Origin of the sequence: Pseudomonas sp. NPDC098747 (genome assembly GCF_044760045.1) — a bacterium.
GTDB lineage: Bacteria > Pseudomonadota > Gammaproteobacteria > Pseudomonadales > Pseudomonadaceae > Aquipseudomonas.
The window spans coordinates 1-56464 of record NZ_JBIWAL010000034.1 but is presented as its reverse complement, the minus strand read 5'-3'; the positions used below and the strand labels follow the sequence as shown (position 1 = coordinate 56464).

The following is a 56464-nucleotide window of genomic DNA, read 5'->3' as shown; positions in this document are numbered from 1 at the left end:
ATGTCGATGAACCCGTTCTGCGAAATCGCAGTGGAAGAAGCCGTACGCCTGAAAGAGAAAGGTGTTGCGACTGAAATCGTCGTCGTCTCCATCGGCCCGACCACCGCTCAGGAGCAGCTGCGTACCGCACTGGCTCTGGGTGCCGACCGTGCCATCCTCGTCGAATCCGCTGAAGATCTGACCTCGCTCGCCGTGGCCAAGCTGCTCAAGGCTGTGGTCGACAAGGAACAGCCTCAGTTGGTGATCCTTGGCAAACAAGCCATCGACAGCGACAACAACCAGACCGGCCAGATGCTCGCTGCATTGAGCGGCTACGGTCAGGGCACGTTCGCCTCGAAAGTCGAAGTTTCCGGCGACAGCGTTGCCGTGACTCGCGAAATCGACGGCGGCGCGCAGACTGTTTCGCTGAAACTGCCGGCCATCGTCACCACCGACCTGCGTTTGAACGAGCCGCGCTACGCGTCCCTGCCAAACATCATGAAAGCCAAGAAGAAGCCTCTCGAAGTGCTGACTCCGGACGCTTTGGGCGTTTCCACCGCCTCCACCAACAAGACCCTGAAAGTCGAAGCGCCGGCTGCACGCAGCGCTGGCATCAAGGTCAAGTCGGTGGCTGAACTGGTCTAGAAACTGAAAAACGAAGCGAAGGTAATCTAATCATGACTATCTTGGTAATCGCCGAACACGACAACAAAGTGCTGGCTCCGGCCACGCTGAACACCGTGGCTGCTGCTGTCAAAATCGGCGGCGACATCCACGTTCTGGTTGCAGGTCAGGGCGCTGGCGCCGTGGCTGAAGCCGCTGCGAAAATCGCGGGTGTGAGCAAAGTCCTGAACGCTGACAACGCGGCTTACGCGCATCAGCTGCCGGAAAACGTTGCTCCTCTGGTTGCAGAGTTGGGCGCTGGCTACAGCCACATCCTGGCAGCTGCCACTTCCAACGGCAAAAATATCCTGCCGCGCGTTGCTGCGCAGTTGGACGTTGACCAGATCTCCGAGATTATCTCGGTAGAAAGCGCTGACACCTTCAAGCGTCCGATCTATGCCGGTAACGCTATCGCTACCGTGCAATCGACGGCTGCGATCAAAGTGATCACCGTGCGTGCCACCGGTTTCGATCCGGTTGCTGCTGAAGGCGGTTCGGCTGCTGTTGAGGCGGTTGGCGCTGCTCACGATGCGGGCACTTCGAGCTTCGTTGGCGAAGAGCTGGCCAAGTCCGATCGTCCTGAGCTGACCGCTGCCAAGATCGTCGTTTCCGGCGGCCGCGGCATGCAGAACGGCGACAACTTCAAACACCTGTACGCGCTGGCCGACAAGCTGGGCGCTGCTGTGGGTGCCTCGCGCGCCGCAGTCGACGCAGGTTTCGTACCGAACGATATGCAGGTCGGTCAGACCGGCAAAATCGTTGCGCCACAGCTGTACATCGCCGTCGGTATCTCCGGCGCGATCCAGCACCTGGCCGGCATGAAAGACTCCAAAGTGATCGTTGCGATCAACAAGGACGAAGAAGCGCCGATCTTCCAGGTGGCCGATTACGGTCTGGTGGCGGATCTGTTCGAAGCAATCCCAGAGTTCGAGAAGCTGGTCTAATCCAGCGGCTTAAACTATAAAGAGCCCGGCCTTTTGGTCGGGCTTTTTTTTGTCTCGGATTTGAGTGGGAGCGTTTCGCCATGGATCTGCGCTGCGGATTGTTGTTGGGATTGGCGCTGTTGCCAGGATTGGCCTCGGCTGCGGGCAAGTGCGAGCGCCTGATCGTCACCGGTAGCCCCGATGCTCCGCCGTATCTGTGGCAGGACCCACAAAACCCCAAGCAATTGATCGGTGCCAGCGCAGACCTGTTGCAGCAAGTGGCCAAGGACTTGGGCATCAAAGTCGAGTTGCTTTACGCCGGCAAACGCTCGCAGGCCCTCGACGAAGTGCGCAGTGGGCGCATGGACATGCTGGTCGACGCGCCGCTGACGCTCAATGAGCTGGAAAATCTCGACTACATCCATCCGCCGCTGCTGGAAAACGACTATCTGGTGTGGACGCGCAAAGGCTCGACGCTGATCTACAGTGAAGCCGGCGACTTGCATGGTCATACCGGTGGCGTGTCGGAAAAGTCTCGAATGACCCAGGCATTCGGCACTTTCGCCGATCAGCAATTGACCCTTACCCGGACAGCAAACCTCACCCAGGCCTTTCAGAAACTTCTGCTGGGTGAAGTGGAATATGTACTTGCCGGACGCTACTCGGGCATGGCCGCCGCGCAGGCGTTAGGCATGGCCGATGACCTGGTGGCGTTCGAGCAACCCATCGACAGGCCGGGTCTGTTCCTCGCGGTTTCCCATAACTCGGCGTGCAACGATCCGTGGTTGCGCGGACAGCTGGCCAAAAAGATGACAGAATTGCCGGCGTCCGGACTGACGGAAGCCGCGCTGCAACGCAATATCGAGCGCTGGAAGGCGCAGCAGCAACAGCCGCAAAAACCTGTCAGTGCCCCAAAACAGTAGGGATTCTTAGTGAGTATTCGACCTCTTTTCGCGGCTGTGGCCGTACTGGCCATGGCCGGTTGCGCGACCGATCCGGCACCCATCGAACAAATGCGTTTGACCGAGCAGGCCATCGCCCAGGCCAAGGCCGTCGGTGCCACTGCCGAAGACATGCCGGAAATGAAACTGGCCGAAACCAAGTACAACCGGGCCAAAGGCAACATGACAGACGAGTCCTTCCGCAACGCGCGCATGCGTTCCGAACAGGCCGAACTCGACGCGCGTCTGGCAGAAGCCAAAGTGCTGACCCAGAAAAGCCAAGAACAGTTGAACGTGCTTAACACCCGCATCGTCCGTCTGCGCAAGCAACTGGGAGATGCCCAATGAGCCTCAAATCCAAAGTCCTCGGCGGTCTGATCCTTGTCGGTTGCGCGAGCCTGTTCGGCTGCGCCGGTCAGCACAGTGAGTCCGCGTTGCAAGAGGCCGGCGCCGACTTTCAGAAGGTCAAGGAAGATTCCAACGTGCTGCGCATCGCGCCCAAAGACGTGATCCGCGCCGGTGAATCCCTGGCTCGCGCCGATCGTCTCTCGACTTACTGGGGCAGCGGTTCGGACGTGGTGCATTATTCCTACCTGAGCCAGCGCTACAGCGCGATTGCCCGTGAGCACACCAATCAGGTGCTCAACGAAGAGCGTGCAGCCAAACTCGAACTGGATCGTCAGCGCCTGCAGCTGGCCCTGCGTGAATCGAAACTGCTGAGTGTGCAGCAGCAGGGCAAGTGGCTTGAAGAGCAGATTGTCGCGCTGGCCACCACGCAGACCGACCGCGGTCTGGTGATGACCCTGGGTGACGTGCTGTTCGACACCGGTGAAGCGGAGCTGAAAAACTCGGCCAACCGCGTTGTACTGAAGATCGTGCAGTTCCTGCAATTGAACCCGAAACGCGTGGTGCGCATCGAGGGCTACGCCGACAGCACCGGCGGCAAACAGGAAAACCTCAAACTCTCCCGCGACCGCGCGCAGTCGGTGGCCGACGTGCTGATGGATCTGGGTATCGACGACAAACGCATTCAGGTCGAAGGCTACGGTGACGAATACCCGGTGGACGCCAACGCTTCCGAGCGTGGGCGAGCACAGAACCGTCGTGTGGAAATTGTGTTCTCTGACGACAAAGGCCAGCTCGGCGCCGCCCGCTGAGGGCTGCGTCTCTGGAAAGCCCGGGCTGTCATGCAGCGCCGGGCTTTTTTACGTCTGTCGAATAGCTCGCAAATCAGTACAGTTGTGGCAGACACTGCACTGTATGGTCTACTAAGGTGGCAACTGTCCCAGTACACTTCTAAACTGTTCCGGTATTGTTTCACACAAGAATAAAATGCCCGTGAAATCGAGTGCTGCGTCATGACCAATCTCTTGCTTTACCAACGTATTGCTCAGCAACTGGCCGAAGACATCCGCCGTGGTGTCTATCAACCGGGGGAGCGCGTGCCTTCGGTACGCAAGATGAGTTCGCAGCTCAACGTCAGCCATGCGACGGTGTTGCAGGCTTACGCCAATCTCGAAGACCAAGGCCTGATTCGCGCTCGGCCGCAATCCGGTTATTACGTGCACCAGACGCCGGCCCTGACGGCACCGACGCCGGACATCGCCCGGGTCGAACGGCCTGGGTTGGTCACCCGCAGCAGCATCATTCAGCAGGTTCTGGTCGAGTCGCGCCGCGAAGGCGTCTTCCCGTTGGGCGCCGCCGTACCAAGCGTGGATTATTTACCAGTACGCGCGCTGCATCAGCAACTGGCCAAAGTCACCCGTTTCCACAGTCCGCGGGCGTTCAGCTACATGTTCAGCCCCGGCTTCGAACCGCTGCGCCGGCAGGTGGCAATCCGCATGCGCGACGCCGGTGTGGTGGTCGACCCGTCCGAAGTGGTGATCACCCACGGTTGTGTCGATGCGTTGCAGATGTCGTTGCGCGTGCTGACCCGTCCGGGCGATCTGATCGCCGCCGAGTCGCCGACCTATTACGGACTGCTGCAACTGGCCGACCTGCTGGGCCTGAAAGTCATCGAGATCCCCAGCGATCCCGCTACTGGCATGAGTCTCGAAGCGCTGCAATTGGCCGCCAACCAGTGGTCGATCAAAGCGTTGGTGCTGACCACGCGCCTGAGCAACCCGCTGGGTGGCACCATGCCGGAAGAGCGGCAGAAACAACTGCTGCGTCTGGCCTCGGATTTCGATATCCAGATCGTCGAAGACGACATCTATGGCGAGTTGATGTTTGAACAGGGCCGCACCAAGGCCCTCAAGGCGTATGACCGACTGGATCGAGTGATCTATTGCTCGAGTTTCTCCAAGACCTTGTCGCCCGGTGTGCGGATCGGCTGGATGATTGCCGGCAAGTACCAGCAGGAACTCCAGCGCTTGCAGACCTTCAGCACCCATTCGGCGTGCAGCGTGACGCAAATGGCGATTGCTGCCTATCTGGAAAACGGCGGTTATGACCGGCATTTACGGTACATCCGCCAGGAGTACCGAAAAAACCTAAGTGCCTTCCAGTTGGCGGTGCAGCAGCACTTCCCTGAAGGCACGCAAATGAGCCGGCCCACGGGCGGTTTCATCCTCTGGGTGAGTCTGCCGGGGCGGGTCAATACTCAGGAATTGCACGTGCGCGCCTTGCAGCAGGGCATCAGCATCGCACCTGGGCTGATCTTCAGTAATACCGAGCAATTCAACCACTGTATTCGCCTGAACTGCGGCATTCCATGGAACCGCGAAGCGGAGCGGGCGTTGATGACACTTGGCATGTTGGCGACCCAACTGTGCCAGGAAACGGCGATTGGTTTCTGAACGAACGGCCGGACATGCTTGTCTTGTGGCGTCCAACAAGCGAGCATATGGCCCTCTGCCGTTAGTGTCGTTGGGTCCATGAAAGCGTTTTTTACTGCCGCCGGGGTTGTCGTTTGCTTGCTGATGATCAGTCATTCGCCGAGTGTCATGGCGGCTGCGGCTCAGGAAAAACCTGCAGCTTCGGCGACCGAGAAGAAACCGCAAGCGAGCAAAAAAACCACGCCGGCTAAAGCGCAACAAAAGAAAGCCGCGCCGGTGAAGAAGCGTGCGCCAGTGGCATCCAAGTCGAAATCTGCCAGCGAAGTGGCGAAGACCAAACTGCCGTCAGCCAGAATCGACTTGAGCTTGCCCAAGGACATGGTGGAAGAATTGAAACCGCCTGGCACGGTCATTTTACCCAAGCGCGAACCGATCCTGCCGCAGATGTTTGGCGAGAAGAACAGCGGATTCCAGCTTAATGGCCGTTTGCTCAGCAACGAAATGCAGCTGCAACTGCGCAATGAAGACCGCCATGAAGTCGAAGGCGCAGCCCTGGATTTTGAATTCAAACAGTAAATCCATTGGAGCTGTGACCCGCGGAGCAGACGCTTTGTCGGAGACTGGTCAGTCATATTCACTTATCCGCAAAAACCCCGGTGCAAGGAATTTTAAACAGCCGTTTTAGCGGTTACTCTGTTCCGCGTCCCTTTTACACATCGCCCGTCGTGAGGTTTTGTTCGTCATGAAATGCCGTGAAGGCTGTGGCGCCTGCTGCATTGCCCCCTCCATCAGTTCGGCGATCCCCGGCATGCCTGATGGCAAACCTGCTGGCGAACGTTGCGTGCAACTCTCGGTCGAAAACCTGTGCAGCATCTTCGGCCGCCCAGAGCGCCCGGCTGTGTGTTCCGGCTTCAGTGCCGATGTCGAGGTCTGTGGCAGCAGCCAGGAAGAAGCGATCCGTTTGATCGGCTGGTGGGAGCAGATGACGGCGGCGTGATGTGTCAAACGAACGGAACTTCAACAATAAGGAATAAGACTATGGGTTCGCTGCATCGTATCGCTGTGTTGTGTGGTTTAACGGCCGTGCTGGCCACGTCGCTGGCTCAGGCGGAAGAGTGGAAGGTCGCCAAGAACGAAGACGGCATCAAGGTTTCCCTGAGCGAAGTGCCAGGTTCGGACTACAAGTCCTTTCAGGGCGTTGCCTTGATGAAGACCACCGTGGCGAAACTGCGTGCATTGCAGGAAGACGTCTCTGGCGCCTGCGCCTGGATTCACGAATGCAAGACCCAGAAAATGCTCAAGCACGAAGGCGATCAGAGCTGGACTTACAGTCAGTTCAATACGCCGTGGCCAGTGACCCCGCGTGATTCGGTACTGCGTATCACCACCGTTGAAGGCGCCGATGGCAGCCTGACTCGCAACCTTGAAGGTGTGCCGAAGTACATTCCGCAAGAGAAAGGCTTTGTCCGCGTGGCCCAGGTCAAGGGGTTCTGGAAGTTCGTGCCTAAGGGTGATCAGGTTGAAGTGACCTATCAAGTGCACACCGAGCCAGGCGGCAGCGTCCCGGCGATGGTCGCCAACAAGTTCGTCGTCGATGCTCCTTTCAACACCCTTAAAGCCTTGAAAGAGCGCGCCGAGAAGTAATTCCCGATGCCAGTGAAACGCCCCGAGTGATTCGGGGCGTTTTGTTTCGCGGTTTATATTGTGTTTCCAGATATGCGTTGAACGAAATTTTCACAACGCGTTCAAGACAATCCGCCCGCGCTGTTTCCACGCTGTCCCGTGGTCGATGCTTCAAATGGAAGCGTCTGGCGACAGGGCAGTAATCAATGGCAATGGTGCCGATGATCGTGCAACATTTGCGCACTGCGCACGCCCCGGGGTCTGGAATGACCAATAGAGGGCCTGGCGCCGCTGTATTTTTGCAACTTCAACTTCCAATGGGTCCTAAAACGACATGGCAAACCCGGACGCCCTGAATCAGCAGCGATCTTCCAGTCGCCTGCTGCAACCGACCGTCAAATCGCATCTGGCCTACACGCTGCTTTGTGCGCTGGTCATGATGGTGATGTTTTCCGTGCTGCGCCTCGCGCTGCTGGTCTACAACCGCGAGATGATCCTCGACACCCCGGCTGCGACTTTCCTTGAAGCGTTCGCCAATGGCTTGCGTTTCGACTTGCGCCTGGTGGTTTACCTGAGCATCCCGCTGGTGCTGGCGCTGTTCAGTGCCCGGGCCATGGCGGCGCGCGGCTTCTTCCGGCTGTGGCTGACCGTTGCATCGAGCATCGCGCTGTTCCTCGGCCTGATGGAGATGGACTTCTACCGTGAGTTTCACCAGCGCCTCAACGGTCTGGTGTTCCAGTACGTGAAGGAAGACCCGAAAACCGTGATGAGCATGCTCTGGTACGGTTTCCCAGTGGTGCGCTATCTGTTGGCGTGGGCCATCGGCACGGTGATTCTGACGCTGGCGTTCAAAGGCGCCGACCGCGCCACGCGTCCGCGCGGGCCTTTCAGCGGTGGCACTGTCAGCTCCCGTCAGGTAGCGCCGTGGTACACCCGTCTGGCGGTGTTCGTGGTTTGCCTGCTGATCTGCGTGGTCGCTGCTCGCGGCACCCTGCGTCAAGGCCCGCCGATGCGCTGGGGCGACGTGTACACCACCGATTCCAACTTCGCCAACCAGCTCGGCCTCAACGGCACGCTGTCGCTGATCGCTGCCGCCAAGTCCCGCATGGGCGAGGATCGCGACAACATCTGGAAAGCCTCAATACCGCAAGAGCAGGCGCAGAAAGTTGTGCGCGACATGCTGCTGCTGCCGCAAGAAAAACTGGTCGATGCCGAAACCGCCGCCGTGCGCCGTAACTACACGCCGGATGCCGACAAGACCCTGCCGATCAAGAACGTCGTCGTGATCCTGATGGAAAGCTTCGCCGGTCATTCGGTCGGCATTCTGGGACGCCCAGGCAACATCACGCCGTACTTCGATCAATTGTCGAAAGAAGGCCTGCTGTTCGACCGCTTCTTCTCCAACGGCACCCACACGCACCAGGGTATGTTCGCCACCATGGCGTGCTTCCCGAACCTGCCCGGTTTCGAATACCTGATGCAGACCCCGGAAGGCAGCCACAAACTGTCCGGGCTGCCGCAACTGCTCAGCGCTCGCGACTACGATGACGTGTATGTCTACAACGGCGATTTCGCCTGGGACAATCAGTCGGGTTTCTTCAGTAACCAAGGCATGACCAACTTCATCGGGCGTAACGATTTCGTCAACCCGGTGTTCTCCGACCCGACGTGGGGCGTATCCGATCAGGACATGTTCAACCGTGGTCTGGAGGAGTTGAAGGCTCGCGACGGCAAGGACAAGAAGCCGTTCTATGCCTTGCTGCAAACCTTGTCCAACCACACGCCATACGCACTGCCGACGCCGTTGCCGGTCGAACGCGTGACCGACCGTGGCAGTCTCAACGAACACCTGACCGCCATGCGCTACTCCGACTGGGCACTGGGTCAGTTCTTCGAGAAGGCGCGCAAGGAGCCGTATTTCAAGGAAACCCTGTTCGTGGTCGTGGGTGATCATGGTTTCGGCAACGAGCAGCAGATCACTCAAATGGACCTTGGCCGTTTCAACGTGCCAATGTTGATGATTGCTCCGGGGATGCAAGAGAAATTCGGCCAGCTTGACCACACAGTGGGCACCCAGATCGACATCGTGCCGACCATCATGGGTCGCATCGGTGGTGAAGTCGTGCATCAGTGCTGGGGCCGCGACTTGCTCAATCTGCCGGAAGGCGACAAGGGCTTCGGCGTGATCAAGCCGTCCGGCAGCGATCAGACCGTGGCTTTGCTTACCGCCGACCGCGTGCTGGTTCTGCCCAAGGAGATGCCACCGAAACTCTATCGCTACGAGCTGGGTGCAAACCCTAAAGGCGAAGTGATTCCGGCGTCGGAAGATGAGGCGGCACTGAAGCAGAAACTTGAGTCGTTCATTCAGACGGCGACTAAAAGCCTGATCGACAACACCGCTGGTGTAGTTGATGGCAAGCCGGACTGATTTGTCCGCGCAATAAAAAAGAGGCCCTTTTTCAAGGGCCTCTTTTTTTGCCTGTCAGATCGTTATATCCGACCGAGTAACAACAGCACCAGCAGCACGACCAACACCACGCCGATAATGCCCGAAGGACCATAACCCCAACTTCTGGAGTGCGGGAAGACCGGCAGACCACCGATCAGCAACAGGATCAGGATAATGATAAGAATTGTGCCCATGGCGATTTCCTTGTTGATAGCGTTCGAGAAGTCTTGGTGTTCTAGGGCGACTGGAGACTAAGTAAATCCAGACGGCTTACAAATTCCGACCGGCGCCAATGAAAGAAAATTCAAAGTTTTTTTAATGTATTTGGATTGCTCGCTTATTTCCTTTTAGAGGCAGCGATCTTTTGATCTTTACGCCACGGTTTGCCCTCACCATTCAGCAATCTGATGGAGCGTGGGTGGCCGCTGTTCCTTCGCTACACTCGGCGCATCTTCCTCGGAACAACAAGGCTGTCTGTTATGCAAAATCGCATGATGATCACTGGCGCGGGCTCAGGCCTGGGTCGCGAAATCGCGCTGCGCTGGGCGCGTGAAGGCTGGCGACTGGCCTTGTCCGACGTCAGCGAGCCCGGCCTGAAAGAAACCCTGAAAATGGTGCGCGAGGCCGGCGGCGACGGTTTTATCCAGCGCTGCGATGTGCGTGATTACAGCCAGCTCACCGCGTTCGCCCAGGCCTGCGAAGAGAAGCTGGGCGGCATCGATATCATCGTCAACAACGCCGGTGTCGCCTCGGGCGGGTTCTTCAGCGAACTGTCGCTGGAAGACTGGGACTGGCAGATCGCAATCAACTTGATGGGGGTGGTCAAGGGCTGCAAAGCGTTCCTGCCACTGCTTGAGCAAAGCAAAGGCAAGATCATCAACATCGCCTCTATGGCGGCATTGATGCAAGGCCCGGCCATGAGCAACTACAACGTGGCCAAGGCGGGTGTGGTGGCACTGTCGGAAAGCCTGTTGATCGAACTGGCACAACAGGAAGTCGGCGTGCATGTGGTCTGCCCGTCGTTCTTCCAGACCAACTTGCTCGACTCGTTCCGTGGCCCGACTCCGGCGATGAAAGCCCAGGTCGGCAAGTTGCTGGAAAGTTCGCCCATCAGCGCCGCGGACATCGCCGACTACATCTATCAGCAAGTAGCTGCTGGTGAATTCATGATCCTGCCCCACGAACAAGGGCGCATGGCCTGGGCGATCAAACAGAAGAATCCGCAGTTGCTCTACAACGAGATGACCTCCATGGCCGAGAAAATGCGCGCCAAGGCCAAACAAAACAACGCTTGATCTTGTCCGTAGCACGCCCCGTCGTTAGGGTGACCGCAATGGTCACCCTGTCGAGACGCGTCAATGCTCAATTACTTGTGGTTCTTTCTCGCGGCGTTGTTTGAAATCGCCGGTTGTTTCGCCTTCTTCATGTGGCTGCGTCAGGGCAAAAGTGCTTTGTGGGTGATTCCGGCGCTGCTCAGCCTGACACTGTTCGCGCTGTTGTTGACGCGTGTTGAAGCGGCCTACGCCGGGCGCGCCTATGCCGCTTACGGCGGGATCTACATCGTGGCTTCTATAGGCTGGCTGGCCGTGGTCGAGCGGGTTCGGCCATTGAGTTCGGACTGGATCGGCGTGGCGCTGTGCGTGATCGGAGCCAGTGTGATTCTGTTCGGGCCACGCTTTTCTGCCGCTTGAGGGAAGGGTGTTTAACGATTTGCGGGAAACGTCTGAAGGGCGGCGCGCTGCTGTGTTGTAGGGCATTACTGATTTGCCCGCGATGCATTGAACCGCCGCTGCAAGCCGCGCATCTTCAGGGTTTGCTAATCCTGAAGGACGAATCTCATGCTTGTACTCAGTCGTGTCGTTGGTGAGTTGATTTCAATTGGTGACGACATCACCGTGCGCGTTCTGTCAGTCAACGGTTCCAGCGTGCGCTTTGGCGTCGAGGCGCCAAAGAAGGTCAATGTGCACCGCGCGGAAGTCTATGAGCGGATCCAACGCAAACAGGCACTGGAAAAGGCCCGTTGAGGTTTCAGTCAAACAAATGCTTGGGCACGTCATGCTTGAGCATCAACTGGCACTGCTCGCTGTCCGGGTCGAAGACAATCAATGCCTGACCCTTGGTCAGCGCCTGACGCACACGCAGTACGCGGGTTTCCAGCGGAGTGTCGTCGCCGTTGTCGGTACCGTCACGGGTGACGAAATCTTCGATCAGGCGGGTGAGCGTGTCGACTTCAAGTTGGTCGTAAGGGATGAGCATGGGCACCTCGGCTAAATCAATGTCGGGATGCTACGGCGATTGATGTTCGCCTGCCAGTTTTGTGTCGCCCGGGCCGTCCTCATCGCTGGCAAGCCAGCTCCCACATGGACTGATGCTGTACACAAGAGTTGTGTTCCACCCAAATAACTGTGGGAGCTGGCTTGCCAGCGATGGGGTCAGTCATGTCACTACAACATCTGGATTAATTGTCTGAACGCTGCCCCACCAGGCTATCCACCGGCGGCACGCGCGTATCGCTTTCCATCTGCGTGTCGTGCTCGATCTGATGACTGAAGCGATCCAGCGAAGCATTCGCCGGTGCCGCGTCGCTGGCGAATACCGGCGGGCTCAGGATGTACGCCCCGAGCAAGCGGCTCAGCGCGGCCAGGCTGTCGATGTGCGTGCGCTCATAGCCGTGAGTCGCATCGCAGCCAAAGGCGAGCAGGGCAGTGCGGATGTCATGGCCGGCGGTCACCGCCGAATGCGCGTCGCTGAAGTAGTAGCGGAACAGGTCGCGGCGCACCGGCAGCTCGTTTTCACTGGCCAGGCGCAACAAGTGCCGCGACAGGTGATAGTCATACGGCCCGCCGGAATCCTGCATCGCCACACTCACTGCGTGTTCGCTGGAGTGCTGACCCGGCGCGACCGGTGCGATGTCGATGCCGACAAACTCGCTGACGTCCCACGGCAATGCCGCCGCTGCACCGCTACCGGTTTCCTCGGTGATGGTGAACAGCGGATGACAGTCGATCATCAGTTCCTGACCGCTGTCGACGATGGCTTTGAGTGCTGCCAGCAGCGCGGCAACACCCGCCTTGTCATCGAGATGACGGGCGCTGATGTGGCCGCTTTCGGTGAATTCCGGCAATGGATCGAACGCCACTACGTCACCGACGTTGATGCCCAGCGACTCGCAATCAGCTCTGGTCGCGCAGTAGGCGTCCAGGCGCAGTTCGACGTGATCCCAACTGATCGGCATCTCATCCACGGCAGTGTTGAACGCATGCCCGGAGGCCATCAGCGGCAACACGCTGCCGCGAATCACACCGTTGTCGGTGAACAGGCTGACGCGGCTGCCCTCGGCAAAACGGCTCGACCAGCAGCCGACCGGTGCGAGGGTCAGGCGACCGTTGTCTTTGACCGCGCGGACGGCGGCACCGATGGTGTCCAAATGCGCGGAAACGGCGCGGTCGGGGCTGTTCTTTTTACCCTTGAGGGTGGCGCGAATGGTGCCGCGTCGGGTCATCTCGAAGGGAATGCCGAGTTCTTCCAGACGCTCGGCGACGTAACGCACTATGGTGTCGGTAAAACCGGTCGGGCTGGGAATGGCGAGCATTTCCAGCAGGACTTTTTGCAGGTAGTTGAGATCTGGTTCGGGGATTTGGAAGGTCATGGAAACTCCTGATGGGTTGAGCACATCGATGGTTTCGATGAGAAGAGTGGATTTGTGGCGCCTGAGGCGGCCCCTTCGCGAGCAAGCTCGCTCCCACAGGGGAATGCATTTCAAATGTGGGAGCGAGCTTGCTCGCGAAGGCGTCAGTTCAGACGCCGCATAATCAAGAAACAGCCGGCTGACTGTGCGGAAACAACAAATCCACAAAGCGTTCAGCCGTCGGCTGCGGCTCATGGTTGGCGAGCCCGGCCCGTTCGTTGGCTTCGATAAACACGTATTCCGGCTGATCCGCCGCCGGCACCATCAGATCGAGGCCGACCATCGGGATGTCCAGCGCCCGTGCCGCACGCACAGCAGCGTCGACCAGCGTCGGATGCAGAATCGCCGTGACATCCTCCAGTGTGCCGCCGGTGTGCAGATTCGCCGTGCGCCTTACGAACAGATGCTCGCCGGCCGGCAAGATGCTGCTGTAGTCGAACCCCGCCGCTTGCAGCGTGCGCTGGGTTTCATGGTCCAGCGGGATTTTGCTTTCGCCGCCCGTGGCCGCTTGGCGGCGTCGGCTCTGGGCTTCGATCAGCGCGCCAATCGAATGCTGACCGTCACCGATCACTTCGGCCGGTCGACGAATTGCCGCTGCAACCACTTCAAAACCGATCACCAGAATCCGCAGATCCAGGCCTTCGTGAAAGCTCTCCAACAGCACGCGGCTGTCAAACTGCTTCGCCGTTTCGATGGCCTGCTGCACCTCCTCGATGCTCTGCAAATCCACGGCCACGCCCTGACCCTGTTCACCGTCGAGCGGTTTGACCACCACCCGCTGATGCTCATCGAGGAACTCTAAATGGTCGTCGGCATTACCCGCCAGTTGCTGCGACGGCAGTTTCAGCCCGGAGGCTTTCAGCACTTTGTGGGTCAGGCTTTTGTCCTGGCACAGACTCATGCTGATCGCGCTGGTCAGGTCGCTCAACGATTCGCGGCAACGCACGCGGCGCCCGCCGTGGCTGAGGGTGAACAGGCCGGCATCGGCGTCATCCACTTGCACATCGATACCGCGCCGATGGGCTTCTTCAACGATGATCCGCGCATACGGATTGAACTGCGCTTCGGGACCGGGGCCGAGAAACAGCGGTTGATTGATGCCGTTCTTGCGCTTGATCGCGAAGGTCGACAAGTTGCGGAAACCGAGTTTGGCGTAGAGGTTTTTCGCCTGACGGTTGTCGTGCAACACCGAGAGGTCCAGATAGCTCAAGCCGCGACTCATGAAGTGCTCGATCAAGTGCCGCACCAGCACTTCGCCGACTCCGGGCCGCGAGCACTGCGGGTCAACCGCCAGGCACCAGAGGCTGCTGCCGTTTTCCGGATCGTTGAACGCTTTTTGATGATTCAGGCCCATGACGCTGCCGATCACCGCGCCGCTGTCCTCGTCCTCGGCCAGCCAGTAAACCGGGCCGCCCTGATGACGCGGGGTGAGCAGCGCGGCATCGATCGGCAACATGCCGCGCGCCTGATACAGCTGATTGATCGCCTGCCAGTCCGCTTCGCTTTGTGCGCGACGAATGCGGAAGCCGCGAAACACTCGGGTGGCCTGACGATAGTCGCTGAACCACAGGCGCAGGGTGTCGGACGGATCGAGGAACAATTGCGTCGGTTCGAGCCCGAGAATTTGCTGCGGTGCGGCGACGTACAAGGCGATATCACGCTCGCCCGGCTGTTCGTTGAGCAGCTCTTGGGCCAATGACGCCGGGTCGGGAAAGGTGTGGCCGATCAGCAACCGGCCCCAGCCGCAATGCACGGCAATCGGGGCGGTGGCGAGTTCGCTGCCGTCTTCAGCCAGACGCGCCTGCAAACGTTCATACGACGGTGTCTGGCCGCGTAGCAGGCGTTGGTTAATGGCCGTGGCGTGGGGTTTCATCAATCAGATTCCTTGTTCACTGAGCCACAGGTTCAGGGCTGCCAGTTGCCACAGCTTCGAGCCGCGCAACGGGGTCAGTTGGCCTTGCGGATCAGTCAGCAATTTGTCGAGCATGGCCGGGTTGAACAGGCCGCGATCCTGACTCGGATCGAGCAGCAGTTCGCGCACCCAGTTCAAGGTGTCGCCTTGCAAATGCTTGAGGCCGGGCACCGGGAAATAGCCTTTCTTGCGGTCGATCACTTGACTCGGAATGACTCGACGCGCGGCTTCTTTCAGGACCTGTTTACCGCCGTCCGGCAGCTTGAATTTACCGGGTACGCGCGCTGATAGTTCGACCAGTCGATAGTCGAGAAACGGCGTGCGTGCTTCCAGGCCCCAAGCCATTGTCATGTTGTCGACGCGTTTGACCGGGTCGTCGACCAGCATCACCGTGCTGTCCAGGCGCAGGGCTTTGTCCACCGCCGCATCGGCGCCGGGTTGGCCGAAGTGTTCCTTCACGAAGTCACCGGCGGCGTCGTGGGCAGTCAACCATTGCGGTTGCACGGTGGCGGCGTAATCGTCGTAGCTGCGGTCGAAAAACGCGTCGCGATACGCCGCATAAGGATCGGCTGCGCCATCCACTTGCGGATACCAGTGATAACCGGCGAACAATTCATCGGCACCCTGACCGCTCTGCACAACTTTGCAGTGTTTGGCCACTTCGCGGGACAACAGATAGAAGGCGATGCAGTCGTGGCTGACCATCGGCTCGCTCATCGCGCGGAATGCGGCGGGCAGTTGCTCGATGATCTCTTTCTCGTCGATGCGCAGTTGGTGATGCTGGGTGCCGTAGTGCTTGGCAATCAGGTCGGAATACTGGAACTCGTCGCCGCGCTCGCCACCGGCATCCTGAAAACCGATGGAGAAAGTCGACAGGTTTTCCACACCGACTTCACGCAACAGACCGACCAACATGCTCGAATCGACTCCGCCGGACAGCAACACACCGACATCCACCGCCGCACGTTGGCGGATCGCCACGGCTTCGCGGGTGCTGTCGAGTACGCGGTCGACCCAGTCTTCGAGGTTGAGATTTTTCTCGTCTTCGTGGGGGCCGTAGGGCAGGGTCCACCAGGTTTTCTGCTCGGTGGTGCCATCGGCTTCAACGCGCATCCAGGTGGCTGGCGGCAGCTTTTCAATGCCGGCCAACAGCGTGCGCGGCGCGGGCACCACCGCGTGGAAATTCAAGTAATGGTTGAGCGCCACCGGATCAAGGATCGGGTTGATGTCGCCACCCTTGAGCAGCGCCGGCAGCGCCGAGGCGAAACGCAAGCGCTGGCCGGTGCGCGACAGGTACAGCGGTTTCACGCCCAGTCGGTCACGGGCGATAAACAGACGCTTTGCATCACGCTCCCAAATGGCGAAGGCAAACATGCCGTTGAGTTTGGGCAGCAGTGCTTCGCCCCAGGCGTGATAACCCTTGAGCAGCACTTCGGTGTCGCCACCGGAATAGAAGGCGTAGCCCAGTGCTTCAAGCTCGGCACGCAATTCGGGGAAGTTGTAGATCGCCCCGTTGAAGGCTAGGGACAGGCCCAATTGACTGTCGATCATCGGCTGCGCCGAGCCGTCCGACAAGTCCATGATTTTCAGGCGACGATGGCCCAGGGCAATCGGCCCTTGGGCATGGAAACCCCACGCGTCAGGGCCGCGAGGGGCCAGGTGATGGGTGATTCTTTCAATGGCTGCAAGGTCTGCAGGTTGTTGATCAAAACGTAACTCGCCAGCTAATCCACACATAAAATCCTTACCGGTTTTTCCGTTGGGGAGGGGTCGAACGCTACCTCGCCAAAAGGGCGGGTACTCAGAAACTGACCCGCCCCGGTAAATGGAGTTTTAGAACGATAAGTTATAAGCAGGAAGTTGGGTCAATCCCCTATTCAATGCGTCGTGGCACTCTGCGCTTGTATTGCAAGCTCCAGCCGCTACTGGGCGAATACACCAGCGGTGGGCGATAGGCGCTGTCAGTGACGGGATGGCGAATGCGCCAGGCGAGGGGATCTCGCTCAACTTCATAAACACTGCCGTAGATCCTGATGTAATGCCTGTTGTTGAAGTAGAGCACCCTGTGATCATCTTTATAGACGTCGGCTTGGTCCTTGACCCGGGTCTCTACATGGGCTCGCTGCTCGTACCCTGGCAGCGTGCGTTTCCAAAGAAAATGCTCGTTTTTTTCGAGGCCCGAGTGCTCTTCCAGCTCGAATTCCTTGAAGTATTCAATCAACGCAGTTCGTGCATCAGCGCTTTGAACATCAGAGCTGTCGTCATTGACATCATCCGTCGAGGTTAACTCCCTCAGTTCCAACACCTTCAAAACCGCCCTCTGCTTTTCGACACTGGTCCAGTCCTCTACGCCGGTAAACACTTCGCCAAGCAGCGTGTCCGTCGCCGAAGTAAGCATTCGTTTGCTGAAGTCGTAAATCAGTGTTTCGGAAAGCGGCGCGCGTTGGGGGGTATGAATTGCATGTCGCCTTCGATGGATTGAGTCTTCGACCCCGGCTAAAGGTACAGCGACTTGCTTGACATCCGAGGAGAGCTTGTGGATGTGACGACTGAATAAATAGTTGAACAGCCCTGTGTTTATCGGGGCGAAAGTGATGTCCTCTGTGAGCGACATAGTGTTTTCCCCTAGTGTTGCCTGGAACGCTTTCTGGTCGATCTTGTTTAAGCCTGATGTGATCAGACTTTGTAGTAATGGTGTGCCTAGTATGTTGACAGTCAGGCTGGTCCGGCAGTCATCTTCATTAGCGTTCTTGTAAAAGCCAAGCCCCGGATCATTGGGTATGTAGAGTATGTAGCTGTCCTTAGGAGACTCATTAGTCATGCGGCATATGATCAGGACTGCGTCGATAACGTACTTGCCGAAAAGCTGAACTGAACACAGTTTGATGGGCGAGCGGTTAAATAGGTCGCCGTTGGAAATATCATCGTTGCCTTGGGTGAATTGAGTAAGCATTTGTCGCAAGGTTTGGTGGATATTGCCACTGAAATATTTTGTGTAGGCCGCCAGCTTCATATTGAGTTTGGCAAGTCGCATACCCTGCAACTGAACACTGGAAACTTCAAAGGTTTGCGTTATGTTTCTTTGATATGCCTGACCGAGATCGAGGCTGCGGCTCAGTCCCGCAAATTCCTGTGCGGTAATCGTTTCGCTCAAGGGACCTTCGGCCGGTGCATCCTGTGGATCGGATAACGTCACGCTGTCGGCCGAGAAATGACCTTCTGCGGATTCGGTATCGGTGAAGTTCAACATGGCTGCCTGAAGCAAAGTATAAGTGTGCTTTACGTTGTCCGAGGCGGCCTTGGGCTCAAGTTTGATTTTATCCTGCACTCGGAACCGGGTATCGTATTTTTCGCGCAGACGTTCGCGAAGTTTTTTGCCGCAGAATTTGTTGGGCGTCTCAAGTGTAAGTAGTAGTTTTTCCAAGGAGTATTGGTAAGGCAATGCCTCTTCAAGTGTTGATCGATAGTGGGTAATCCATGGCTTTGTTGCATGGGTGAATTTGTGGGTTATACACTTTTCGATGGTCTTGGCTTTGTCCCGGTCATTGACCTCATTGTAAAAATCTCCGAGGGTGTCATCGTGTGTCTGAGTGACGGGTGCTTTGTCCATTGGCGCAGTCATACAAGAAATCTCATTTCATAAAGAAGTCTCAATGCTAGGCGGCTTTGTCGAGAAATAATAACTGCAATATTGAATGGTTTGGCGGATAAGTTGCGCTGAATTTTGAAAGTTTAATATAACTATATACCGCACGGCAAAGCTCGAATTGTGCTGGATTTTATACGGTGGGATATATCGTTTTTATCGTTTTTTATTTTGATTTGATATCGAATAAGTTATGCGTTCAAGCCTGCAATAAAGGAATATTGCCGATGACCACCGTACCGAAAGAGAACCCGCCGCAACCGCAACCGCAACCGCAACCGCCGACGACTGACGAGATTCTGAGCGTCCTGCTCCAGGCCACTGGCGACCTGGACAGCGCCCAAGCGCTGCAAAAAAGCCTGCCCGACATACTGCGCAAAAGTTCGGCCGAGACATTGATCGCACTTGATCGGACCGCCCGCGACCTGTATGCCGTTCAGCTCAAGGTCGAGAAAGATCTGCTCCAGCTCAAACCCTTGCACACGTTCTGTATCAGCGAGTTGACCAGTGCACTGAGTCGCAAGTGGAAGGTGGTGTTCGATGTTGAAAAAGACCTGCTGAGTCTGCCGGGAGCGGACTGCGGGTGCCCGCCGACATCGACCGACAGCGAGGGCATTGAAACCTACCCGCATGCCACGCAGACGTTGCTGCAAGCGGCGATGCAGAACTTCACCGAAGACGAGGAGGGCGAGGACTACCCCGATGGCAGCCGGGTGCGCGTGCTCAGTGCGCCTTCGGGCGTGGCCGGGTTGACCCCGGCGTCGTATGCAAAATTCTGTCGCGAACTGGACCTGGGCAAACGCTACCAGGAGCATTTCCAACAGGTTTTCGGCCTTGCCGACAGTGCTGGCAAGGTGGTTGCTACCAGCCCGATGACCCGCGACATCGCTACGATGAAAAAACAGCTGTTGCAACTGGACGCTCATCTGGCCGGGCTCAAACAACACATCACGCCGGCAGGCCTGCAAACGGTACAAAGGCTGATTACCGCTGGCGGGGTGATATCCGCGAAAACCCTGAAGTACCGCAATCGGCCACTGATCATGCAAGGCATCGAAATACTCGACAGTTGCATCTGGGGCGTCGTGGTGTTTGCCGAGCGGTCGGTCGAGTTGTACCCGGACGAATGGTGCCTGGTGTACATGGCTGGCGAGCCCGAGCGGCCGTTGTACGAGTACGCGAGTTTTACCGCGTTCGAGCAGTACCTCACGCAGAAGCTGAGAGGGAAAAGCTACCGGGAATATCTGGCCAACAGCATTGACGAAGATGACAAGGCGGACTTCTTCAAGACGATCTCCAAGACCGCTGATCTGGGCCACATCAAACAGTTGACGATCAGCGTCCCGCTTTTCGAATTCATGGTGCAAAGCCACGTCGGCAAGTTGCAGATCGACGCGCGTAAACTCGCTGTGCCGACGGCTGACATTGATGAAGACGTGCGTAAAAAGCGCCTGCTCGATTTTCTCGAACTGGGAATGACGGTGGCGACGGCGGCGGGTTTTTTCGTTCCGGTTATCGGGCAACTGATGATGGGCGTCGCGGTCGGGCAACTACTGGCGCAGGTGTACGAAGGGGTCGAGGACTGGCGCCGGGGCGACCGCCAGGAAGCGCTGTCGCAGATGCTCAGCGTGGCGGAAAACATCGCGTTGATGGGTGTCTTCGCAGGGGGGCAGAAGGTGGTTGGGGCATTGGGACGCAAACTGCTGCAAGCCCATCCGGATTTTTTCGCGCAGTTCACCGCCATTCTCGGTCCGAGCGGTATACCGCGCCTGTGGAGACCCCGTCTCGCGCCTTACGAGCATCAGCTACCGGTGGGGTTCACGGTGGCAGATAACTCGGTGGAGCTTTACCAGATTCAGGGCAAAAGCGTTGGCCGAGTCGACCACCAGACATTGGTCGGGGTATTCGACTCGGCCGCCAGGCGCTGGCGCCTTGAACATCCCGAACGCGCCCAATCCTATGCGCCCACGCTGGACCAACACGTCGAGGGTGGCTGGCGGCTTCCGTCTGAAGACGCCGAACAGTGGAACAGCGCACCCTACACCCTCAAACGCATCGATCCCCGTTTGAGCGAATTCGTCGATCAGGACTTGGACATGATCCGGCGACTCGGCGGCTCGACTCATGATGAGTTGCACCGCGCCTTCAACGATAATCTCCCGCTGTCCGTCCGGTTGCGTGACACCGTGGAACGCATGCGGATCGAGCGGCAGCTGGATCAATTGATCCGTGAACTGGAGAGCGGTGAGACTCACGCCAGCCAGCCTTTGGCGGAACAACTGCACGATCTGCCGAAACTGCATGGCTGGCCCACTGATCGTTACATCGAAGTCACCGATGACATGGGTGAGATCACCGCAACCTATCCCGCCAACGCCCCACGCGACGCTACGCTCAGTGTGGTGGTCAGCCAGAAAGAGTTGGAGGAGGGGCACCTGCTTCAGACCGTGATCAATGGTCTGTATCAGAAAGAGGTCGATACATTGCTTGGCGCCAAGGTCAGCGCAGGCGTCCAGAGACAGGCCCTGGCGAAGAAGCTGGGGGCGACATTCAAGGCTGATCGTCGAGGGTTTTTCGAACGTATGTATCAGCGCTATGACCAGAGTGATGCTGGCGAGGTGCAGAAATTGCGCAGCGTATTTGCCCACATCCCGGCGCGTTATGCCCAGCGCCTGATCGATCAGGCGTCGAGTGTCGATCGTATGCATTTGCGATCGACCGGGCGGGTTTCTCTAAACCTGGGGCAGAGAGTTCGCAGTGGCATTGCTGCAGTTCGGGTTGATCGCGCGCTGAGCGGGTTCCACGTCCCGCAGGTCGCCAACGCCGACTGCGAAAAACTGGCCATCCAGTTGCTGCCTCGGTTGAGTGGCTGGGACGCAGGGCTGCGTCTGGTGGTACGTGACAAGACGCTGACCGGACCGGTACTGGAAGCCATCGGCAATCAGTCGGCGACGTCCTTGAATACGTGCACACTGGTCAAGTCCAGCGCCGGCTATGAAGCGTTCGACGGTGACGGCAAATCCCTCGGTCGCGTTGTACCGGGCCCGGACAGTCTCTATGCCGCCATCCTCAAGACATTAACGCCTCGCCAGCGTATCGCCGCCGGTTTTCCTGACTCTGTGGCCGCCGACAGTGTGCGGCTGCGCGGTAAGTTGCTCGACGTAGCGCTGGATGAGCGTGAGACCTGCGCGCAGATACTGGCCGACGGCAAGTTAAAACCGCTGGTCAGTGAGCCTCCTTGTATTCAGGGCGATTCTGCGCCAGCCGCGACGTCGCATCCGCGTGCGTTGCTACGCAAGGTCAGAAAACTTTACCCGCGCTTCTCTGAAGCGCAGGCCAGTACATTTCTCGATCAACTGGGCGGCGACCTGCTGACCCGGGCGACCCGAGTGCGGGCGTTGCGTCGTGACCTGGAGCAACTGCGCGAGGTGCTGGATGTCTGGAGCAATGATCAAACGGACATTAAAGCGCTGGGCGGCGAGTGGCTTGAAGTGCAGCGCAGCCGTTGGTATGCCGCCGAGTTGATCGAAGATAGTTTTCGGCGGATGTTTCTGGCGACCGATGAAAGTGGGATATCCCATTGTGTGCTGGGTCTTGACGGGTTTCGGGTTGGCCAATTGCCTCTATTACCCGCCGAGCTGAACTTCGATCATATAAAGAAGCTGTCGCTGCAAAATATGAATCAAGGTGACGACGTTATTTCTTTCCTCAAGTCCTTCAAGCAGGTCGAGTCGCTGGAACTGGACAGTAATAATCTCGCTCGTTTGCCTGAAGTGCTTTCGCACATGCCGAATCTGCGGCGCTTGAGCCTGGCCAACAACCAGATCAAGTTGACTGAGTACACCTTGACGAAGTTGAGCAACCTGCGTGATCTGCACAGCTTGAACCTCAATGGCAACCCGTTGGGGACGACGCCGAACGTGAGCAATATGTTCGACCTGACTTGCCTGAGCCTGCGCGACACTGGCGCCACCGAATTGCCCCGTGGCCTGGCGCGCCTGCCGTCGCTGGAGTGGGTGGATCTGCGTAATAACGAAATCAAGGATCTGCCCAATTGGTTGTTCAGCACATCGCGACGTTTCAGCAGGGCGCTGGACCTGCGAGGTAACCCCTTGTCGTTGAGCAGCCGCACGCATTTGCAGGACTACCGAAATAATGTGGGCATCGGCATGGGCTTTCTGGAGAACGATAGTGTGCGTCTGGACGAGCAGCAGGCACGAACGTTGTGGTTCACCGATGGCGCGGGTGAGGATTGGGCGCGACGTGACCGGATCTGGGCAGCATTCAATGACGGCCCGCGGGCCGAGGGCTTGTTTCATCTAATGGCGGAACTGGGCAATACCGCCGACTCGCAGCGGGTTAACGAAGATATGCGGCGGCGGGTCTGGGCGGTGCTGGAGGCCGCTGAATCCGATGCGGCGCTCAGTGAACAAGTCCTGGACCTGGCCGCCAACCCGATCAATTGCACTGACAGTGCAGCGGTGAACTTCAGCAATCTGGAAGTTGCCGTGGAGGTGAGCCGCGTGAGTCGGCTGGCGGAGGAGGGAGGTGGCGTAAAACCTTTGCTTGCCCTTGGCCGGGGCCTGTTCCGGTTGGACAAGCTGGATCAGATTGCCCGTGAACATGCGCTCATCCACACGGCTGCCGATCCTCTGGAGGTAAGCCTGGCGTATCGCACCGGGCTTGCCATGGAGCTGGAGCTGCCGGGCCAGCCGCAGCACATGTTGTTCAGCGGATTGGGTCAAGTAACGGAAGCGGATCTGATAGTGGCGAAGGACAGGCTGATTACCGCCGAACTGTCTTCCGAATGGCTGACTTTCATGGCGCGCCAGTCGTTCTGGTGCGAGTACCTCAAGCGTACGATTCCCCGACAATTCGCCAGCATTGATGAGGTTTTCGTGCCGGCGATGGAAAAGGTGTTCGAAAAGGCAAGCACGCTGGACACCGGCGACTACTTGCTGAAAATGGACGCGATCAAGCTCCAGCGAGAGCAGGCCGAGGAAGCGCTGCTCAAGCGCCTGACCAACGACGCGATACGCTTGGTAGATCTGGGGCTCTGTGCGATGCCCGATGCGTAAGCGGTTACTTGCCGCGAATCAGTTGGCGTAGCGCGAAACGATTGGGATGACAGGCCTCGGCCACGCTTCGTGGTACGGGCAGCGGCTCATTGTTCAGCCAGGCGGCGAGCAGCTCGCCGGACAGCGGTGCGGTGATCAGGCCGCGCGAGCCGTGGCCGCTGTTGACGTATAAACCGTCGAGCCATGGGCAGGCGATGTCCGGCACTTGCCGGGCATCCTTGCTCAGCGCTGCATATGCTTGTGTGAAAGCTTCACGATCGGCGAGCGGGCCGACAATCGGTAAATAATCCGGACTGGTGCAGCGAAAGGCTGCGCGCCCCTGAAGGTCTTCAACATTCTGTTCGCCGATGGCCAGACGCGAGACCAGATCGCTGGAGATCTCTTCGAGCATCGCCAGATTGCCCAGATGCTCGGCGGTGGTCGGGGTCAGATCATCGCTATTGAAATCGAAGCTGGCACCGAGGGTGTGTTCGCCCAAGCGCGCGGGCGCAACGTAGCCTTCGGCGCAGACCACGGTGGATAACGCCTGACTTTGCCCGGTTTGCGCCAAACGGGTGATTTGCCCGCGAATGCGCTTGAGCGGCAGCTCCGCGCTTTGGGCAAAACGCTTGATCTCGGCTGCACCGGCCAGCACCACGACGGCGGCGCTGGCGAGCAAACGGTCACCGTCGAAGGCTTGCCACTGGTCTGCGACCTTGCGCAGTTCGAGCACATTGCGATGGTTGAGCAATTCGATATTCGGATGCGCCGCTTGTGCCTGGCACAACGCGGGCGGGTGCACCCAGCCACCTTCGGGATAGTACAAGCCGCCATGGTCCAGGCCGACACCTGCGCGGGTTTGCGCCTCGGGCTGGTCGAGCCACTGCAACAGATCTTCCGGGAACGCGGCGGCCAATTGCGCATGGCGCTCGGCTTCCTTGGTATTGAAGGCAAGTTGCAGCACGCCACAATCGTCCCAGTCGGTGCCGCGTTGCAGGGTTTCGAGCAGGCGTCGGGTGTAGCCGAAACCGCTGACGATCAGTTGCGACAGCGCCGTTCCATGGGCAGACAGTTTCAAGTACAGCACGCCCTGCGGATTGCCCGAGGCTTCTTGCGCAACGCCCGCGTGACGCTCCAGCAAACTTACTTGCCAACCGCGCGAGGCGAGGCTGGCCGCCGTGGCACAACCGGCCAGACCGGCGCCGATCACCAGCGCCCGTCGCTCAGCGGTCAATGGCGCTGGGCGAGCGAACCAGGGTTTCTCGGCGGCGGGCGGCGCAACGCCTTCAGGCCAGCCGAGGAACTCGCCACGCAGGATTTCCCATTTGTGGCCGATACCCGGCGTGCGCTTCATTTTGAACCCGGCGGCGTTGAGCAAGCGCCGTACCCATCCGGTGCTGGTGAAGGTGCTGATGGTCGAGCCGGGCGCCGCCAAACGCGCCAGTTCAGCGAACAGTTCGGCAGTCCACATGTCGGGGTTTCTTGCCGGAGCGAAGCCGTCGAGAAACCAGGCATCGATCTGCGCATCAAGCTGCGGCAATTGCTCCAGGGCATCGCCGATCAGCAGCGTTAGCGTCACGCGACCGTTGGCGAGAGTGATGCGCTGGAAGCCCTGATGAATGGCCACGTAATGCGTTAGCAGCTGATCGGCCAGTGGCTTGAGTTCCGGCCACAATGCCAAAGCGCGGTGCAGATCCACCGGGCTCAACGGGTACTTTTCGACACTGACAAAATGCAACTGCGCACCCGCCACCGCGTGTTGCTCGAACACTTGCCATGCGCACAGAAAATTCAACCCGGTGCCGAACCCGGTTTCGCCGATGACCAGCCGTCCACCCGACGCCAGTGCCGCAAAACGCTCGGCCAGACGGTTCTGTTCCAGGAACACATAACGGGTTTCAGCCAGCCCCGACTGGTCGGAAAAATACACGTCATCGAACACTCGTGAACGCGGGCGTCCGTGGTCATCCCAGTCGAGTTGGGCGTGGGGCGATACAGGTTTCATGGCAGGCTCGGCAACGACAAGGCGGCCATTCTAGCCGATCGGGCGCAGGGCGCTTGATCCATGGCAAGGCGCATGGCGGACAGCTCACGGACAATCGATGGTTCAGGATTGGATATGAGGATTTTTGTGGTGGAGATCGCCTGTGGCGAGGGGATTTATCCCCGTTGGGCTGCACAGCGGCCCCAAACCCGGCACATGTGGTTTGACTGAAGTAACCGGGTTGAATGGTTTGGGGGCTGCTGCGCAGCCCAACGGGGATAAATCCCCTCGCCACAGGGGGGGGCATGTAATTCGGGTGGGCAGGAATTTGTGCCCTGTATCCGTGCCCAATCCGCTAGTCTTGCTGAATTCTGGAAGGAGCCGTCCAATGTTTGAATCCGCTGAAATCGGTCACGCCATCGACAAAGACACCTACGAGGCTGCCGTTCCTGCACTGCGTGAAGCACTGCTCGAAGCCCAGTTCGAATTGCAGCAGCAAAAGCGTTTCCCGGTGATCATTTTGATCAACGGAATCGAAGGCGCGGGGAAGGGCGAGACGGTCAAATTGCTCAACGAGTGGATGGACCCGCGCCTGATCGAGGTGCGCACCTTCGACCAGCAGACCGATGAAGAATTGGCGCGGCCACCGGCGTGGCGCTACTGGCGGATGCTGCCGGCCAAAGGGCGGATGGGGATTTTCTTCGGCAACTGGTACAGCCAGATGCTCCAGGGCCGGGTTCACGGTTTGTTCAAGGACCCGCGTCTGGATCAGGCGATCGCTGGCGCCGAGCGTCTGGAAAAGATGCTCTGCGATGAAGGCGCGCTGATCTTCAAGTTCTGGTTTCACCTGTCCAAGAAACAAATGAAGGCGCGGCTCAAGGCCCTCGCCGACGATCCGCTGCACAGCTGGCGCATCAGTCCGCTGGACTGGCAGCAATCGCAAACCTACGACAGGTTCGTCAAATTCGGCGAGCGCGTGCTGCGCCGGACCAGTCGCGACTATGCGCCGTGGCACGTCATCGAAGGCGCCGACGCCAACTATCGCAGCCTGGCGGTGGGCAAGATTCTGCTTGAAGGTTTGCAAGGCGCACTGAAGCGTCCAGACGTTCATCCCCACGAAGTCAGCGCCGCGCCGCTGGGCACTGCGGTCGATCAATTGAACTTGCTCGACAGCCTCAACCTGAGCCAGCGCCTGGAAAAGAAAGATTACGAAGAACAACTGATCACCGAGCAAGCGCGATTGTCCAGGCTGATGCGCGACAAGCGCATGCGCCGGCACGCCTTGGTGGCGGTGTTCGAGGGCAACGATGCGGCGGGCAAGGGCGGGGCGATTCGCCGGGTGGCGGCGGCACTCGATCCGCGCCAGTACAGCATTGTGCCGATCGCCGCGCCGACCGAAGAGGAGCGCGCGCAACCGTATCTGTGGCGTTTCTGGCGGCATCTGCCGGCGCGGGGCAAGTTCACCGTGTTCGACCGTTCGTGGTACGGCCGAGTGCTGGTGGAGCGCATCGAAGGTTTCTGCACGCCGGCTGACTGGTTGCGCGCCTACAGCGAGATCAACGACTTCGAAGAACAACTGGATGATGCCGGTGTGATCGTGGTCAAGTTCTGGCTGGCGATCGACAAGGATACGCAAATGGAGCGTTTCCAGGAGCGTGAGGAAATCCCTTTCAAACGCTTCAAGATCACCGAAGACGACTGGCGCAACCGCGACAAGTGGGACGCCTATCGCACGGCCGTGGGCGACATGGTGGATCGCACCAGTACCGAAATCTCGCCGTGGACGCTGGTCGAGGCCAATGACAAGCGCTGGGCACGAGTCAAAGTATTGCGAACGATCAACCTCGCGCTGGAAGACGCGTTCGAGAAATCCGACAAGAAGGCCAAAAAGCACAAGGATTGAAACGATGGGCACGCATACGCGGGGTGAATGATTGTCGCGGTCGGTAATGGGGTGGACTTATGCTCAGGTCCACTCTCAACCGATAACAACAATGAGGTATGCCATGCGTGAAGTGGTGATCGTCGACAGCGTACGGACCGGCCTGGCCAAATCCTTTCGCGGCAAGTTCAATCAGACCCGCCCCGATGACATGGCGGCTCATTGCGTCAACGCGCTGCTTGAGCGCAATGACATCGACCCGGCCAGTGTCGAGGATTGCATCGTCGGCGCCGGCTCCAACGAAGGCGCGCAAGGCTACAACATCGGCCGCAACGTCGCGGTGCTCTCGCGTTTGGGCACCGGCACCGCCGGCATGACCCTTAATCGATTCTGTTCCTCAGGCTTGCAGGCGATCGCGATTGCCGCCAACCAGATCGCCTCGGGCTGCAGCGACATCATCGTCGCGGGCGGCGTCGAATCGATCAGCCTGACGATGAAAAGCGTCAACACCGATCACCTGATCAACCCGCTGCTCAAGCAGCAGACACCGGGCATCTATTACACGATGGGCCAGACCGCCGAAGTGGTTGCACGTCGTTATGGCGTTAGCCGTGAGGTTCAGGATCGCTACGCCTTGCAAAGTCAGCTGCGCACCGCGCAGGCCCAAGCGGCCGGTTTGTTCGACGATGAAATCGTGCCGATGGCGGTGAAGTATCGCGTCGAGGACAAGAACAGCGGCGAAGTGCAGATCCTCGATGGCGTCGTCGAGCGCGACGACTGCAACCGTCCTGACACCACTTATGAAAGCCTCGCCGGATTGAAACCGGTGTTCGCCGAGGACGGTTCGGTCACGGCGGGCAACTCGTCGCAGCTGTCCGACGGCGCGTCGATGACGTTGGTGATGAGCCTGGAAAAGGCGCTGCAACTGGGGCTCAAGCCTAAGGCGTTTTTCCGTGGCTTCACCGTGGCCGGTTGCGAGCCGGACGAGATGGGCATCGGCCCGGTGTTCTCGGTGCCGAAACTGCTCAAGGCCAAGGGTTTGCAAGTGGCTGACATCGATTTGTGGGAACTGAACGAGGCGTTCGCTTCGCAATGTCTGTATGCCCGTGATCGGCTGGAGATCGATGACGACAAATACAACGTCAATGGCGGATCGATTTCCATCGGCCACCCGTTCGGCATGACCGGGTCGCGACAGGTCGGGCATCTGGTGCGGGAGTTGCAGCGGCGTAATCTGCGTTACGGCATCGTCACCATGTGTGTGGGCGGCGGGATGGGGGCGACGGGGTTGTTTGAGGCGGTACGTTAAGCCCTGAGATAGGTTTGGCCTGAAAGATTGCCATCGCGGGCAAGCCCGCTCCCACAGGTTTTGCTGGTGTTCACCAAATCAGTGTTCACTATAGAACCCTGTGGGAGCTGGCTTGCCAGCGATTGGATCGACACCGCTTACCTGTTGGAATCCTGCAATTGCATCCGCGCGATGTAGGCTTTTATCTCCTGCTTAGCCTTCTCGTGACTGTCAAACGGCCCCTCAAGGGTATTTTCCCGAGTGCTGAAAAACAGTTCGCCATTAACCCGGCACACCCGGTCGCTGCGAAACTGCGTGGCGGGGGCGGGGGCGGGGTCTTGGGCGCGCATGCCTAACATGATCGTTCTCCTTGCGAATGCAGTGCTGTGGCTGGATCGAACGAGCTTATGCCTGAACCACTTGGCCCGCCTGACCAGCCGATCAACGGCAATGCGTCAATTTAATGCTGCGACCTGCACAGTTTCATTCGCGGCCGGGCCCCAACTGTCCCTGTGTTGCACCCGTCGTCAGGCCTAGAATGAGCGCTCTTGCCAGCAGGCTTTGGGGTTCGCATGCACATTTCATCCGGTCGCTGGGTCTACGGTTTATTCCTGGCGCTGCTGACCGCGTTTCTGTGGGGCATCCTGCCGATCAAACTCAAACAGGTGTTGCTGGTGATGGACCCGGTCACGGTCACCTGGTTTCGCCTGCTGGTGTCCGGCGGCTGCCTGTTCATTTATCTGGCCTTGGTCAAACGCTTGCCGAGCCACAAAGTGCTCGGGTCCAAGGGCGGCTGGCTGGTGCTGATGGCGGTGCTCGGGCTGGTCGGCAACTATGTGCTTTATCTGATGGGCCTGAATCTGTTGAGCCCCGGCACCGCGCAACTGGTGGTGCAGATGGGCCCGATCATGCTGTTGATCGCCAGTCTGTTTGTGTTTAAGGAGCGTTTCAGCATCGGCCAAGGCGTTGGTCTGGCGGTGTTGCTGATCGGTTTTGGGCTGTTTTTCAATCAGCGTTTGGCTGAGTTGTTGACGTCGCTGTCGGACTACACCGCCGGCGTGTTGCTGGTGCTGTTGGCGTCGACGGTCTGGACGTTCTACGCGCTGGGTCAGAAACAGTTGCTGACGGTGTGGAATTCGTTGCAGGTGATGATGGTGATTTACCTGTTCTGCGCGGTGTTGCTGACACCTTGGGTGCATCCGCTCGAAGCGCTTGAGTTGAGTCCGGTACAGGGCTGGCTGCTGCTGGCGTGCTGCATGAACACGTTGATTGCCTACGGCGCATTCGCCGAAGCGCTGGCGCATTGGGAAGCATCGCGGGTCAGTGCGACGCTGGCGATCACGCCGCTGGTGACGTTCGTGGCGGTGGCGATTGCGGCAAGAATCTGGCCGGAATATGTGCATGTCGAGCAAATCAATGCGCTGGGGTATGGCGGGGCTTTGCTGGTGGTGCTGGGTTCGGCGCTGGTGGCGTTGGGGCCTTCGTTGATTGCCGGGCTCAAGGCGCGGCGGGCGAGGGTTGTGCCTGGCTGAGGATCTTTATCGCACCCTTCGCGAGCAAGCTCGCTCCCACATGAGATCGCAATTCCCTGTGGGAGCGAGCTTGCTCGCGAAGGCGTGTGTTCAGGCGCTGAAGATCTCAGCCCTTGGCGCCAGCCTCAATCATGTTCTCCGGCCGCACCCACGCATCAAACTCTTCATCCGTCAGATAGCCCAACGCCAGCGCCGCTTCGCGCAAGGTCAGCCCTTCGCTGTAAGCCTTCTTGGCGATTTCTGCCGACTTGTCATAACCGATGTGCGGGTTCAACGCCGTCACCAACATCAAACCGCGTTCCAGATGCTGGGCCATGACCTGCGCATCCGGCTCAAGCCCAGCGATGCAGTGCTGTTGGAAGTTGCTGCAACCGTCACCCAGCAAGCGGATCGATTGCAGCAGGTTGTGGATGATCACCGGTTTGAACACGTTCAACTGCAAGTGGCCCTGGCTCGCGGCAATGCCGATCGTCACGTCGTTGCCCAGCACCTGACAGGCGAGCATCGACAGCGCTTCGCACTGAGTCGGATTGACCTTGCCGGGCATGATCGAGCTACCCGGCTCGTTGGCCGGCAAGCGCACTTCAGCAAAACCAGCGCGGGGGCCAGAGCCGAGCACGCGCAGGTCGTTGGCGATTTTCATCAGGGCCACGGCGAGGGTTTTCAGTGCGCCCGACAGACTGGTCAGCGGTTCGTGGCCGGCCAGCGCCGCGAATTTGTTCGGCGCGGTAATGAAGGGCAGGCCGGACAACGCGGCGAGTTCCGCCGCAATCGCCTCGCCAAAACCGTGCGGCGAATTCAGCCCGGTGCCGACGGCAGTACCGCCCTGCGCCAGTTCACACACCGCTGGCAATGCGGCGCGGATCGCCCGTTCGGCGTAATCCAGTTGCGCGATGAATCCCGAGACTTCCTGACCAAAAGTGATCGGCGTCGCGTCCATCATGTGCGTGCGGCCGGTCTTCACCAGTTTCATGTGCCGTGCGGCCAGTTCGGCCAGCCCCCCTGACAGCTCGGCAATCGCTGGCAGCAACTGTTCCTGCACGGCTTTGACCGTGGCGATGCTCATGGCGGTGGGGAAGCAATCGTTGGAGCTTTGCGAGCGGTTGACGTGATCGTTCGGGTGCACCGGAGTCTTGCCGCCGCGTGGATTGCCGGCCAGTTCGTTGGCGCGACCGGCGATCACTTCATTGACGTTCATGTTGCTTTGGGTGCCGCTGCCGGTCTGCCAGACCACCAGCGGGAACTGATCGTCATGTTGCCCATCGAGCACTTCGTCGGCGGCCTGTTCGATCAGGCGGGCGATGTCGGCCGGCAGGTCACCGTTGCGGTCGTTGACCCGCGCGGCGGCTTTCTTGATCAGGGCCAAGGCGTGCAGTACCGGCAGCGGCATGCGTTCCTGACCAATGGCGAAGTTGATCAGCGAGCGTTGCGTCTGAGCACCCCAGTAAGCGTCGTCCGGGACCTCGATCTGGCCCAGGCTGTCGGTTTCGATACGGCTCATCGTGCACACTCCTGTTGGTCTGTTTGCGCAGTTTAGGCCGGTGTCGGCTCTGGTGGTTCCCTTGAATCGATTGTTGACCGGTAAAACCCCGTCAATCAAGCGCGGCAAGGCTTGGGGGGTTGAGCCGCGGGGATTGTTAGGCGCAGAATGGGCGCCCTTGGGGTATTACCTCGCTTAGCTGAAAAGGAAACTCGATGACTCGTCTTCGTGCCATCTGTACCGCAGTAGCCCTGGTTTGCGCCAGCGGCCAGGCCCTCGCCGATACAGCCAGCCACAACGCCAGTGCCGAAGCGTTCCTGACCCTGGCGCACGCTGACAAACTGGGCACTCCGGTGTACATGCAAGTGCAGCAAATGTTTGCTCAGCGTTTTGAGCAGACCAAAGCCCCTGAAGCCAAGAAAGCCGTGCTGGAAACCTACCAGGCCAAGGCTAACGCTGCGCTGGACCAGGCCATCGGCTGGAACAAGCTCAAGCCAGACATGGTCAAGCTCTACACCACCAACTTCAGCGAGTCCGAGCTCAAAGAACTGGTCGCGTTCTACAAGTCGCCACTGGGCAAGAAAGTCCTCGAAAAAATGCCGCAGCTGACTCAGCAATCGGCCCAGATGACTCAGGCCAAGCTGGAAAGCGCAGTGCCGGTAGTCAACAAGCTGCTGGAAGACATGACCAACGAGTTGGCCCCGAAAGGCGCTGCTCCGGCCAAGAAAAAGCCGTAAGCGGAGTTCGTGATGACCATGCAACAACGCATTGAATCGACGCTGGCGCTGCTTCAGCCCGAACATCTGCATGTGCTGGATGAAAGCCATATGCACAGCCGTGGGTTACAGACTCACTACAAGGCTGTGGTGGTCAGCGCGCAGTTCGAAGGGCTGAGTCGGGTCAAACGCCACCAGAAAGTCTACGGCACGCTTGGCGAGCTGATGGGCGAGTTCCATGCGTTGGCGCTGCACACTTACACCCCGCAGGAATGGGCAGAGACCGGCGCCGCCCCGGCGTCGCCGACCTGTGCCGGCGGTAGCAAGCACTGATTCTGGATGTGACGGGCTTTTTGTGGTGTGGGGGCTTTTGTGGCGAGGGGATTTATCCCCGATCGGCTGCGCAGCAGTCGTAAACCCACAGAATACGGTATCCCTGAGAGACTGAATTCGCGTGTTTTGGGGCCGCTTCGCAGCCCATAGGGGATAAATCCCCTCGCCACAGAGTTCTCGGCACATCCTATATCCATCCTGTTTTTGCTAGAATCCGCAACGCGCCGCTTACCCGGCGCGTTTTTTTTCGCATCCGGTTCACCCTTTACGAGGGTAGCCACCTGGAGAAACACCCATGACTCAACCGATTGTCGTGGCGGCACTGTATAAGTTCGTCACCCTCGAAGATTACGTCAACCTGCGTGAGCCACTGCTGCAAGCGATGGTCGACAACGGCATCAAAGGCACCTTGCTGATCGCCGAAGAAGGCATCAACGGCACAGTTTCCGGCACTCGCGAAGGCATCGATGGCCTGCTCGCCTGGCTCAAGAACGACCCGCGCATGATCGACATCGACCACAAAGAGTCGTACTGCGACGACCAGCCGTTCTACCGCACCAAGGTAAAACTGAAGAAAGAGATCGTCACCCTCGGTGTTGAAGGCGTCGACCCGAACAAAAAGGTCGGCACCTACGTTGATCCGCAAGACTGGAACGCGTTGATCAGCGACCCTGAAGTACTGTTGATCGACACGCGCAACGATTACGAAGTGTCGATCGGCACCTTCGAAGGTGCCATCGATCCGAAAACCACCAGTTTTCGCGAATTCCCCGACTACATCAAAGCGCACTTCGACCCGGCCGTGCACAAGAAAGTCGCGATGTTCTGCACCGGTGGCATCCGCTGCGAAAAGGCCTCGAGCTACATGCTCGGCGAGGGCTTCGAGGAGGTTTATCACCTCAAGGGCGGCATTCTGAAGTACCTCGAAGAGGTGCCGCAGGAAGAAACCAAGTGGCAGGGCGACTGCTTTGTGTTCGACAACCGAGTGACCGTGCGCCACGACCTCAGCGAAGGCGACTACGATCAATGTCATGCTTGCCGCACACCGATCAGCGTTGAAGATCGCACCTCCGAGCACTACGTTGCTGGCGTCAGTTGCCCGCATTGCTGGGACACGCTGAGCGAGAAGACTCGCCGCAGCGCCATCGACCGGCAGAAGCAGATCGAGCTGGCCAAGGCCCGCAACCAGCCGCACCCGATCGGCTTTAACTATAAGCAAGCATCCACCGAGGCTTAACCATGTCTGCGCGCCTGCTCTATGTGATGGATCCGATGTGTTCCTGGTGCTGGGGATTTGCTCCGGTGGCCAAGGCACTGGTCGAGCAAGCGCAGGCAGCCGGGGTCGAGCTGCATCTGGTGGTGGGCGGATTGCGCACCGGCAGCGGTTCGGCGCTGGAGCCGACCACCCGGCGCTACATTCTTGAACACTGGCAAGCAGTCACCGAGGCCACGGGGCAGCCGTTCAAGTTTGACGGTGCGTTGCCCGACGGTTTTGTCTACGACACCGAGCCTGCCTGCCGTGCAATTGTCACCGCACGCAGTCTGGCACCGGATTGTGCGTGGAAACTGGTCGGGCTGATCCAGCAGGCGTTTTACGCTGAAGGTCGCGATGTCACTCAGGCCAGCGTACTGGTCGAGTTGGCGGAGCAGGCGGGCGTGCCGCGCATCGAATTCGCTGCGTTGTTCGATCATGCCGATCAACACAAAGCCACTCAGGCCGATTTCAGTTGGGTGCAGGATCTCGGCATCGCCGGTTTCCCGACCCTGCTCGCTGAGCGCAACGGCCAACTGGCGTTGCTGACCAACGGTTACCAACCGCTCAGTGAGCTGTCGCCGTTGCTCGGCCGATGGCTGGAGCGCGCAGCCTGTGCCTGACCGGGCCGATGACACGCCAGCCGTAAAGCGTGTCGACCGGCTGAGCTGGGCAGAAGTCCGGCGACTGGCACTCACTCACAAGAAATCCCTGTGGATCGCCAATGGCGTCGCCGTTCTGGCCACGCTATGCAGCGTGCCGATCCCGTTGCTGCTGCCATTGCTGGTGGACGAAGTCCTGCTCGGCCACGGCGATGCGGCGCTGAAGGTGATGAATAATCTGTTGCCGACGATGTGGCAGCAAGCGGCGGGCTATATCGGCCTGATGCTGGTGGTCACCTTGACCCTGCGGTGCGGCGCGTTGGGCTTTGGCGTGTTGCAGTCGCGGCTGTTTGCGCGTCTGGCCAAGGACATCGTTTATCGCATCCGCGTGCGCTTGATCGAGCGGCTGAAGCGTATTTCCCTCGCCGAATACGAAAGTCTGGGCAGCGGCACGGTGACCACCCATCTGGTCACCGATCTCGACACCCTCGACAAGTTTGTCGGGGAAACCCTCAGCCGTTTTCTGGTGGCAATGCTGACGCTGGTCGGCACGGCGAGCATCCTGATGTGGATGCACTGGAAACTCGCGTTGCTGATTCTGCTGTTCAACCCGCTGGTGATCTACGCCACGGTGCAGTTGGGCAAACGCGTCAAACACCTGAAGAAACTCGAGAACGACAGCACCGCGCGGTTCACCCAGGCGCTGAGCGAAACCCTCGACTCGATTCAGGAAGTACGGGCGGGCAACCGTCAGGGTTACTTCCTTGGCCGGCTCGGGTTGCGGGCGCAGGAAGTGCGTAACTACGCGATCAACTCGCAGTGGAAAACCGACGCTTCCAACCGTGCCAGTGGCCTGCTGTTTCAGTTCGGTATCGACATTTTTCGCGCGGCAGCGATGCTCACCGTGTTGTTCTCCGATCTGTCGATCGGGCAGATGCTCGCGGTGTTCAGTTACCTGTGGTTCATGATCGGCCCGGTGGAACAACTGCTCAACCTGCAATACGCCTATTACGCGGCGGGCGGGGCGCTGGCGCGGATCAACGAACTGCTGGCGCGGGCCGATGAGCCGCAGTATCCGGGCGGTATCGACCCGTTCAAGGGCCGCGACACCGTGGGCATCGAGGTGCAAGGCCTGAGCTTCGGTTACGGCGACGAACCAGTGCTGGATCAGCTCAACCTGTCCATCGCGCCCGGCGAGAAAGTGGCGATTGTCGGCGCCAGTGGCGGCGGCAAAAGCACCTTGGTGCAATTGCTTCTGGGGCTGTACACGCCGCTGTCCGGCACGATTCGCTTTGGCGGTTCGACCCAGCAGGAAATCGGTCTGGAAACGGTTCGGGAAAACGTCGCGGTGGTGTTGCAGCATCCGGCGCTGTTCAACGACACCGTACGCGCCAACCTGACGATGGGCCGCACGCGCAGCGACGAAGCCTGCTGGCAGGCGCTGGAAATCGCCCAGCTCGAACCTGCCATCCACGCCTTGCCGGATGGCCTCGACAGCATCGTCGGGCGTTCTGGCGTGCGCTTGTCCGGTGGTCAGCGCCAGCGCCTGGCGATTGCGCGGATGATCCTCGCCGAGCCCAAAGTCGTGATCCTCGACGAGGCCACTTCGGCCCTCGACGCCGCCACTGAATACAACCTGCATCAAGCCATGGCGCGTTTCCTCCAAGGCCGCACCACGCTGATCATCGCTCACCGGTTATCGGCAGTGAAACAGGCGGATCGGGTGTTGGTGTTCGATGGTGGGCAAGTGGCCGAGGACGGCGATCACCAGCAGTTGATTGCAGACGGCGGGCTGTACGCCAAGCTGTATGGTCACTTGCAGCAGATTCAGCGCCCTTGAGTTTTCTGTGGGTTTCTGTGCTTAGTGCTTGAATTGCCTTGATTAAAGGCGCCCGGATTACCTCGACCAGCAGCCAGGTTGCACGATCGTCATAGAGGACGGCAGAGCTGTCCCTTTGTCAGGGCGAAAATTAGCCTAGGCTGAGCTGTCAGGAGCGGTATTTTCCGGTGTTCATCTGGCAATGCTTGCGCAAGGGATCTCATGAAGCAAAAGCGGACTCTCGGAACGCCACGGTTGTTGGGCATCGTGTGGCCATTTATTGCCGTCGTGTTATTTCAAGCGTTATTGGGAGGCGTGAGTCTTTACGTGCTGTCGGCCGTTCGCGGTTACGTCGCGGGAGAGAGTCTGTGGTCGAAGGGTCAGAAAGATGCCATCTACTACCTCAATCTATACGCCGACAGTCGTGACGAAGCGATATTCCTCAAATACCAGAACGCGATTGCCGTGCCTCAGGGCGGTCATCAATTGCGTCTGGCGCTGGACCATCAACCGCCGGATCTGACCGCTGCACGTGAAGGTATTCTCAAGGGTGGTAACCACCCGGAGGACGTCTCCAGCCTGATTTGGCTGTACCTCAACTTCCGTCATTTCAGTTACCTTGAGATCGCCATCGACCGCTGGACGGTGGGTGACGCTTATCTGGTCGAGCTCGATGATCTCGCACGCGAGATGCACCGCAGTATTTCCGAGAACACCGCCAGCAGCCCCGATATCCTGCGCTGGAAGGCGCAGATCTTTGCGATCAATGATGCCGTGACCCCGGCGGCAAAAGCCTTCAGTGATGCCTTGGGCGAAGGCTCGCGGATGATCCTGCGCCTGTTGCTGGTGATCAACCTGGCCACGGCGCTGGGGCTGATCGTGCTGGCCTTGTTGCGCACGCAAAAATTGCTCCAGCAGCGCCATGCCTTCGCTGAGGCGCTGCAACTGGAAAAAGATCGGGCGCACGTCACGCTGCAATCGATCGGGGATGGCGTCATCACCACCGACGTGACGGGCGCCATCGATTACATGAACCCAGCCGCCGAAGCCTTGACCCACTGGAAAGCCGAACAGGCTGCCGGTCTGCCATTGGCAGCGCTGTTCAATTTGCTTGATGACAACGCCCAGGCTGAAGGCCTGACGCTGATCGAACATATTCTCAGCGGTCAACTCAGTGGCGGCAGCGAACACTCCAAGCTGATCCAGCGGCTGGACGGCAGCACGGTGTCGGTGACGCTGGTCGGTGCACCGATTCGCAATGCCGGCAAGGTCAGCGGCACGGTGCTGGTGCTGCACGACATGACCCAAGAACGGCAATACATCGCCAACCTTTCCTGGCAGGCCACCCACGATGCGCTGACCGGGCTGGCCAACCGCCGCGAGTTTGAATATCGCCTGGAACAGGCGCTGCACAACCTCACGCGGCAGGCCGGGCGGCATGCGCTGATGTTCCTCGATCTGGATCAGTTCAAATTGGTCAACGACACCTGCGGCCATGCGGCGGGTGATGAGCTGTTGCGACACATCTGCACGCTGCTGCAATCGGGCCTGCGCGAGGGCGATACGCTGGCGCGGCTGGGCGGTGACGAGTTCGGTATCCTGCTGCAGAACTGCCCGCCGGAGGCGGCGGAGAAGATTGCCGAGGCGCTGCGCCAGACCGTGCAGAACCTGCACTTTGTCTGGAAGGGGCGGCCATTCCTGACCACAGTCAGTATCGGCCTGGTGCATATCACACAAACCCCGACGACCCTCGAAACCTCGCTGCGTGCAGCTGATATGGCCTGTTACATGGCCAAGGAAAAGGGCCGCAACCGGGTGCAGGTCTATCACGCCGACGATTCCGAACTGTCGCTGCGCTTTGGTGAAATGGCCTGGGTGCAACGCCTGCACATGGCGCTGGAAGAAGATCGTTTTTGCCTTTATGCCCAGGAAATTTCCCCCCTGAAACCGAGTGACGGCAAGGGTGGGCACATTGAGATTCTGCTGCGCCTGCATGATGAAGCCGGCCGGATGATTCTGCCCGACAGTTTCATTCCCGCCGCAGAACGCTACGGCTTGATGAGCCAGTTAGATCGTTGGGTAGTGCAAAATGTATTCAAGGTTATTGCTCAATGTATTGCGCAAGAACATGAAGGTCCGTTGGCAATGTGTGCGATTAATCTGTCAGGCATTACTATAGGAGATGACGCGTTTTTGCACTTTCTGCGCGAGCAGTTTGTTAACTATTCAATACCGCCTGAAATGATTTGTTTTGAAATCACTGAAACCAGTGCAATTTCCAACTTGGGCAGTGCAATTAAATTAATTAATGAACTCAAGGGCTTAGGTTGTTATTTCTCCCTGGATGACTTTTGTGCCGGAATGTCTTCATTCGCTTATCTGAAACATTTGCCTGTAGACTTCCTGAAGATCGACGGGAGTTTCGTTAAGGATATGCTGGACGACCCGATTAACCGCGCAATGGTCGAAGTGATCAATCACATCGGGCATGTCATGGGTAAGAAGACAATTGCCGAGTTTGTTGAAACTACCCAGATCGAACAGGCATTGCTTGAGATCGGTGTAGATTACGCTCAGGGTTATGTTATCGAGCGTCCGCAATTGTTTACCTGCGACAGTTTGCAGAGTCGGCCCGCCAGACCGCAGCCGCTGTTATTCAAAGCGCCTGGCACGTTCCGTTGAAGTCTCTCGCCGATCCTTACAATCACAAATCAAAAGGAGCCGAACAGTGATCGACACATTCAACCGAACCGGACCACTCATGGAAGCCGCAAGTTATCCAGGCTGGGCACAACAGCTGATAGATGATTGCAGCGAGAGCAAGCGCCGGGTTGTCGAACATGAACTTTACCTGCGCATGCGTGATAACAAACTCAGCGCCAAAACCATGCGCCAGTACCTGATCGGGGGCTGGCCGGTGGTTGAGCAATTCGCCTTGTACATGGCGCAGAACCTGACCAAGACCAAGTTTGCCCGTCACCCCGGGGAAGACATGGCGCGGCGATGGCTGATGCGCAACATTCGTGTGGAACTCAATCACGCCGATTACTGGGTGCACTGGAGTCGCGCGCACGGTGTGAGCCTGGAAGATCTTCAAGCCCAGCATGTGCCGCCTGAACTGCATGCCTTGAGTCATTGGTGCTGGCACACCAGTTCTGCCGACTCACTGATCGTCGCCATCGCCGCGACCAACTACGCCATCGAGGGCGCGACCGGGGAGTGGTCGGCGCAGGTCTGTTCGACTGGCGTGTACGCTGCGGCATTCCCTGAAGAAGATCGCAAGCGTGCGATGAAGTGGCTGAAGATGCACGCCCAGTACGACGATGCTCACCCATGGGAGGCACTGGAAATCATCTGCACCCTGGCGGGCATGAACCCGAGCAAGGCCTTACAGGCCGAGTTGCGACAGGCGATCTGCAAGAGCTACGACTACATGTACCTGTTCCTGGAGCGGTGCATGCAACTGGAAACGTCCGAACGTTTGCTGGTAAACCGTGAACGGATGGCTGTGCTGGAAAGCTGATTCTTTGCAACAGCGCATAAAAATGTAGGAGTGAGCCTGCTCGCGAAAGCGGACCGTCAGTCAACTCATTGTTGAATGTCAGATCGCCTTCGCGAGCAAGCTCGCTCCCACACTGTTTTGTGCTGTCTCGAAGGATTTAGCCCGCCATTGCCAACCGATTACGCCCCTCACGCTTGGCTACGTACAACGCACTGTCCGCACGGCGCAACAGGCTTTCTGCCGATTCACCGGGTAGCAGGGTCGAGCAACCCAGACTGACCGTCAGTTCGATCAGTTGGCCATCGGCGTAATACTCCGCCGTTTGCGCCGCATAACGCAGACGCTCGCCGACCATCGCCGCCGCTTCCCGGCTGGTGTTGGACAGCATGATCAGAAACTCTTCCCCGCCATAACGAAAGACCATGTCGACGTTGCGCAACTGGCCCTTGATCGACGCGGCTACGGCTTTGAGCACGTCATCGCCAGCACTGTGACCGTGACTGTCGTTGACGCGCTTGAAGTGGTCGATATCCAGCATCAACACCGACAGCGGTTGCACATGCCGTCGAGACATCTCGATCTCGCGTTGCAGCGTCTGCTCCATCGCGATTCGATTGCCGGCGCCGGTCAGCGGGTCACGCAACGCGCTCTGGGTGGCCGCACGGTACAGCAGGGCATTGCGCATCGGGTACAGCAACGACGACAGCAGCGATTCGAGATTGCCTTGGTCCTGCTCGTTGAAGCGCTGATTGCGGCGGAACACCACTTCGCCCATGTGCTCGCCTTCGTGGCTCAGGGTGTAGCTGACGGAATGGTGACCGCGTGCGCCGAACTCCAGGCGCAAGTCGCTGCCCTTGTGCTCGTAGCTCAAGGCGTCCAGCGGCACAAGGCGTTGAACCTCGCGGAAAAACAGACCGAGGATACGTTGCGGTTCGAGACTGGTTTGCAGTTGCAGGCTCATTTGCTGGCGCAATTGCGTCAGGCTGGTCGGACGCTCCAGAAGCGGAGGAAGCTGACCAAAGCCCAGGCGTTGCAATTTGGCACTGTCAAAGTCAATTGCATTGGTCTGGGAGGGTGATTTCATGTGGCGTGAGCCCCTAAGCAGTAAGTCTGTCTTACAGGCTGGGTGAGAGCGGCTATGGGCTGCGCGTCGTACTGATCCATCAGTCCCGTAGGACATTTGGCGTAAGTTTAGTCTGCCTGACGACGATTAGTAAGCTATCGAACCAGGCCTTGCCCCACTGCCTTCACACGGCATGCTTTGTGGGTAATTAGAGCGAAAGTCGTGCCATTCGGTTCGGTTTTATTTAAACCTATATGAATCAAAGGCTTGAGGAATAACGACAAGAAGGGGTGCTGGATATTTGACTTTATTGTGACGGCCGATAGCGGCAAATGCCTGCCGCGACGGGAATCCGCCGCGGCAACAAATGCGACGTATGGCATTACTGCGCGTTGAATGCCTGGCCGTTGATACCGGTGCTGTCGGGGCCCATCAAGTACAGGTAGACCGGCATGATGTCCTCCGGGGTCGGATTGTTCAGCGGGTTCTCCCCCGGATAAGCCTGCGCCCGCATGCTGGTACGAGTACCGCCCGGGTTGATGCTGTTGGAACGCACCGGCGCCACGCCGTCGACCTCATCTGCCAGGGTTTGCATCAGGCCTTCGGTGGCAAACTTCGACACGCCGTAAGCGCCCCAGTAAGCACGCCCCTTGCGTCCTACGCTGCTGGAGGTGAACACCACCGAAGCGTCCTGCGACAGCTTGAGCAGCGGTAGCAGCGTGCTGGTCAACATGAACATGGCGTTGACGTTGACCTGCATGACACGTATGAAGTTTTCCCCGGACAACTGTTCGATCGGCGTGCGCGGGCCGATGATCGAGGCGTTGTGCAGGAGACCGTCGAGATGGCCAAACTCAGTCTCGATCATTGCCGCCAGCTCATCGTACTGATGGGGCAAGGCGGTTTCGAGGTTGAACGGAATGACCGCGGGTTGCGGATGCCCGGCGGCTTCGATTTCGTCGTAGATCTGCGTCAGATTGGCTTCGGTCTTGCCCAACAACAGCACGGTGGCGCCATGGGCAGCGTAGGTTTTCGCGGCAGCCGCGCCAATGCCGCGACCAGCACCGGTGACCAGAATGACCCGATCCTTGAGCAATTCGGGGCGGGCGGAATAATCAAACATAAAAACCCTCACAACAATTCAACAATAGGCTGGCGACATACCTGTGGCGAGGGGATTCATCCCCGTTGGGTGGCGCAGCCGCCCCCTGCTTTCTTTCAGGGTGATTCGATTAGCGGGTCTTGCGACGGCTTCGCCGCCGAACGGGGATGAATCCCCTCGCCACAGGGTCAGTGTTCAGCAGCTGCAAAGCGCGCTATCCAGCACCTTGCGCAACTCCAGCGGATGATCCACCACCACGTCCGCGCCCCAATGCCGCGGGTTGTCGTCCGGATGGATGTAGCCGTAGGTCACCGCAGCCGTTTTGGTGCCGGCATCGCGCCCCGACTCGATGTCACGCAGATCATCGCCCACGAACAGAACGGTCGATGGATCCAGATCAAGCATCTTGCAAGCAAGCGTCAGCGGTTCCGGATCCGGCTTGCTGTTCTTCACGTGATCCGGGCAGATCAGCAGTGCCGAACGCTCGGCCAGCCCCAGTTGCTGCATGATCGGTTCGGCAAAACGCAGTGGTTTGTTGGTGACCACGCCCCAGATCAGGTTGGCCTTTTCGATATCGGCCAGCAGTTCGCCCATGCCGTCGAACAGTTTGCTGTGCACCGCGCAACCGACCAGATAACGCTCAAGGAACTCCAGACGCAGTTCCTCAAAGCCAGGCGACTCCGGGTCCATCGAAAAGGTCACCGCGACCATCGCTTTGGCGCCACCGGAAATCTCGTCACGGATGTGCTTGTCGTTGATCGGCGGCAAGCCGCGATCCGCGCGCATCGCCTGGCAGATGGCAATGAAGTCGGGCGCCGTGTCGAGCAGGGTGCCGTCCATGTCGAAAAGAACTGCTCTGATGGCCATCGGCTTACTCCTCGCGCAGGGTCTGGATCATGTAGTTGACGTCAACGTCGCTGGCCAGCTTGTAGTGCTTGGTCAGCGGGTTGTACGTCAGACCGATGATGTCCTTGACGGTCAGGCCGGCCATGCGGCTCCAGGCACCCAGCTCGGACGGGCGGATAAATTTCTTGAAGTCATGGGTGCCACGCGGCAGCAGCTTCATGATGTATTCCGCGCCGATGATGGCGAACAGGTACGCCTTCGGGTTGCGGTTGATGGTCGAGAAGAAAACCTGGCCGCCCGGCTTGACCATGCGGTAGCAAGCGGCGATGACCGAAGATGGATCAGGCACGTGCTCAAGCATCTCCAGGCAGGTCACGACGTCGAACTGCTCGGGCATTTCTTCGGCCAGGTCTTCGGCGGTGATCTGTCGATATTCGACGCTGACGCCGGATTCCAGTTGATGCAACTGTGCGACCGCCAACGGCGCTTCGCCCATGTCGATGCCCATCACAGTGGCGCCACGTTGGGCCATGGCTTCGCTGAGGATGCCGCCGCCGCAACCGACGTCGAGGACTTTCTTGCCCGCCAGATTGACCCGTTCGTCGATCCAGTTGACCCGCAGCGGATTGATGTCGTGCAGCGGTTTGAACTCGCTTTCACGGTCCCACCAGCGATGGGCCAGGGCTTCGAATTTGGCGATTTCGGCGTGGTCGACGTTGCTCATGGTTTAATCCTCTAAAACTTGAAAAAGGCTGTAGCCCCGGAGTCTGCCCCGAGGTGTTTACGATTCGGTGTGGCCGCTGATGCGCTGGCCCCAGGCCCGGGCGGTGGCGCCCAGTTGCTGTTCATCCATTCGGGTCAGGCGCCGGTCGTCGAGCAGTTGTTTGCCAGCGACCCACAGGTGTTTCACGCAATCGCGGCCGGTGGCATATATAAGCTGCGAAACCGGGTCATAGACCGGTTGCTGCGCCAGGCCGGACAGGTCGAAGGCGACGATGTCCGCGGCTTTGCCGATTTCCAGCGAGCCAACCTGCGCCTCGATTCCCAAGGCTCGTGCGCCGTTGAGCGTGGCCATGCGCAGCGCACGATGGGCGTCGAGCGCGGTGGCGGAACCGGCGACGGCTTTGGCCAGCAGCGCAGCGGTGCGGGTTTCGCCGAGCAGGTCGAGGTCATTATTGCTCGCCGCGCCGTCGGTGCCGACCGCGACGTTCACGCCAGCCTGCCACAAACGCTCCACGGGGCAAAAACCACTGGCCAGCTTCAGGTTCGATTCCGGGCAATGGATCACGCTGGTGTTGCTTTCTACCAGTAACGCCAGGTCGTCATCGCTGATCTGGGTCATGTGCACAGCCTGAAAGCGCGGGCCGAGCAGGCCCAGTCGACCGAGGCGGGCCAGTGGCCGTTCGCCGTGCTGCTCGACCGCTTGCTGCACTTCGAACGCCGTTTCGTGGACGTGCATGTGAATCGAGGCGTCCAGCTCCTCGGCAATCACGCGGATTTTCTCGAGATTCTCGTCGCCGACGGTGTAGGGTGCATGAGGACCGAAGGTGATCTTGATCCGGTCGTGATGCTTGAGATCACCGAACAGCTCGACGCCCTGACGAATGGCCTCATCGGCGCTGGCGGCGCCCGGAATCGGGAAGTCGAGGATCGGAATGGCGATCTGCGCGCGAATGCCACTGTTATGCACGCGTTCGCTGGCGACTTTGGGGAAAAAATACATGTCCGAGAAGCAGGTGATGCCACCTTTGATTTGCTCGGCAATCGCCAGATCCGTGCCGTCACTGACGAAGTCTTCATCGACCCATTTGGCTTCGGCCGGCCAGATGTGGTTTTCCAGCCATGTCATCAGCGGCAGATCATCGGCCAGGCCGCGAAACAGCGTCATCGCCGCGTGGCCGTGGGCGTTGATCAGGCCTGGGCTGAGCAGAACATCCGGCAATTCACGTACTTCAGTGGCGTTACACTTCAGCGCTTCAGCGCGCGGGCCGATAAACACGATGCGACCGTCGCGGATGCCCAGGCCATGCTCCTTGAGCACAACGCCTGCGGGTTCGACGGGTACCAGCCAGGTTGGCAGCAATAGTAGGTCGAGCGCAATGGCAGGTTTCGGCATCGAGGGTCGGTTCCAGTGCTTTTGTAAAGGATGGCGAAGTATACCCGAGCGTCTTCGCGGGGGGATCGCTATAATCGGCGGCTTTTGTTCATGAGTGCGGGGTGTGGGATGCGCGATCGACTGTTGGCTGCGGAGAAAGTGAAGGCCATCGATTGGCGAGATGGCGCGCTACACCTGCTGGATCAGCGTATTTTGCCGTTCGAGGAAACCTGGATCGCTTACACCAGCGCCGCCGGCGTGGCCGAGGCGATTCGTTCGATGGTGGTGCGTGGCGCGCCGGCCATCGGTATCAGTGCGGCCTATGGCATCGTGCTCGCGGCGCGTACGCGGGTAGCCGAAGGCGGCGACTGGTACGCGGCGCTGGAAGAGGATTTCGCCCTGCTGGCCGATTCCCGGCCGACGGCGGTCAACCTGTTCTGGGCGCTGGGCCGCATGCACGATCGGCTCGATCGTCTCAAAGGCAATGCCGATCCGCTGGCGGCGCTGGAAGCCGAGGCCATCGCCATTCACGAAAGCGACCGCGAAGCCAACCTGACCATGGCCCAGCTTGGTGTCGACCTGATCCGCAAGCATCAGGGCAATGCTCAGGCGATTCTCACTCACTGCAACACCGGCGCACTGGCCACTGGCGGTTTCGGTACGGCACTGGGCGTCATTCGAGGGGCATTTCTGGAAGGGATGGTCGAGCGCGTTTATGCCGACGAAACCCGGCCATGGTTACAGGGCTCGCGCCTGACGGCGTGGGAACTGGCTAACGAAGGCATCCCGGTGACCTTGAACGCCGACTCCGCCGCCGCGCACATCATGAAAACCAAAGGTGTGACCTGGGTGATCGTCGGTGCTGACCGGATCACCGCCAATGGCGACGTTGCCAACAAGATCGGCACCTATCAACTGGCGGTCAATGCCATGCACCATGGCGTGCGTTTCATGGTGGTAGCGCCGAGTTCGACCATCGACATGAATCTGGCCAGTGGCGACGAAATCCCGATTGAAGAGCGCGATGGCGCCGAGTTGCTGGAAGTCGGCGGCAAGCGTGTCGGTGCGGACGTTGAGGCGTTCAACCCGGTGTTTGATGTGACGCCGGCAGACCTGATCGATGCCATCGTTACCGAAAAGGGCATCGTCGAGCGGCCGGACACGGCAAAAATGGCCCAGTTGATGTGTCGCAAGCGCCTGCATTAATTGGCTCGTTGCCTGCGTTGCCCCCTTCGCGAGCAAGCTCGCTCCCACATGTTTTGTGATCGCCGCAGAACCCTGTGGGAGCGAGCTTGCTCGCGAAGGGGGCCTTAAAGTCAATAAACATCCATAAACCAAGCCCGAATTCTGCATTCAAAGAAGCTCTGAGCCTCTCTCGTCCCCTTTAAGCCTGTCACCAGTCAACTAACTATGCTCCATGCGCGTCTGGGGGATAGGTGCGTGGCGGCCTTTGTGATAACATCCGGCGTTTTCCGAGGCAGCTCCACGGAGCTGTCTTTACTGCGCAAATCCACTCTCCGGATTGTTGATTTGTCGTAAGTCGGCGCACGGCACTCGGCCGTGCCCGACGAGCTTCGTTGCTCCCACATGGATATGACGAAGTTTCACCAGAAAAAGGAATCAGGCTTCTCATGGGCGAACTGGCCAAAGAAATCCTCCCGGTCAATATCGAAGACGAGCTGAAGCAGTCCTACCTCGACTACGCGATGAGCGTGATCGTCGGCCGTGCACTGCCGGATGCGCGCGATGGCCTCAAGCCCGTGCACCGTCGCGTACTGTTCGCGATGAGCGAGCTGGGTAACGACTACAACAAGCCGTACAAGAAATCTGCCCGTGTTGTCGGCGACGTGATCGGTAAGTATCACCCGCACGGTGATACTGCGGTGTACGACACCATCGTCCGCATGGCTCAGCCTTTCTCCCTGCGCTACCTGCTGGTCGACGGTCAGGGCAACTTCGGTTCGGTGGACGGCGACAACGCCGCGGCCATGCGATACACCGAAGTACGCATGACCAAGCTGGCGCACGAGCTGCTGGCTGACCTGCACAAAGAAACCGTGGACTGGGTGCCGAACTACGACGGCACCGAGATGATCCCGGCGGTCATGCCGACCCGGATCCCCAACCTGCTGGTCAACGGTTCCAGTGGTATCGCCGTGGGCATGGCGACCAATATTCCGCCGCACAACCTCGGTGAAGTCATCGACGGTTGCCTGGCGCTTATCGACAACCCTGAGCTGACCGTCGATGAGCTGATGCAATACATCCCTGGTCCAGACTTCCCGACCGCCGCGATCATTAACGGTCGCGCCGGTATCATCGAAGCCTACCGTACCGGTCGTGGGCGCATTTACATGCGTGCCCGCTCGATCATTGAAGACATCGACAAGGTCGGTGGCCGTCAGCAGATCGTCATCACCGAACTCCCTTACCAGTTGAACAAGGCGCGTCTGATCGAGAAGATCGCCGAGCTGGTTAAAGAGAAGAAGCTTGAAGGCATCACCGAACTGCGCGACGAGTCCGACAAGGACGGTATGCGCGTCGTGATCGAACTGCGTCGCGGCGAAGTGCCTGAGGTGATCCTCAACAACCTCTACGCCCAGACCCAGTTGCAAGCGGTATTCGGCATCAACATCGTTGCGCTGATCGACGGCCGTCCGCGGATCCTCAACCTCAAGGATCTGCTCGAAGCCTTCGTTCGTCACCGTCGCGAAGTTGTCACCCGTCGTACCGTGTTCGAACTGCGCAAAGCTCGCGAACGTGGTCACATTCTTGAAGGTCAAGCGGTTGCCCTGTCGAACATCGACCCGGTTATCGCCCTGATCAAGGCTTCGCCGACTCCGTCGGAAGCCAAGGAAGCGCTGATCAAGACCGCGTGGGAATCCTCTGCCGTGGTCGCGATGGTTGAGCGCGCCGGTGCGGATTCATGCCGTCCGGAGACGCTCGATCCGCAATACGGTCTGCGCGAAGGCAAGTACTTCCTTTCGCCAGAACAGGCGCAAGCCATTCTGGAACTGCGTCTGCACCGTCTGACCGGTCTGGAACACGAAAAGCTGCTGGCCGAGTATCAAGAGATCCTCAACCAGATCGGTGAGCTGATCCGCATCCTCAATAGCGCTGTGCGCCTGATGGAAGTGATCCGCGAAGAGCTGGAAGTGATCCGTGCCGAATACGGCGATGTGCGTCGCACCGAAATTCTCGATGCACGCCTTGATCTGACCCTGGGCGACATGATCCCGGAAGAAGAGCGCGTCGTGACCATCTCCCACGGTGGCTACGCCAAGACTCAGCCATTGGCTGCTTACCAGGCTCAGCGTCGTGGCGGTAAAGGCAAATCGGCGACCGGCGTCAAGGATGAGGACTACATCGCTCACCTGCTGGTTGCCAACAGCCACACCACGCTGCTGCTGTTCTCCAGCAAGGGCAAGGTGTACTGGCTCAAGACCTACGAGATCCCGGAAGCGTCCCGCGCTGCCCGTGGTCGTCCGTTGGTCAACCTCTTGCCATTGAGCGAGGGCGAATACATCACCACCATGCTGCCGGTCGATCTTGAAGCCATGAAGCGTCAGGCTGACGAAGAAGAAGCCGAAGGCGTCGAGGCTGATGTAGAAGAAATCGAAAACAGCAACGAAACCGACGAAGAGCGCCGTGCACGCATCAAGGCTGCCGACCGCAAGAAGGCACCGTTCATCTTCATGTCGACCGCCAACGGTACCGTCAAGAAGACCCCGCTGGTGGCCTTCAGCCGTCAGCGTAGCGTTGGTCTGATCGCGCTGGAGCTGGACGAAGGCGACATCCTGATTTCCGCCGCCGTTACTGATGGCGAACAGGAAATCATGCTGTTCTCCGACGGCGGCAAGGTCACTCGCTTCAAGGAATCCGAAGTTCGCGCCATGGGCCGTACCGCCCGCGGTGTGCGTGGTATGCGTCTGCCGGAAGGGCAGAAGTTGATTTCCATGCTGATTCCAGAAGAAGGCAGCGAGATTCTTACCGCTTCCGCGCGCGGTTATGGCAAGCGTACGGCCATCACCGAGTTCCCTGAATACAAGCGTGGCGGTCAGGGCGTTATCGCCATGGTCAGCAACGAGCGTAACGGCCGTCTGGTCGGCGCGGTTCAGGTGCAGGACGGCGAAGAGATCATGCTGATCTCCGATCAGGGCACTCTGGTGCGTACCCGTGTCGACGAAGTGTCGAGCCTGGGTCGTAACACTCAAGGTGTAACGCTGATCAAACTGGCCAAGGATGAAACCCTGGTCGGCCTGGAGCGGGTTCAGGAGCCTTCGGAAGTTGAAGGTGAAGAGCTCGAAGGTGAAGAGGGCGAGGAGTTCGAAGGCAATGTCGTGATCGACGACGCAGTCGAAGACCAGCAGCTCGACGCCGCAGCAGACGAAGAACCGCAAGAATAAGCGGACAAGCGAGGGGGGCGGATGAGAATTCGCCCCCTTGTTATTTGTTCGGTATGAAATTTCGACGCCCATCAAGACCCTTGTGGGAGCGAGCTTGCTCGCGAATGCGGAGTGTCAGGTGACATCGCTGTTTAATGTCAATCCGTCTTCGCGAGCAAGCTCGCTCCCACATGAGATCGGCGCCGACTGATATGTGATACCACCAAATCAGAGCGAGATTGGATGTGAGCAAGCGAGCCTATAACTTCTGCGCCGGTCCTGCGGCGCTTCCTGAAGCTGTCCTGCAGCGCGCCCAGGGTGAACTCCTTGATTGGCACGGCAAGGGCTTGTCGGTCATGGAAATGAGCCATCGCAGCGATGAGTTCGTGTCCATTGCGACCCAGGCCGAGCAGGATCTGCGTGACCTGCTGAATATCCCGTCGAACTACAAAGTGCTGTTTCTGCAAGGTGGTGCCAGCCAGCAATTTGCGCAGATTCCACTCAACCTGCTGCCTGAAGGTGGCTCGGCCGACTATATCGACACCGGTATCTGGTCGCAGAAAGCCATCGAAGAGGCCTCGCGTTACGGCCATGTCAAAGTTGCCGCCACCGCCAAGCCTTACGACTATTTCGCCATTCCGGGCCAGAACGAGTGGAACCTGTCGAAAGACGCCGCTTACGTTCACTACGCGCCGAACGAAACTATCGGCGGTCTGGAATTCCAGTGGATCCCGGAAGTCGGTGACGTGCCGCTGGTCGCTGACATGTCTTCGGACATTCTGTCGCGTCCAGTCGATATCTCGCGTTTCGGCATGATTTACGCCGGCGCACAAAAGAACATCGGCCCAAGCGGCATCGTCGTCAACATCATCCGCGAAGACTTGTTGGGCAAGGCTCGTGCGCTATGCCCGACCATGCTCGATTACAAGGTCGCGGCCGACAACGGCTCGATGTACAACACGCCGCCGACCCTGGCCTGGTATCTGTCCGGTCTGGTGTTCCAGTGGCTGAAAGAGCAGGGTGGCGTCGAAGCCATCGCCAAGCTGAATGACACCAAACAGCGCACGCTGTACGACTTCATCGACGCCAGCGGCCTCTACAGCAACCCGATCAACAAGTCGGATCGCTCGTGGATGAACGTCCCGTTCCGTCTGGCCGATGATCGTCTCGACAAGCCGTTCCTGGTCGGTGCCGAAGAGCGCGGTCTGCTCAACCTCAAGGGCCACCGCTCTGTGGGCGGCATGCGCGCCTCCATCTACAACGCCGTTGACATCACCGCCGTTAACGCGCTGGTGGCGTACATGGCTGAATTCGAGAAGGAACACGGCTGATGTCCGAGCAAGAACTCAAGGCACTGCGCGTTCGCATTGACGCTCTGGACACCAAAGTCATGGAGCTGATCAGTGAGCGTGCGCGTTGCGCCCAGGAAGTCGCGCGCGTAAAGATGGCCTCGCTGGCCGAAGGCGAAGTGCCGGTGTTCTATCGTCCTGAGCGCGAAGCTCAGGTGCTCAAACGGGTGATGGAGCGCAATCAGGGGCCGTTGGGCAACGAAGAAATGGCGCGGTTGTTCCGCGAAATCATGTCTTCCTGCCTCGCGCTGGAGCAGCCGCTGAAAGTGGCTTACCTCGGCCCTGAAGGCACCTTCACCCAGGCTGCGGCCATGAAACACTTCGGTCACGCGGTGATCAGCAAGCCAATGGCAGCGATCGACGAAGTGTTCCGTGAAGTGGCGGCTGGTGCGGTGAATTTTGGCGTGGTGCCGGTGGAAAACTCCACCGAAGGCGCGGTCAACCACACCCTCGACAGCTTCCTCGAACACGACATGGTGATCTGTGGCGAAGTCGAGCTGCGCATTCATCATCACCTGTTGGTCGGTGAAAACACCAAGACCGACAGCATCAGCCGCATCTATTCCCACGCTCAGTCACTGGCCCAGTGCCGCAAGTGGCTGGACGCGCATTACCCGAATGTCGAGCGCGTTGCAGTGTCCAGCAATGCCGAAGCGGCCAAGCGGGTAAAAGGCGAGTGGAATTCGGCAGCGATTGCCGGTGACATGGCAGCGGGGCTGTATGGCCTGACGCGTCTGGCCGAAAAGATCGAAGATCGCCCGGACAACTCCACGCGCTTCCTGATGATCGGTAACCAGGAAGTGCCGCCAACCGGCGACGACAAGACCTCGATCATCGTGTCCATGAGCAACAAGCCCGGCGCGCTCCACGAGCTGCTGGTGCCGTTCCATGACAACGGGATCGACCTGACCCGGATCGAAACCCGGCCGTCGCGCAGCGGCAAATGGACCTACGTGTTCTTCATCGACTTCGTCGGCCACCACCGTGATCCGTTGATCAAAGGTGTGCTGGAAAAGATCAGTCAGGAAGCAGTAGCACTCAAAGTGCTGGGTTCCTACCCGAAAGCAGTTCTGTAAGGGGCGGTAGTAATGAGTGGCAATTTCCTCGCTCTGGCACAGCCGGGCGTGCAACAACTTTCGCCGTACGTACCGGGCAAGCCTGTGGACGAACTGGCGCGCGAGCTGGATCTGGATCCGGCGAAAATCGTCAAACTGGCAAGCAACGAAAACCCATTGGGCGCCAGTCCGAAAGCCTTGGCGGCGATTCGCGAAGAGCTGGCCGAGCTGACCCGCTATCCGGACGGCAACGGTTTCGCACTCAAGTCCCTGCTGGCCGAGCAGTGCCGCGTCGAGCTGAACCAGGTCACGCTGGGCAATGGCTCCAACGACATTCTTGAGCTGGTGGCGCGCGCCTATCTGGCGCCGGGCCTCAACGCCGTGTTCAGCGAACATGCGTTCGCGGTGTATCCGATCGCGACTCAAGCGGTGGGCGCCCAAGCCAAAGTGGTGCCTGCCAAGGATTGGGGGCACGACCTGCCTGCGATGCTGGCGGCCATCGATGCCAACACCCGCGTGGTGTTTATCGCCAATCCGAACAACCCGACCGGCACCTGGTTCGGTGCCGAGGCGCTGGACGAGTTTCTGCAGGATGTTCCTGAGCATGTGCTGGTGGTGCTGGACGAGGCTTACATCGAGTACGCCGAAGGCAGCGACTTGCCGGATGGTCTGGACTTCCTCGCGGCATACCCGAACCTGCTGGTTTCGCGCACCTTCTCCAAGGCTTATGGTCTGGCGGCACTGCGCGTCGGCTACGGTCTGTCGACTCCGGTAGTGGCAGATGTGCTGAACCGTGTTCGCCAGCCATTCAACGTCAACAGCCTGGCGCTGGCGGCAGCTTGTGCGGCGCTGAAGGATGAGGAATATCTGGCGCAAAGCCGGCAGCTCAACGAGTCCGGTATGCAGCAGTTGCAGGCGGGTTTCCGTGAGCTTGGTCTGGGCTGGATCGAGTCCAAAGGCAACTTTATCTGCGTCGATCTCGCTCAGGTGGCGGCTCCGGTGTTCCAGGGTTTGCTGGCTGAAGGTGTGATCGTGCGTCCGGTGGCCAATTACGGCATGCCGAATCACCTGCGGATCACCATCGGCCTGCCGGCGGAAAACAGCCGCTTCCTTGAAGCGTTGCGCAAGGTTCTGGCTCGTGGGTGATGTCACTGCAATGCAATCTGCTGCACCTATGATCGGTCGCCTTGTAGTGGTCGGCCTGGGGTTGATCGGTGGTTCGTTTGCCAAAGGCTTGCGTGAAAGCGGTGTTTGCCGCGAAGTGGTCGGGGTTGATCTCGATCCGCAATCGCGCAAGCTGGCGGTCGAGTTGGGCGTGGTGGATCGCTGCGAAGACGACCTGACGGCTGCATGCCAGGGCGCTGATGTGATTCAGTTGGCGGTGCCGATTCTGGCCATGGAAAAAGTGCTCGCGCGTTTGGCGAGCATGGATCTGGGTCAAGCGATTCTGACCGATGTTGGAAGCGCCAAAGGCAATGTGGTGCGCGCGGCGACCGAGGCGTTTGGTGGCGTGCCGGCGCGGTTTGTGCCAGGCCATCCGATTGCCGGCTCCGAGCAGAGCGGGGTGGAGGCCTCCAATGCCGAACTGTTTCGTCGCCATAAAGTGATCTTGACGCCGCTCGAGCAAACCGATCCGGATGCGCTGGCGATCGTTGATCGGTTGTGGCGCGAATTGGGCGCCGATGTCGAGCACATGCAGGTCGAGCGTCACGATGAAGTGCTCGCCGCAACCAGCCATCTGCCGCATCTGCTGGCCTTCGGTCTGGTCGACTCGTTGGCCAAGCGCAATGAAAACCTTGAGATCTTCCGTTACGCTGCCGGTGGTTTTCGCGATTTCACAAGAATCGCCGGAAGCGACCCGGTGATGTGGCACGACATCTTCCTCGCCAACCGCGAGGCTGTTCTGCGCACACTCGATACATTTCGTAGCGACCTCGACGCCTTGCGCGACGCGGTCGATGCAGGGGATGGGCACCAATTGTTGGGCGTTTTCACTCGCGCCCGGGTTGCCCGTGAGCATTTCAGTAAAATCCAGGCCCGCAGGGCCGATGTGGACGCTATGAATTCCAACGATCAGATCTTCCTGGCTCAACCGGGTGGCCGCCTGTCCGGTCGGATTCGCGTACCGGGTGACAAATCCATTTCCCACCGTTCGATCATGCTCGGTTCGCTGGCCGAAGGCGTCACCGAAGTCGAAGGTTTCCTTGAGGGCGAAGACGCCCTGGCAACCTTGCAGGCGTTCCGCGACATGGGCGTGGTCATCGAAGGCCCGCATCACGGCCGCGTAACTATTCACGGTGTCGGCCTGCACGGTCTGAAACCTGCGCCGGGCCCGATCTATCTGGGCAACTCCGGTACATCGATGCGTCTGCTGTCTGGCCTGTTGGCGGCGCAGAACTTCGACAGCACCCTGACCGGCGATGCTTCGCTGTCCAAGCGTCCAATGAATCGCGTGGCCAATCCGCTGCGTGAAATGGGCGCCGTGATTGAAACCGCCGCCGAAGGGCGTCCGCCGATGACCATTCGTGGCGGTCACAAGCTCAAAGGCCTGACCTACACCATGCCGATGGCCAGTGCTCAGGTGAAATCCTGCTTGCTGCTTGCTGGTCTGTACGCTGAAGGCAAGACCACCGTCACCGAGCCTGCACCCACCCGCGACCACACCGAGCGCATGCTGCGTGGCTTCGGTTACCCGGTGAGCGTTGAAGGCGCCACCGCTTCGGTCGAGTCCGGCGGCAAGTTGACCGCAACCCATATCGAAGTGCCGGGCGACATCTCGTCTTCCGCGTTCTTCCTGGTGGCTGCTTCGATCGCTGAAGGTTCCGAGCTGGTGCTTGAGCACGTCGGCATCAACCCGACCCGCACCGGTGTTATCGACATCCTGCGCCTGATGGGTGCGGACATCACGCTGGAAAACCAGCGCGAAGTCGGTGGCGAACCCGTGGCTGACCTGCGCGTACGAGCAGCTAAGCTCAAGGGTATCGAGATCCCGGAGGAGCTGGTTCCGCTGGCCATTGACGAGTTCCCGGTACTGTTTGTGGCGGCCGCCTGTGCCGAAGGGCGTACGGTGCTGACCGGCGCCGAAGAACTGCGGGTCAAGGAATCGGATCGTATCCAGGTCATGGCGGACGGTTTGCTGGCGCTGGGCGTCAAGTGCGAACCGACCCCGGACGGCATCATCATCGACGGCGGCCAGATCGGCGGCGGCGAAGTGCATGGTCACGGCGATCACCGTATCGCCATGGCTTTCAGTGTGGCTTCGCTGCGCGCCACTGCACCGATTCGCATCCATGATTGCGCCAACGTTGCGACATCGTTCCCGAACTTCCTCGCGCTGTGCGCGCAGGTCGGTATTCGTGTGGCACAAGAGGCTCAGTCGTGAAATACATTGCACCGGTCATCACCATTGATGGGCCAAGCGGCTCGGGCAAAGGCACGGTAGCCGGGATTCTGGCCAAGCGTCTGGGCTGGAACCTGCTGGATTCCGGTGCGCTTTACCGCTTGCTGGCGTTTGCTGCGCACAACCATGGTGTCGATCTGACCAATGAAGAGCTGCTGAAGAAACTTGCCGCTCATCTGGATGTGCAGTTCATCGCGGCGACCGACGGTCAGCTGCAGCGCATCATTCTGGAAGGTGACGAAGTCAGCGATGTCATTCGCACTGAAAGCGTCGGTTCCGGCGCTTCGCAAGTGGCTGCATTGCCCGCAGTGCGCGAGGCGCTGCTGCAGCGTCAACGCGCATTTCAGGAGGCGCCGGGTCTGGTGGCGGATGGTCGCGACATGGGTACGGTGGTGTTTCCTGGCGCACCGCTGAAAATTTTCCTGACCGCCAGTGCCGAGGAGCGGGCTCGCCGTCGATATTTGCAGTTGAAGGGCAAAGTCGAGGGTGTTAGTCTGTCGAGTCTGCTAGATGAGATCCGTGCACGCGATGAGCGTGATACCCAGCGCGCAGTAGCCCCGCTCAAACCGGCGGCTGATGCCATACAGCTGGATTCCACGGAGTTGTCCATCGATCAGGTGCTTGAACGCATCATGAGCGAGATCGCCATTCGCGATATCGCCGGGTGACCAAGAAGGTCGCAGGGGACCAGTCATAGTCCTGCGGCACTTCTTCTATATGAAACTAACCCACACCGTCTGGGGTGTGGAGATGGGCGTATCCTTCGCCCTCATTTACAGGAATTAAAATGAGCGAAAGCTTTGCGGAACTCTTTGAAGAAAGCCTAAAAACCCTGAACCTTCAGGCAGGCTCCATCATCACAGGTGTTATCGTTGATATCGATTACCAGGCTCGCTGGGTAACCGTTCACGCTGGCCTGAAGTCTGAAGCACTCATCCCGCTTGAGCAGTTCTACAACGACGCTGGCGATCTGACTATCAATGTCGGTGACGAAGTTCACGTTGCTCTGGACTCGGTTGAAGACGGTTTTGGTGAAACCAAGCTGTCCCGTGAAAAAGCCAAGCGCGCTGAGTGCTGGATCGTTCTGGAAGCTGCCTTCGCAGCCGAGGAAGTGGTCAAGC

46 protein-coding genes are annotated in these 56464 nt (G+C 59.1%); 32 read left to right on the top strand and 14 right to left on the bottom strand.

What is annotated here, in order from left to right; translation table 11 throughout:
* From ACIQVE_RS19690 to ACIQVE_RS19645, 10 genes are all read left to right on the top strand, one after another.
* A partial coding sequence (locus ACIQVE_RS19690) for an electron transfer flavoprotein subunit beta/FixA family protein (protein WP_402811164.1) occupies positions 1 to 624 on the top strand: 624 nt, incomplete at its 5' end.
* A 32-nt stretch (positions 625 to 656) separates the two neighbouring features.
* Positions 657 to 1586 carry an electron transfer flavoprotein subunit alpha/FixB family protein gene (locus tag ACIQVE_RS19685; protein ID WP_402811162.1) on the top strand — a complete coding sequence of 310 codons (930 nt, stop codon included), beginning with the start codon at positions 657 to 659 and terminating at the stop codon, positions 1584 to 1586.
* A gap of 80 nt (positions 1587 to 1666) precedes the next feature.
* Positions 1667 to 2488, top strand: coding sequence for a substrate-binding periplasmic protein (locus tag ACIQVE_RS19680; protein ID WP_402811160.1), 822 nt, complete (start codon positions 1667 to 1669; stop codon positions 2486 to 2488).
* A 9-nt stretch (positions 2489 to 2497) separates the two neighbouring features.
* Positions 2498 to 2854, top strand: coding sequence for a DUF4398 domain-containing protein (locus tag ACIQVE_RS19675; RefSeq protein WP_402811159.1), 357 nt, complete (start codon positions 2498 to 2500; stop codon positions 2852 to 2854).
* Complete coding sequence (locus tag ACIQVE_RS19670) at positions 2851 to 3663, top strand: OmpA family protein (RefSeq protein WP_402811157.1); 813 nt, start codon at positions 2851 to 2853, stop codon at positions 3661 to 3663. The genes ACIQVE_RS19675 and ACIQVE_RS19670 overlap by 4 nt, the downstream gene beginning before the upstream one ends.
* Positions 3664 to 3864: 201 nt before the next feature.
* Positions 3865 to 5304, top strand: a complete 1440-nt coding sequence (locus ACIQVE_RS19665; RefSeq protein ID WP_402811156.1) for a PLP-dependent aminotransferase family protein — start codon at positions 3865 to 3867, stop codon at positions 5302 to 5304.
* Between the two features lie 78 nt (positions 5305 to 5382).
* Positions 5383 to 5859, top strand: coding sequence for a translation initiation factor 2 (locus tag ACIQVE_RS19660; RefSeq protein WP_402811154.1), 477 nt, complete (start codon positions 5383 to 5385; stop codon positions 5857 to 5859).
* Between the two features lie 166 nt (positions 5860 to 6025).
* A complete protein-coding gene (locus tag ACIQVE_RS19655) occupies positions 6026 to 6280 on the top strand; it encodes a YkgJ family cysteine cluster protein (RefSeq protein ID WP_402811152.1) in 255 nt (84 codons plus the stop codon).
* Between the two features lie 41 nt (positions 6281 to 6321).
* Positions 6322 to 6927 carry an START domain-containing protein gene (locus ACIQVE_RS19650; protein WP_402811150.1) on the top strand — a complete coding sequence of 202 codons (606 nt, stop codon included), beginning with the start codon at positions 6322 to 6324 and terminating at the stop codon, positions 6925 to 6927.
* Between the two features lie 313 nt (positions 6928 to 7240).
* On the top strand, positions 7241 to 9334 hold the full coding sequence (locus ACIQVE_RS19645) for an LTA synthase family protein (RefSeq protein ID WP_402811149.1): 2094 nt from the start codon (positions 7241 to 7243) through the stop codon (positions 9332 to 9334).
* 62 nt (positions 9335 to 9396) lie between these two features.
* On the opposite strand, the gene ACIQVE_RS19640 is transcribed toward ACIQVE_RS19645, so the two are convergent.
* Positions 9397 to 9555 (bottom strand): DUF3309 family protein, encoded by a 159-nt coding sequence (locus ACIQVE_RS19640; RefSeq protein ID WP_191626519.1) that lies wholly within the window; start codon positions 9553 to 9555, stop codon positions 9397 to 9399.
* Between the two features lie 279 nt (positions 9556 to 9834).
* Here ACIQVE_RS19640 and ACIQVE_RS19635 point away from each other — a divergent pair, with 279 nt between their 5' ends.
* The 3 genes from ACIQVE_RS19635 to csrA all read left to right on the top strand — a co-directional run bounded on the left by ACIQVE_RS19635 (position 9835) and on the right by csrA (position 11379).
* On the top strand, positions 9835 to 10650 hold the full coding sequence (locus ACIQVE_RS19635) for an SDR family oxidoreductase (RefSeq protein WP_402811147.1): 816 nt from the start codon (positions 9835 to 9837) through the stop codon (positions 10648 to 10650).
* A 63-nt stretch (positions 10651 to 10713) separates the two neighbouring features.
* Entirely contained in the window at positions 10714 to 11046 is a 333-nt protein-coding gene (locus ACIQVE_RS19630; protein ID WP_135296321.1) for a YnfA family protein, read from the top strand.
* Positions 11047 to 11193: 147 nt separating this feature from the next.
* Positions 11194 to 11379: a carbon storage regulator CsrA gene (gene csrA / locus ACIQVE_RS19625; protein WP_402811144.1), complete on the top strand. Its 186-nt coding sequence runs from the start codon at positions 11194 to 11196 to the stop codon at positions 11377 to 11379.
* 4 nt (positions 11380 to 11383) lie between these two features.
* Here csrA and ACIQVE_RS19620 read toward each other — a convergent pair whose 3' ends face one another.
* The 5 genes from ACIQVE_RS19620 to ACIQVE_RS19600 form a co-directional block, all read right to left on the bottom strand.
* Positions 11384 to 11611: a YheU family protein gene (locus ACIQVE_RS19620; RefSeq protein ID WP_010461751.1), complete on the bottom strand. Its 228-nt coding sequence runs from the start codon at positions 11609 to 11611 to the stop codon at positions 11384 to 11386.
* Positions 11612 to 11813: 202 nt separating this feature from the next.
* Positions 11814 to 13004, bottom strand: coding sequence for an osmoprotectant NAGGN system M42 family peptidase (locus tag ACIQVE_RS19615; RefSeq protein WP_402811142.1), 1191 nt, complete (start codon positions 13002 to 13004; stop codon positions 11814 to 11816).
* A gap of 163 nt (positions 13005 to 13167) precedes the next feature.
* Positions 13168 to 14916, bottom strand: a complete 1749-nt coding sequence (gene ngg, locus ACIQVE_RS19610) for an N-acetylglutaminylglutamine synthetase (protein WP_402811140.1) — start codon at positions 14914 to 14916, stop codon at positions 13168 to 13170.
* A gap of 3 nt (positions 14917 to 14919) precedes the next feature.
* Positions 14920 to 16692 (bottom strand): N-acetylglutaminylglutamine amidotransferase, encoded by a 1773-nt coding sequence (locus tag ACIQVE_RS19605; RefSeq protein WP_402811138.1) that lies wholly within the window; start codon positions 16690 to 16692, stop codon positions 14920 to 14922.
* A gap of 136 nt (positions 16693 to 16828) precedes the next feature.
* Complete coding sequence (locus ACIQVE_RS19600; RefSeq protein ID WP_402811136.1) at positions 16829 to 18577, bottom strand: dermonecrotic toxin domain-containing protein; 1749 nt, start codon at positions 18575 to 18577, stop codon at positions 16829 to 16831.
* Between the two features lie 251 nt (positions 18578 to 18828).
* On the opposite strand from ACIQVE_RS19600, the gene ACIQVE_RS19595 reads away from it, so the two are divergent.
* Positions 18829 to 23679, top strand: coding sequence for an NEL-type E3 ubiquitin ligase domain-containing protein (locus ACIQVE_RS19595; RefSeq protein WP_402811134.1), 4851 nt, complete (start codon positions 18829 to 18831; stop codon positions 23677 to 23679).
* 4 nt (positions 23680 to 23683) lie between these two features.
* Here the strand turns inward: ACIQVE_RS19595 and mnmC are convergent, their stop codons facing one another.
* The gene (gene mnmC, locus ACIQVE_RS19590; protein WP_402811132.1) at positions 23684 to 25663 is read right to left on the bottom strand and encodes a bifunctional tRNA (5-methylaminomethyl-2-thiouridine)(34)-methyltransferase MnmD/FAD-dependent 5-carboxymethylaminomethyl-2-thiouridine(34) oxidoreductase MnmC; all 1980 of its coding nucleotides are present in this window, start codon (positions 25661 to 25663) and stop codon (positions 23684 to 23686) included.
* Between the two features lie 367 nt (positions 25664 to 26030).
* Here mnmC and pap point away from each other — a divergent pair, with 367 nt between their 5' ends.
* Together pap and ACIQVE_RS19580 are read left to right on the top strand one after the other, a co-directional pair.
* Positions 26031 to 27545, top strand: a complete 1515-nt coding sequence (pap, locus tag ACIQVE_RS19585; RefSeq protein WP_402811130.1) for a polyphosphate:AMP phosphotransferase — start codon at positions 26031 to 26033, stop codon at positions 27543 to 27545.
* 103 nt (positions 27546 to 27648) lie between these two features.
* Positions 27649 to 28833 (top strand): thiolase family protein, encoded by a 1185-nt coding sequence (locus ACIQVE_RS19580; protein WP_402811128.1) that lies wholly within the window; start codon positions 27649 to 27651, stop codon positions 28831 to 28833.
* A 137-nt stretch (positions 28834 to 28970) separates the two neighbouring features.
* On the opposite strand, the gene ACIQVE_RS19575 is transcribed toward ACIQVE_RS19580, so the two are convergent.
* Complete coding sequence (locus tag ACIQVE_RS19575; protein ID WP_402811126.1) at positions 28971 to 29171, bottom strand: DUF6316 family protein; 201 nt, start codon at positions 29169 to 29171, stop codon at positions 28971 to 28973.
* Positions 29172 to 29384: 213 nt separating this feature from the next.
* Here ACIQVE_RS19575 and ACIQVE_RS19570 point away from each other — a divergent pair, with 213 nt between their 5' ends.
* Complete coding sequence (locus tag ACIQVE_RS19570) at positions 29385 to 30344, top strand: DMT family transporter (protein WP_402811124.1); 960 nt, start codon at positions 29385 to 29387, stop codon at positions 30342 to 30344.
* Between the two features lie 106 nt (positions 30345 to 30450).
* Here the strand turns inward: ACIQVE_RS19570 and ACIQVE_RS19565 are convergent, their stop codons facing one another.
* Positions 30451 to 31845, bottom strand: a complete 1395-nt coding sequence (locus ACIQVE_RS19565; protein WP_402811122.1) for a class II fumarate hydratase — start codon at positions 31843 to 31845, stop codon at positions 30451 to 30453.
* A gap of 194 nt (positions 31846 to 32039) precedes the next feature.
* On the opposite strand from ACIQVE_RS19565, the gene ACIQVE_RS19560 reads away from it, so the two are divergent.
* The 7 genes from ACIQVE_RS19560 (at position 32040) to ACIQVE_RS19530 (ending at position 40069) form a co-directional block, all read left to right on the top strand.
* Positions 32040 to 32561 (top strand): DUF2059 domain-containing protein, encoded by a 522-nt coding sequence (locus ACIQVE_RS19560; protein ID WP_402811120.1) that lies wholly within the window; start codon positions 32040 to 32042, stop codon positions 32559 to 32561.
* 12 nt (positions 32562 to 32573) lie between these two features.
* Positions 32574 to 32873: a BolA family protein gene (locus tag ACIQVE_RS19555; RefSeq protein WP_402811118.1), complete on the top strand. Its 300-nt coding sequence runs from the start codon at positions 32574 to 32576 to the stop codon at positions 32871 to 32873.
* Positions 32874 to 33168: 295 nt separating this feature from the next.
* Positions 33169 to 34110, top strand: coding sequence for a rhodanese-related sulfurtransferase (locus ACIQVE_RS19550; RefSeq protein ID WP_402811116.1), 942 nt, complete (start codon positions 33169 to 33171; stop codon positions 34108 to 34110).
* Positions 34111 to 34145: 35 nt separating this feature from the next.
* A complete protein-coding gene (locus ACIQVE_RS19545) occupies positions 34146 to 34748 on the top strand; it encodes a DsbA family protein (protein ID WP_177409247.1) in 603 nt (200 codons plus the stop codon).
* Positions 34741 to 36567 (top strand): ABC transporter ATP-binding protein, encoded by a 1827-nt coding sequence (locus tag ACIQVE_RS19540; protein WP_402811114.1) that lies wholly within the window; start codon positions 34741 to 34743, stop codon positions 36565 to 36567. The genes ACIQVE_RS19545 and ACIQVE_RS19540 overlap by 8 nt, the downstream gene beginning before the upstream one ends.
* 201 nt (positions 36568 to 36768) lie before the next feature.
* The gene (locus ACIQVE_RS19535; RefSeq protein WP_402811112.1) at positions 36769 to 39228 is read left to right on the top strand and encodes an EAL domain-containing protein; all 2460 of its coding nucleotides are present in this window, start codon (positions 36769 to 36771) and stop codon (positions 39226 to 39228) included.
* A gap of 79 nt (positions 39229 to 39307) precedes the next feature.
* A complete protein-coding gene (locus ACIQVE_RS19530) occupies positions 39308 to 40069 on the top strand; it encodes a TenA family transcriptional regulator (protein ID WP_402811110.1) in 762 nt (253 codons plus the stop codon).
* A gap of 136 nt (positions 40070 to 40205) precedes the next feature.
* Here the strand turns inward: ACIQVE_RS19530 and ACIQVE_RS19525 are convergent, their stop codons facing one another.
* The 5 genes from ACIQVE_RS19525 to ACIQVE_RS19505 all read right to left on the bottom strand — a co-directional run bounded on the left by ACIQVE_RS19525 (position 40206) and on the right by ACIQVE_RS19505 (position 45175).
* Positions 40206 to 41132 (bottom strand): GGDEF domain-containing protein, encoded by a 927-nt coding sequence (locus ACIQVE_RS19525; RefSeq protein ID WP_402811108.1) that lies wholly within the window; start codon positions 41130 to 41132, stop codon positions 40206 to 40208.
* Positions 41133 to 41493: 361 nt separating this feature from the next.
* The gene (locus tag ACIQVE_RS19520) at positions 41494 to 42234 is read right to left on the bottom strand and encodes a YciK family oxidoreductase (RefSeq protein WP_402811106.1); all 741 of its coding nucleotides are present in this window, start codon (positions 42232 to 42234) and stop codon (positions 41494 to 41496) included.
* Positions 42235 to 42408: 174 nt separating this feature from the next.
* Positions 42409 to 43080 carry an N-acetylmuramic acid 6-phosphate phosphatase MupP gene (gene mupP / locus ACIQVE_RS19515; RefSeq protein ID WP_402811104.1) on the bottom strand — a complete coding sequence of 224 codons (672 nt, stop codon included), beginning with the start codon at positions 43078 to 43080 and terminating at the stop codon, positions 42409 to 42411.
* 4 nt (positions 43081 to 43084) lie between these two features.
* Positions 43085 to 43783, bottom strand: coding sequence for a bifunctional 2-polyprenyl-6-hydroxyphenol methylase/3-demethylubiquinol 3-O-methyltransferase UbiG (ubiG, locus tag ACIQVE_RS19510; RefSeq protein WP_150615980.1), 699 nt, complete (start codon positions 43781 to 43783; stop codon positions 43085 to 43087).
* Positions 43784 to 43840: 57 nt separating this feature from the next.
* Complete coding sequence (locus ACIQVE_RS19505) at positions 43841 to 45175, bottom strand: TRZ/ATZ family hydrolase (RefSeq protein WP_402811101.1); 1335 nt, start codon at positions 45173 to 45175, stop codon at positions 43841 to 43843.
* Positions 45176 to 45283: 108 nt separating this feature from the next.
* On the opposite strand from ACIQVE_RS19505, the gene mtnA reads away from it, so the two are divergent.
* From mtnA to ACIQVE_RS19465, 8 genes are all read left to right on the top strand, one after another.
* The gene (gene mtnA, locus ACIQVE_RS19500) at positions 45284 to 46360 is read left to right on the top strand and encodes an S-methyl-5-thioribose-1-phosphate isomerase (RefSeq protein WP_402811100.1); all 1077 of its coding nucleotides are present in this window, start codon (positions 45284 to 45286) and stop codon (positions 46358 to 46360) included.
* A 425-nt stretch (positions 46361 to 46785) separates the two neighbouring features.
* The gene (gyrA, locus tag ACIQVE_RS19495) at positions 46786 to 49560 is read left to right on the top strand and encodes a DNA gyrase subunit A (protein WP_402811098.1); all 2775 of its coding nucleotides are present in this window, start codon (positions 46786 to 46788) and stop codon (positions 49558 to 49560) included.
* Positions 49561 to 49784: 224 nt separating this feature from the next.
* Entirely contained in the window at positions 49785 to 50870 is a 1086-nt protein-coding gene (serC, locus tag ACIQVE_RS19490) for a 3-phosphoserine/phosphohydroxythreonine transaminase (RefSeq protein ID WP_402811096.1), read from the top strand.
* Positions 50870 to 51964, top strand: coding sequence for a prephenate dehydratase (gene pheA, locus ACIQVE_RS19485; RefSeq protein WP_007908404.1), 1095 nt, complete (start codon positions 50870 to 50872; stop codon positions 51962 to 51964). The genes serC and pheA overlap by 1 nt, the downstream gene beginning before the upstream one ends.
* A gap of 12 nt (positions 51965 to 51976) precedes the next feature.
* Positions 51977 to 53089 (top strand): histidinol-phosphate transaminase, encoded by a 1113-nt coding sequence (hisC, locus tag ACIQVE_RS19480; protein ID WP_042560362.1) that lies wholly within the window; start codon positions 51977 to 51979, stop codon positions 53087 to 53089.
* Between the two features lie 28 nt (positions 53090 to 53117).
* Positions 53118 to 55325: a bifunctional prephenate dehydrogenase/3-phosphoshikimate 1-carboxyvinyltransferase gene (locus tag ACIQVE_RS19475; protein ID WP_402811094.1), complete on the top strand. Its 2208-nt coding sequence runs from the start codon at positions 53118 to 53120 to the stop codon at positions 55323 to 55325.
* On the top strand, positions 55322 to 56011 hold the full coding sequence (gene cmk, locus ACIQVE_RS19470; RefSeq protein ID WP_402811092.1) for a (d)CMP kinase: 690 nt from the start codon (positions 55322 to 55324) through the stop codon (positions 56009 to 56011). The genes ACIQVE_RS19475 and cmk overlap by 4 nt, the downstream gene beginning before the upstream one ends.
* A 119-nt stretch (positions 56012 to 56130) precedes the next feature.
* Positions 56131 to 56464 (top strand): S1 RNA-binding domain-containing protein (locus ACIQVE_RS19465; RefSeq protein ID WP_402811090.1); only part of this gene is annotated, 334 nt, incomplete at its 3' end.

Bases quoted from the DNA above. Each gene is read 5' to 3' on its own strand.
- ACIQVE_RS19570 (WP_402811124.1), top strand. From the start codon at position 29,385: ATGCACATTTCATCCGGTCGCTGGGTCTACGGTTTATTCCTGGCGCTG.
- ACIQVE_RS19615 (WP_402811142.1), bottom strand. From the start codon at position 13,004: ATGACCTTCCAAATCCCCGAACCAGATCTCAACTACCTGCAAAAAGTC.
- ACIQVE_RS19650 (WP_402811150.1), top strand. From the start codon at position 6,322: ATGGGTTCGCTGCATCGTATCGCTGTGTTGTGTGGTTTAACGGCCGTG.
- ACIQVE_RS19600 (WP_402811136.1), bottom strand. From the start codon at position 18,577: ATGACTGCGCCAATGGACAAAGCACCCGTCACTCAGACACACGATGAC.
- ACIQVE_RS19565 (WP_402811122.1), bottom strand. From the start codon at position 31,845: ATGAGCCGTATCGAAACCGACAGCCTGGGCCAGATCGAGGTCCCGGAC.
- hisC (WP_042560362.1), top strand. From the start codon at position 51,977: ATGAGTGGCAATTTCCTCGCTCTGGCACAGCCGGGCGTGCAACAACTT.
- ACIQVE_RS19660 (WP_402811154.1), top strand. From the start codon at position 5,383: ATGAAAGCGTTTTTTACTGCCGCCGGGGTTGTCGTTTGCTTGCTGATG.
- ACIQVE_RS19575 (WP_402811126.1), bottom strand. From the start codon at position 29,171: ATGTTAGGCATGCGCGCCCAAGACCCCGCCCCCGCCCCCGCCACGCAG.
- pap (WP_402811130.1), top strand. From the start codon at position 26,031: ATGTTTGAATCCGCTGAAATCGGTCACGCCATCGACAAAGACACCTAC.
- mnmC (WP_402811132.1), bottom strand. From the start codon at position 25,663: ATGAAACCTGTATCGCCCCACGCCCAACTCGACTGGGATGACCACGGA.
- ACIQVE_RS19645 (WP_402811149.1), top strand. From the start codon at position 7,241: ATGGCAAACCCGGACGCCCTGAATCAGCAGCGATCTTCCAGTCGCCTG.
- ACIQVE_RS19520 (WP_402811106.1), bottom strand. From the start codon at position 42,234: ATGTTTGATTATTCCGCCCGCCCCGAATTGCTCAAGGATCGGGTCATT.
- gyrA (WP_402811098.1), top strand. From the start codon at position 46,786: ATGGGCGAACTGGCCAAAGAAATCCTCCCGGTCAATATCGAAGACGAG.
- ACIQVE_RS19560 (WP_402811120.1), top strand. From the start codon at position 32,040: ATGACTCGTCTTCGTGCCATCTGTACCGCAGTAGCCCTGGTTTGCGCC.
- ACIQVE_RS19680 (WP_402811160.1), top strand. From the start codon at position 1,667: ATGGATCTGCGCTGCGGATTGTTGTTGGGATTGGCGCTGTTGCCAGGA.
- pheA (WP_007908404.1), top strand. From the start codon at position 50,870: ATGTCCGAGCAAGAACTCAAGGCACTGCGCGTTCGCATTGACGCTCTG.
- ACIQVE_RS19685 (WP_402811162.1), top strand. From the start codon at position 657: ATGACTATCTTGGTAATCGCCGAACACGACAACAAAGTGCTGGCTCCG.
- ACIQVE_RS19595 (WP_402811134.1), top strand. From the start codon at position 18,829: ATGACCACCGTACCGAAAGAGAACCCGCCGCAACCGCAACCGCAACCG.
- ubiG (WP_150615980.1), bottom strand. From the start codon at position 43,783: ATGAGCAACGTCGACCACGCCGAAATCGCCAAATTCGAAGCCCTGGCC.
- mtnA (WP_402811100.1), top strand. From the start codon at position 45,284: ATGCGCGATCGACTGTTGGCTGCGGAGAAAGTGAAGGCCATCGATTGG.
- ACIQVE_RS19475 (WP_402811094.1), top strand. From the start codon at position 53,118: ATGATCGGTCGCCTTGTAGTGGTCGGCCTGGGGTTGATCGGTGGTTCG.
- ACIQVE_RS19630 (WP_135296321.1), top strand. From the start codon at position 10,714: ATGCTCAATTACTTGTGGTTCTTTCTCGCGGCGTTGTTTGAAATCGCC.
- ACIQVE_RS19605 (WP_402811138.1), bottom strand. From the start codon at position 16,692: ATGTGTGGATTAGCTGGCGAGTTACGTTTTGATCAACAACCTGCAGAC.
- ACIQVE_RS19535 (WP_402811112.1), top strand. From the start codon at position 36,769: ATGAAGCAAAAGCGGACTCTCGGAACGCCACGGTTGTTGGGCATCGTG.
- ACIQVE_RS19550 (WP_402811116.1), top strand. From the start codon at position 33,169: ATGACTCAACCGATTGTCGTGGCGGCACTGTATAAGTTCGTCACCCTC.
- ACIQVE_RS19545 (WP_177409247.1), top strand. From the start codon at position 34,146: ATGTGTTCCTGGTGCTGGGGATTTGCTCCGGTGGCCAAGGCACTGGTC.
- mupP (WP_402811104.1), bottom strand. From the start codon at position 43,080: ATGGCCATCAGAGCAGTTCTTTTCGACATGGACGGCACCCTGCTCGAC.
- ACIQVE_RS19670 (WP_402811157.1), top strand. From the start codon at position 2,851: ATGAGCCTCAAATCCAAAGTCCTCGGCGGTCTGATCCTTGTCGGTTGC.
- ACIQVE_RS19635 (WP_402811147.1), top strand. From the start codon at position 9,835: ATGCAAAATCGCATGATGATCACTGGCGCGGGCTCAGGCCTGGGTCGC.
- ngg (WP_402811140.1), bottom strand. From the start codon at position 14,916: ATGAAACCCCACGCCACGGCCATTAACCAACGCCTGCTACGCGGCCAG.
- ACIQVE_RS19665 (WP_402811156.1), top strand. From the start codon at position 3,865: ATGACCAATCTCTTGCTTTACCAACGTATTGCTCAGCAACTGGCCGAA.
- ACIQVE_RS19505 (WP_402811101.1), bottom strand. From the start codon at position 45,175: ATGCCGAAACCTGCCATTGCGCTCGACCTACTATTGCTGCCAACCTGG.
- ACIQVE_RS19525 (WP_402811108.1), bottom strand. From the start codon at position 41,132: ATGAAATCACCCTCCCAGACCAATGCAATTGACTTTGACAGTGCCAAA.
- csrA (WP_402811144.1), top strand. From the start codon at position 11,194: ATGCTTGTACTCAGTCGTGTCGTTGGTGAGTTGATTTCAATTGGTGAC.
- ACIQVE_RS19555 (WP_402811118.1), top strand. From the start codon at position 32,574: ATGACCATGCAACAACGCATTGAATCGACGCTGGCGCTGCTTCAGCCC.
- ACIQVE_RS19580 (WP_402811128.1), top strand. From the start codon at position 27,649: ATGCGTGAAGTGGTGATCGTCGACAGCGTACGGACCGGCCTGGCCAAA.
- ACIQVE_RS19530 (WP_402811110.1), top strand. From the start codon at position 39,308: ATGGAAGCCGCAAGTTATCCAGGCTGGGCACAACAGCTGATAGATGAT.
- ACIQVE_RS19620 (WP_010461751.1), bottom strand. From the start codon at position 11,611: ATGCTCATCCCTTACGACCAACTTGAAGTCGACACGCTCACCCGCCTG.
- ACIQVE_RS19655 (WP_402811152.1), top strand. From the start codon at position 6,026: ATGAAATGCCGTGAAGGCTGTGGCGCCTGCTGCATTGCCCCCTCCATC.